The organism is Paraglaciecola polaris LMG 21857, assembly GCF_000315055.1.
Taxonomy (GTDB): Bacteria; Pseudomonadota; Gammaproteobacteria; order Enterobacterales; family Alteromonadaceae; genus Paraglaciecola; species Paraglaciecola polaris.
Genome location: NZ_BAER01000066.1, coordinates 1 through 41555 on the forward strand (window position 1 = coordinate 1; position 41555 = coordinate 41555).

General features: G+C 44.2%; 38 protein-coding genes. 31 read left to right on the forward strand and 7 right to left on the reverse strand.

The features are described 5' to 3' along the window. From GPLA_RS23600 to GPLA_RS12990, 11 genes are all read left to right on the forward strand, one after another. The coding region (locus tag GPLA_RS23600) for a hypothetical protein (RefSeq protein WP_040514720.1) at window positions 1-544 on the forward strand (544 nt) is incomplete at its 5' end. A gap of 161 nt (window positions 545-705) precedes the next feature. Then, entirely contained in the window at window positions 706-1428 is a 723-nt protein-coding gene (gene trmJ, locus GPLA_RS12945; protein ID WP_007105373.1) for a tRNA (cytosine(32)/uridine(32)-2'-O)-methyltransferase TrmJ, read from the forward strand. 2 nt (window positions 1429-1430) lie between these two features. Further along, window positions 1431-2234 carry a serine O-acetyltransferase gene (cysE, locus tag GPLA_RS12950; RefSeq protein ID WP_007105374.1) on the forward strand — a complete coding sequence of 268 codons (804 nt, stop codon included), beginning with the start codon at window positions 1431-1433 and terminating at the stop codon, window positions 2232-2234. Between the two features lie 150 nt (window positions 2235-2384). Further along, window positions 2385-2870, forward strand: a complete 486-nt coding sequence (gene iscR / locus GPLA_RS12955) for a Fe-S cluster assembly transcriptional regulator IscR (protein ID WP_007105375.1) — start codon at window positions 2385-2387, stop codon at window positions 2868-2870. A 16-nt stretch (window positions 2871-2886) separates the two neighbouring features. Next, window positions 2887-4110 carry an IscS subfamily cysteine desulfurase gene (locus GPLA_RS12960; protein WP_007105376.1) on the forward strand — a complete coding sequence of 408 codons (1224 nt, stop codon included), beginning with the start codon at window positions 2887-2889 and terminating at the stop codon, window positions 4108-4110. Between the two features lie 62 nt (window positions 4111-4172). Then, entirely contained in the window at window positions 4173-4553 is a 381-nt protein-coding gene (iscU, locus tag GPLA_RS12965; RefSeq protein WP_007105377.1) for a Fe-S cluster assembly scaffold IscU, read from the forward strand. Window positions 4554-4577: 24 nt separating this feature from the next. Then, the gene (gene iscA / locus GPLA_RS12970; protein WP_006992096.1) at window positions 4578-4901 is read left to right on the forward strand and encodes an iron-sulfur cluster assembly protein IscA; all 324 of its coding nucleotides are present in this window, start codon (window positions 4578-4580) and stop codon (window positions 4899-4901) included. 122 nt (window positions 4902-5023) lie between these two features. Continuing rightward, window positions 5024-5551, forward strand: a complete 528-nt coding sequence (hscB, locus tag GPLA_RS12975; protein WP_007105378.1) for a co-chaperone HscB — start codon at window positions 5024-5026, stop codon at window positions 5549-5551. A 22-nt stretch (window positions 5552-5573) separates the two neighbouring features. Beyond that, the gene (hscA, locus tag GPLA_RS12980; protein WP_007105379.1) at window positions 5574-7442 is read left to right on the forward strand and encodes a Fe-S protein assembly chaperone HscA; all 1869 of its coding nucleotides are present in this window, start codon (window positions 5574-5576) and stop codon (window positions 7440-7442) included. 42 nt (window positions 7443-7484) lie between these two features. Then, window positions 7485-7823, forward strand: a complete 339-nt coding sequence (gene fdx, locus GPLA_RS12985) for an ISC system 2Fe-2S type ferredoxin (protein ID WP_007105380.1) — start codon at window positions 7485-7487, stop codon at window positions 7821-7823. 152 nt (window positions 7824-7975) lie between these two features. Beyond that, a complete protein-coding gene (locus GPLA_RS12990; RefSeq protein WP_007105381.1) occupies window positions 7976-8266 on the forward strand; it encodes a YebG family protein in 291 nt (96 codons plus the stop codon). 98 nt (window positions 8267-8364) lie between these two features. Here the strand turns inward: GPLA_RS12990 and GPLA_RS12995 are convergent, their stop codons facing one another. The 4 genes from GPLA_RS12995 to map all read right to left on the reverse strand — a co-directional run bounded on the left by GPLA_RS12995 (window position 8365) and on the right by map (window position 14750). Further along, window positions 8365-10125 carry a GNAT family N-acyltransferase gene (locus GPLA_RS12995; protein WP_007105382.1) on the reverse strand — a complete coding sequence of 587 codons (1761 nt, stop codon included), beginning with the start codon at window positions 10123-10125 and terminating at the stop codon, window positions 8365-8367. 111 nt (window positions 10126-10236) lie between these two features. Then, window positions 10237-11055, reverse strand: coding sequence for a UDP-2,3-diacylglucosamine diphosphatase (locus tag GPLA_RS13000; protein WP_007105383.1), 819 nt, complete (start codon window positions 11053-11055; stop codon window positions 10237-10239). Window positions 11056-11197: 142 nt separating this feature from the next. Then, entirely contained in the window at window positions 11198-13810 is a 2613-nt protein-coding gene (gene glnD / locus GPLA_RS13005; RefSeq protein ID WP_007105384.1) for a [protein-PII] uridylyltransferase, read from the reverse strand. A 148-nt stretch (window positions 13811-13958) separates the two neighbouring features. Then, window positions 13959-14750, reverse strand: a complete 792-nt coding sequence (gene map, locus GPLA_RS13010) for a type I methionyl aminopeptidase (protein ID WP_007105385.1) — start codon at window positions 14748-14750, stop codon at window positions 13959-13961. A gap of 310 nt (window positions 14751-15060) precedes the next feature. Between map and rpsB the strand changes: the two genes are divergently transcribed. From rpsB to GPLA_RS13105, 19 genes are all read left to right on the forward strand, one after another. Beyond that, on the forward strand, window positions 15061-15792 hold the full coding sequence (rpsB, locus tag GPLA_RS13015; RefSeq protein ID WP_007105386.1) for a 30S ribosomal protein S2: 732 nt from the start codon (window positions 15061-15063) through the stop codon (window positions 15790-15792). Window positions 15793-15924: 132 nt separating this feature from the next. Next, window positions 15925-16797 carry a translation elongation factor Ts gene (gene tsf / locus GPLA_RS13020; RefSeq protein WP_007105387.1) on the forward strand — a complete coding sequence of 291 codons (873 nt, stop codon included), beginning with the start codon at window positions 15925-15927 and terminating at the stop codon, window positions 16795-16797. Window positions 16798-17070: 273 nt separating this feature from the next. Beyond that, window positions 17071-17814 carry a UMP kinase gene (pyrH, locus tag GPLA_RS13025; protein ID WP_007105388.1) on the forward strand — a complete coding sequence of 248 codons (744 nt, stop codon included), beginning with the start codon at window positions 17071-17073 and terminating at the stop codon, window positions 17812-17814. A 15-nt stretch (window positions 17815-17829) separates the two neighbouring features. Further along, window positions 17830-18387: a ribosome recycling factor gene (gene frr, locus GPLA_RS13030; RefSeq protein ID WP_007105389.1), complete on the forward strand. Its 558-nt coding sequence runs from the start codon at window positions 17830-17832 to the stop codon at window positions 18385-18387. A 14-nt stretch (window positions 18388-18401) separates the two neighbouring features. After that, a complete protein-coding gene (gene uppS, locus GPLA_RS13035) occupies window positions 18402-19142 on the forward strand; it encodes a polyprenyl diphosphate synthase (protein ID WP_007105390.1) in 741 nt (246 codons plus the stop codon). Window positions 19143-19191: 49 nt separating this feature from the next. Next, complete coding sequence (locus GPLA_RS13040; RefSeq protein WP_007105391.1) at window positions 19192-20055, forward strand: phosphatidate cytidylyltransferase; 864 nt, start codon at window positions 19192-19194, stop codon at window positions 20053-20055. Next, window positions 20055-21248, forward strand: coding sequence for a 1-deoxy-D-xylulose-5-phosphate reductoisomerase (gene ispC / locus GPLA_RS13045; protein WP_007105392.1), 1194 nt, complete (start codon window positions 20055-20057; stop codon window positions 21246-21248). The genes GPLA_RS13040 and ispC overlap by 1 nt, the downstream gene beginning before the upstream one ends. After that, on the forward strand, window positions 21248-22600 hold the full coding sequence (gene rseP, locus GPLA_RS13050) for a sigma E protease regulator RseP (RefSeq protein WP_007105393.1): 1353 nt from the start codon (window positions 21248-21250) through the stop codon (window positions 22598-22600). The genes ispC and rseP overlap by 1 nt, the downstream gene beginning before the upstream one ends. Before the next feature lie 62 nt (window positions 22601-22662). Further along, window positions 22663-25137 carry an outer membrane protein assembly factor BamA gene (bamA, locus tag GPLA_RS13055; protein WP_007105394.1) on the forward strand — a complete coding sequence of 825 codons (2475 nt, stop codon included), beginning with the start codon at window positions 22663-22665 and terminating at the stop codon, window positions 25135-25137. 53 nt (window positions 25138-25190) lie between these two features. Beyond that, complete coding sequence (locus GPLA_RS13060) at window positions 25191-25706, forward strand: OmpH family outer membrane protein (RefSeq protein WP_007105395.1); 516 nt, start codon at window positions 25191-25193, stop codon at window positions 25704-25706. 37 nt (window positions 25707-25743) lie between these two features. Next, entirely contained in the window at window positions 25744-26778 is a 1035-nt protein-coding gene (lpxD, locus tag GPLA_RS13065; protein WP_007105396.1) for a UDP-3-O-(3-hydroxymyristoyl)glucosamine N-acyltransferase, read from the forward strand. A 42-nt stretch (window positions 26779-26820) separates the two neighbouring features. After that, window positions 26821-27267, forward strand: a complete 447-nt coding sequence (gene fabZ / locus GPLA_RS13070) for a 3-hydroxyacyl-ACP dehydratase FabZ (protein ID WP_007105397.1) — start codon at window positions 26821-26823, stop codon at window positions 27265-27267. Window position 27268: 1 nt separating this feature from the next. Beyond that, complete coding sequence (gene lpxA, locus GPLA_RS13075) at window positions 27269-28039, forward strand: acyl-ACP--UDP-N-acetylglucosamine O-acyltransferase (RefSeq protein ID WP_007105398.1); 771 nt, start codon at window positions 27269-27271, stop codon at window positions 28037-28039. Window positions 28040-28042: 3 nt separating this feature from the next. Beyond that, the gene (lpxB, locus tag GPLA_RS13080; protein WP_007105399.1) at window positions 28043-29209 is read left to right on the forward strand and encodes a lipid-A-disaccharide synthase; all 1167 of its coding nucleotides are present in this window, start codon (window positions 28043-28045) and stop codon (window positions 29207-29209) included. Further along, window positions 29210-29803 (forward strand): ribonuclease HII, encoded by a 594-nt coding sequence (gene rnhB / locus GPLA_RS13085; protein WP_007105400.1) that lies wholly within the window; start codon window positions 29210-29212, stop codon window positions 29801-29803. Then, window positions 29804-33271 (forward strand): DNA polymerase III subunit alpha, encoded by a 3468-nt coding sequence (gene dnaE / locus GPLA_RS13090; RefSeq protein WP_051997676.1) that lies wholly within the window; start codon window positions 29804-29806, stop codon window positions 33269-33271. A 48-nt stretch (window positions 33272-33319) separates the two neighbouring features. Next, complete coding sequence (gene accA, locus GPLA_RS13095; protein ID WP_007105402.1) at window positions 33320-34276, forward strand: acetyl-CoA carboxylase carboxyl transferase subunit alpha; 957 nt, start codon at window positions 33320-33322, stop codon at window positions 34274-34276. Between the two features lie 96 nt (window positions 34277-34372). Continuing rightward, window positions 34373-35791 (forward strand): tRNA lysidine(34) synthetase TilS, encoded by a 1419-nt coding sequence (gene tilS / locus GPLA_RS13100; protein ID WP_007105403.1) that lies wholly within the window; start codon window positions 34373-34375, stop codon window positions 35789-35791. 83 nt (window positions 35792-35874) lie between these two features. Further along, the gene (locus tag GPLA_RS13105; protein WP_007105404.1) at window positions 35875-36660 is read left to right on the forward strand and encodes a lipase family protein; all 786 of its coding nucleotides are present in this window, start codon (window positions 35875-35877) and stop codon (window positions 36658-36660) included. Window positions 36661-36701: 41 nt separating this feature from the next. Here the strand turns inward: GPLA_RS13105 and GPLA_RS13110 are convergent, their stop codons facing one another. From GPLA_RS13110 to GPLA_RS13120, 3 genes are all read right to left on the reverse strand, one after another. Next, on the reverse strand, window positions 36702-37592 hold the full coding sequence (locus GPLA_RS13110) for a LysR family transcriptional regulator (protein ID WP_007105405.1): 891 nt from the start codon (window positions 37590-37592) through the stop codon (window positions 36702-36704). Window positions 37593-37709: 117 nt separating this feature from the next. Then, complete coding sequence (locus tag GPLA_RS13115; protein ID WP_007105407.1) at window positions 37710-39356, reverse strand: response regulator; 1647 nt, start codon at window positions 39354-39356, stop codon at window positions 37710-37712. A gap of 178 nt (window positions 39357-39534) precedes the next feature. Then, a complete protein-coding gene (locus GPLA_RS13120; RefSeq protein WP_007105408.1) occupies window positions 39535-40398 on the reverse strand; it encodes a GGDEF domain-containing protein in 864 nt (287 codons plus the stop codon). A gap of 127 nt (window positions 40399-40525) precedes the next feature. Between GPLA_RS13120 and GPLA_RS13125 the strand changes: the two genes are divergently transcribed. Next, window positions 40526-41555, forward strand: a 1030-nt coding sequence (locus tag GPLA_RS13125) for a cation:proton antiporter domain-containing protein (protein WP_040514727.1), incomplete at its 3' end; no start/stop codon positions are given.

Here is a 41555-nt window from a genome sequence, read left to right on the forward strand (position 1 = left end):
AGTTGATGTTAATCAATTGGTTTATCCTGAATCGATTACCCAAGACAGCTTAGTATATTCATTGATGCTAAAAACACCGTCTGAATTGGCAAGGTTAACGCAGTCTGTAGCTAAGCTTGGCTATAACATTCATCAGGAAGTGCCGCTATTTAGCAATAATCATTCTTTCACTCATGGATCAATTGGACTCTTTTTAATACCGGATAATATCGACATTGCGGCATTTCAGGCACAGCAAAGCGTCATCGGACGTTACTACAGTAAGCAATGTGCAGTTGACACACAACTGACTTTGTCACCGGATAAAAGCTACTCACTTATAAACGCAGACGGGCAGGGGCTGATTTCAGGTTTTTGGACCGTGACGCAATACCCTTATATTCAATTGAGCGGACCCAAAAAGCATCCTTGGGTTGCCCCCTACGAAGTCGAAGTGCGAGAGGAGGTAGAGTATTCCGTTCCTGTCGTCAACATCTACTTGATGCCACTAAGTGATTATAAGCGCTTTAACCAGTGTCAATTTTACAAAGGCACAGTGCGCTAATCCCGTGTATTAAACGGGGCTAATTGCCCGTTCAAATCTATCTACTTCAACTTATCATATTCAAAGTGTTTTTCTGCGTCCCTTGCCTGCGCTACCGTTGACGGCAAAATGTGCTATTATGCGCGCCCTAAAATCCCCATAAATTTCAGATAATCTCTTGTATGCTAGAAAATATTAAAATCGTGTTGGTTAACACGTCTCATACCGGCAATATTGGCTCAACGGCGCGAGCTATGAAGACTATGGGGCTCAGTCAATTGATATTGGTTGATCCGATAACTCCACCTGATGGGAAATCCAGTGCCCTTGCTGCCGGTGCTGGGGATGTATTGGCCAACGCTAAAATTGTTTCTAGCGTGGCCGAAGCCGTCGCTGATTGTGGTTTAGTGGTGGGAACTAGCGCACGCTCGCGCACCTTATCTTGGCCTATGTTAGAGCCTCGTGAATGTGGAGAAAAATTGGTAGCCGAAGTGCCAAATTACCCCGTTGCGTTAGTGTTTGGCCGGGAGAATAATGGCTTAAGTAATGAGGAGTTACAGCAGTGTCATTTCCATGTGTGTATTCCCGCAAATCCTGAGTACAGCTCATTAAACTTAGCGGCTGCAGTACAAACGTTATGTTATGAAATTCGTATGGCGTATTTGGGACTAACTCGTCAGGAGCAATCGCAGGGCGAGTATCCTTTAGCGAAAGATCTTGAAGGCTTTTATAGCCATTTGGAACAAACCCTTTATAAAACGAATTTCATCATTCCCCAACATCCGGGTATGGTCATGAGCAAATTACGTCGTCTGTTCAATCGAGCGCGCCCGGAAACACAAGAGCTGAATATACTACGCGGGATTTTGGCTTCCATTGAAAAGACCAGCAAAGACACTAAATAATTATGTTTGAGCGTATTAAAGAAGATATTGAAAGCGTATTTCATCGCGACCCAGCTGCACGTAATCGCTTTGAGATCATGACCAACTATCCAGGTCTGCACGCTATTTGGATACATCGTTTGAGCCATCGCTTGTGGAATGCGAATTGGAAATGGCTTGCTCGTAGTTTATCGACCTTTTCTCGCTGGGCGACCGGTGTAGAGATCCATCCCGGTGCAAAACTAGGACGTCGCTTTTTTATCGACCATGGCATGGGTGTGGTCATCGGTGAAACAGCCGAGATAGGTGACAATGTCACGCTTTATCACGGTGTGACCTTAGGTGGTACATCTTGGACTCCAGGTAAGCGCCATCCAACCTTAAAAGATAATGTGGTTATCGGTGCGGGGGCGAAAATTCTAGGTCCTATTACCATGCATCAAGGCGTCAAAGTCGGATCGAATTCTGTTGTGGTCAAAGACGCACCAGCAGGGGCTACAGTGGTAGGTATCCCCGGACGCATTGTTATGCCAGTGGCTAAGACCGAAGAAAACGGCCATCGAGCGAAAATAGCGCGTAGATATGGTTTTGACGCTTATGCGATTTCAAGTGAAAACCCTGACCCAGTGGCAAATGCCATTGGGCTCATGCTGGACCATGTACACCTTATTGACACTAAAGTTGAAGAAATGTGCAAAGAGATCAATAACATGGGCGGAAGTGTTTGTGGTAAATCTTTACCAACCCTTGAAATTGATAGTTTTGATGAGCATTTAACAACTGCTGAAAAAGAGTCTGCTAAGGCCTCATTCGACCCGCAAATTTGATGTTTATCGGCTGAACAGTGAATTTGTATCAAGGTGTAATACTTGACTAAAACAGTAGGATAAATACTTGACTAAAATAGTAGGATAAATACTTGACTAAAATAGTCGGGTTTGGGACAATAGCTACAAGTTTTTAGCTAGGTGTTCAGTATGAAATTAACTTCTAAAGGTCGTTACGCTGTTACAGCAATGTTGGATGTAGCTTTACATTCACAGCGCGGTCCCGTGTCGTTAGCAGATATATCTGAACGCCAAGAAATATCGTTATCTTATTTAGAGCAACTTTTTTCACGTTTGCGTCGAGAGAAATTAGTGGATAGTGTCCGTGGCCCAGGTGGCGGATACAAGCTTGGACGTGAGCCGGGCGATATTCCTATCGGTGAAGTCATACGAGCGGTAGATGAGTCTGTGGATGCGACTCGTTGTCAAGGACAGTCCGATTGCCAAGGTGGTGAGCGTTGTTTGACACACAGTTTGTGGCAAGATTTGAGTGAGCGTATCAGCCTTTTTCTTAACGGTATCACCCTTGGTGAACTCATGGCACAACATGACGTGAAAATAGTGGCAGACAGACAAGATAAAACGAAACATCTTAATTATATTGCCAGCAACGAAATTGAAGTGAGCTTGCAGTAAATAAGCGGAGTAGACAATGAGCGACATCAAATTACCAATTTATTTAGATTATTCGTCAACCACCCCGGTTGACCCTCGCGTTGCTGCCAAAATGGCAGAATGTTTAACCAACGAAGGCAACTTTGGTAATCCTGCGTCTCGTTCACACCGTTTCGGCTGGGTAGCAGAAGAAGCTGTTGACGTAGCACGTAATCAAATCGCTGATTTGATCAACGCTGATCCACGTGAAATTGTTTTTACCTCAGGTGCGACTGAATCAAATAACTTGGCGATAAAAGGTGCAGCGCATTTTTATGGTAAAAAAGGTAAACACCTTATTACCGTGAAAACTGAACATAAAGCGGTGCTCGATACTTGCCGTCAATTAGAGCGTGAAGGGTTTGAAGTAACCTATTTAGACCCTGAGCCTAATGGTTTAGTGGATATTGAAAAATTCACTGCGGCCATTCGCCCTGACACTATTCTTGCCACTGTTATGCATGTGAATAATGAAATTGGCGTGATCCAAGACATTGCTGCATTAGGCGAAGTCTGCCGAGAACGCAAAGTATTGTTCCATGTTGACGCTGCGCAAAGTACTGGCAAAGTGGCCATTGATTTACAAAACCTGAAAGTCGATATGATGTCGTTTTCTGCGCATAAATCATACGGTCCAAAAGGTATAGGTGCCCTTTACGTCAGCCGTAAGCCTCGGGTACGTTTAGAAGCACAAATGCACGGTGGCGGTCATGAACGTGGTATGCGTTCAGGCACGATGGCGACGCATCAAATCGTCGGTATGGGTGAAGCGTTCCACTTGGCTAAAGTGGAAATGGCCACTGAAAACGACCGCATTTTAATGTTACGTAATCGTTTGTGGGACGGTATTAAAGATATTGAAGCGGTTTATATCAATGGCGATATCGAACAACGTGTAGCGGCTAATCTGAATGTTAGTTTTGCCTTCGTTGAAGGTGAGTCATTAATTATGGCGCTTAAAGACATGGCTGTATCGTCAGGCTCAGCTTGTACTTCTGCTAGTTTAGAGCCGTCTTATGTACTGCGAGCATTGGGTTTGAATGACGAACTTGCGCATAGCTCGATTCGCTTCACGATTGGCCGTTTTACCACTGAAGCTGAAATTGACCATGTTATTAGTGTTGTACGAAACGCGATTGATAAATTACGTGATATGTCTCCGTTGTGGGATATGTACAAAGAAGGTATCGATTTAAATACTGTTGAGTGGGCACATCACTAAGTATTTAAAGTAACAATAGAATTTACAGTAAGGCGAAAGCCTTCACAAATGAGGTAACCATCATGGCTTACAGCGAAAAAGTAATCGATCACTATGAAAATCCACGTAACGTGGGCGGCTTTGACAAGAACGACCCTAGCATTGCAACCGGTATGGTTGGCGCACCAGCATGTGGTGACGTAATGAAGTTGCAATTGAAGATTGGTGCTAACGGCATTATCGAAGACGCGAAGTTCAAAACCTATGGTTGTGGTTCAGCAATTGCGTCGAGCTCATTAGTGACTGAGTGGGTTAAAGGTAAATCTATTGACGATGCAGTCAAAATTTCAAATACCGACATCGCTGAAGAGCTTGCTTTACCGCCGGTTAAGATCCACTGCTCTATTTTGGCTGAAGATGCCATTAAAGCTGCAGTAGCGGATTACAAAAAGAAAAATCAGTAAACGTTTAAGAAAAAGGAGACCATTGTGGGGATTAAAATTTCTGAGGCTGCGGCACAACGAGCATCTAGCTTTCTGCAAAACAGAGGCTCGGGGCTAGGCCTGCGCTTAGGAGTGAAAACCACAGGTTGCTCTGGCTTAGCGTATGTTTTGGAGTTTGTTGACGAGCTTAATGAGGATGATCATGTTTTCGAAGATAATGGCGTTAAAATCATTATCGATGGAAAAAGCTTGGTATACCTTGATGGCACGGAATTAGATTTTGCCAAAGAAGGCTTAAATGAAGGATTCCAGTTTAACAATCCCAATGCAAACGGCGAGTGTGGTTGCGGCGAAAGTTTCAACGTATAGAGTTCTAAAGCAGGCGTAATAGCCTGCTTTATTTTACCCGTGCATCGCACTGGCGTATCACGATGTAAATCAGCCTCGCTATTTACTTATTCACAGGCCAAACCCAAAAGACGCTGACTGATATGAATTATTTCGCGCTATTCAATTTAACGCCTTCATTTGTCATTGATACCACAGCTTTAGCAGCGAGTTATCAACAACTACAGAAACTTACTCATCCTGATAAATTTGCCACAGCCAGCGAGCGTGACAAACTCATTGCTTTGCAAAAAAACGCCCAAGTAAACGATGGCTATCAAGTGCTTAAAAGGCCTCTTAGTCGTGCCGAGCATATGCTCGAATTACGTGGAGTTGAATTGCAGCACGAGCAAAAAACCATGCAAGATGGCACTTTTTTGATGCAGCAAATGGAATGGCGTGAGCAGCTTGATGATGCTCAGCATGCTGTTGACCCATTAATCGCATTAGAAGAGCTAGATGATGAGGTCGCCGGGAATAGTAAAGCCTTAATCGATGAGCTGGGTACCTTACTCGAGCAAACGAACGATGCGGCAAACGAAAGTGCGGCAAACCTTGTACGTAAACTTAAATTTTTATTTAAGTTACGTCACGAAATTGAACTCAAAGAAGACGCTCTAAGCGACTTTTGAACAAATTAAACGGTTTTTTATTATGGCATTACTTCAAATTGCAGAACCTGGCCTAAGCGCTGCCCCTCATCAGCGAAAGCTCGCAGTGGGTATTGATTTAGGTACGACGAATTCCCTAGTGGCTACCGTACGTAGTGGCCAAGCTGAAACATTAGGCGATGATAATAACCAACATCTTTTGCCTTCCGTGGTCAGTTATAAAGGCGGTAGTGTCATCGTTGGCGAGCAAGCTAAGCGTGATGCCAGTCTTGACCCGACAAATACCGTGGTATCGGTGAAGCGCTTTTTAGGGCGCAGCCTTAATGATATCCGTAGCAGTTATCCGAATTTACCTTATGATTTCGACGAGTTGAGTCCTAATTCTCCGTTGTTAAATGTCAATGGACGCCAGGTAAATCCGGTTCAAGTTTCAGCCGAAATTCTGACTGCTCTGCGTTTACGTGCCGAGCAAAGTCTAGGTGAAGAACTTAGTGGCGCCGTTGTGACTGTACCGGCTTATTTCGATGATGCTCAGCGCCAAGGCACTAAAGATGCAGCGCAATTAGCTGGGTTGAAAGTACTCCGTTTACTCAACGAACCAACTGCTGCGGCGATTGCTTATGGCCTAGACTCAGCTCAAGAAGGCGTGATTGCGGTTTATGATTTAGGTGGTGGTACCTTTGATATATCGATTTTACGCCTAAGCAAAGGGGTGTTTGAAGTATTGGCCACGGGCGGTGACTCTGCTTTAGGGGGCGACGACTTTGATCTCGCTATAGTGAGCTATTTCCGCGAGCAACTTTCCCTTGAAGGTACTTTATCAAAACGCTTACACCGCGTGTTGTTAGACAAAGCCAAATTTGCCAAAGAAACGCTTAGTGATGTTTCTTCAGCAAGCATTACGTTTCTAGATGACGAGCAACAAACAAGAGAGCTTTCAATTACCCGCGCAGCTTTCGAAGGATTAATTGCTGCTCTGGTTAAAAATACATTACGTGCATGCCGTCGTGCTCTAAAAGATGCTGAGCTCGATAAAGACGAAGTATTACAAGTGGTGATGGTTGGAGGATCGACCCGAGTCCCCTATGTACGCGAACAAGTGGGGGGCTTTTTTGACCGTGAACCCTTAACCTCAATTGATCCAGATAAAGTTGTGGCTATTGGCGCATCGATACAAGCAGATATCCTAGTCGGCAATAAACCGGATGGTGAGATGCTGTTATTGGACGTACTGCCTTTATCCTTGGGGATTGAAACCATGGGGGGATTGGTAGAAAAGATTATTCATCGTAATACCACTATACCTGTCGCCAAAGCACAGGAGTTTACCACCTTCAAAGATGGGCAAACGGCCATGATGGTGCATGTACTGCAGGGTGAACGTGAATTAGTTGATGATTGCCGATCACTGGCTAAATTTACCCTACATGGCATACCGCCTATGGCCGCGGGTGCCGCACATATACGGGTAACCTTTCAAGTTGATGCTGACGGTTTACTGAATGTTATGGCCATGGAAAAGTCCAGTGGTGTGCAAGCAGAAATTCAAGTCAAGCCATCTTATGGGCTTGATGAAACACAAATTAGCGACATGCTCAAAGCGTCCATGCAAAATGCCACGGGTGATATGCAAGCGCGAATGTTAAAAGAACAGCAAGTCGAAGCCGCTCGTGTTCATGAAGCGCTACAGGCAGCATTACGCGCTGATGGCGAAGTGCTCTTGAGTGCAAGCGAGATCGACGTTATTCAAGCTAGCCTGCAGGTGCTAAACGCAGCAGGAAAGAATGATGATATCGACGACATTAAACAAGCTATTGCTGCCGCTGATGCCGCTAGCCAGATATTCGCAGAGAAACGTATGGATCACTCGATCAAAAAGGCGTTAGCCGGACATACGGTTGACAGTATTTAATTTGCGTCAGAATATAATTTTTCGATTTAAAGGAAACTAAATATGCCACAAGTGATTTTTTTACCCCATGCTGAGCTTTGTCCTGACGGAGCCGTTTTAGAAGCACCAAGTGGTACTACCGTACTTGATGTAGCACTAAAAAATGGGATCGGTATTGAACATGCCTGCGAGAAGTCTTGTGCGTGTACGACTTGTCATATAATTGTACGAGAAGGCATGGATTCACTTGATGAAAGCGATGAGCTTGAAGATGATATGCTAGACAAGGCGTGGGGCTTAGAGCCTGATTCACGTTTAGGTTGCCAAGCGGTCATAAAAGATGAAGATTTGGTCGTTGAGATACCGCGCTACACAGTCAACCAAGTGAGCGAAGGCCACTAAGACTAAGTGAAGCAAAAAGGATTTAATAAAAACCAGCTGCGGCTGGTTTTTTTATGCGCCTAATAGTAGTTGTTACTTGCCGGCAATAAGACTGTACATAAAAACAGTTGTTGTGCTATATTTTGTACAGATACGCAATTGAGGATACAAATATGGCCATTATTACTAGATACGTCGTTGAGCATAAAGGGGTTGAAAAGTTTGTGACCGCAGATAAAAAAGAAGCCGACAAGTACGACAAGATGTTAGAGGTAGCGGATAACTTAGCGGAATATATCGAAGCTAAGGGCATGAAGTTTGAACCTAACGTATTAGAAGATTTGGCCATCATGCTGTCTAAAAACAAAGATGCCCTTGGCAAGTTATTTAAAGGTACTGAAGCCAAATCAGTGTTGTCTGACGAAAAAGCAGATGTGGTTGCACTAGGTAAAAAGAAAGCCTAACACTGAAGTGTCAAACTCATACTGTAAAAAGGCGACCTGTTAAGTCGCCTTTTAGCGTTTGACGCTGCTCTTACTAAACGGTTGTCGCTCTTTAGTCATTAACTGGCCTTTTTAAATCTGTCTTTTTTAAGCAAAATATTGTCGTTTTTAAGCTCATTTGGTTGTGGCATGTAACGCGCTTTTTTCTTGGCTTTGAGTTTGTGAATATCAGCCAGAACTAAGCCATCGATACAATTCCCAAAGTCGGCATCAATATTAAAGTCTAAAAAGTGAATACCACCATCATCATAAGTTTCTGTGTATTGCTTATACAAGGTGGGTACGGATACCCCCATATTTGCCAGCATGTGTTTAAGTAAGGTGAAGTCTTTTTTGTAATCTGAGCCGCCAAATGTAACCGCTAAATTATTTGGCAAGGAATATGGGGTTTTTGAAGTCGCTATGCTATCTGAGTGGGTGAAATAGAGACGATAGAATTGTACCAGTAAGTCCTTAGCGGCCTTCGGGTAGGTGTCGCTCAAGGATACTGGGCCAAATAGGTAGCGATAATCCGGGTGGCGTTGTAGAAATGCTCCAATTCCATACCATAAATAATCTAGGCTGCGCTTACCCCAGTACCTAGGCTGTACAAAACTGCGCCCTAACTCTAGACCTTGTGCAAAATACGGCTGCATAGATTCAGTGTAATCAAACAGAGTTGAGGAATATAGTCCTTCGACTCCAAATTGCGTTAAAAGCTTCTTTGCATCACCAAAGCGATAGGCGCCGGCAATTTCAAGATCGTCCGCATCCCACAGAATCAGGTGGAAGTAATGTGTATCGTACTGATCTATATCTCGTCGGCGATTACTGCCCTCACCAACGGCGCGAAAGGCAATCTCTCGGAGGCGTCCGATTTCACGCATGATGGGAGAGCTACCACTGTACTGATATAGATAAATCGCTTTGCCGTCTGTCGTTGTCCCTAGATACTCGCAGTCGTGTTTAATCGTTCGACTAAGTTCTGTGCGGTTTTCAGGCAAAGCGATGGCTTTTTGGGTGGCAAAAATGCCTTCTTTTCCCATGCCAATCCGATAAAGGTGTTTTTTCAACAAGCGTACTTGCTGCAAACGGTTAATTTTATCGTTGGCATAAGATTCGAACGGAATGATTTCACCAATACGCATAGGCAAATGTCTACGCTTCTGTTTAAACATCTCGGTAACGAGCATCATCGATGCTAACGGCTTATAAAGCATGGATAAACCGTAAAATAATGGCGAGTTTTTGGCATCGATGAACACAGGAATAATCGGGGCTTTTGCCTGACGAGCGATGCGCAGAAAACCGCTGTTCCAATGGGTATCACGGATCCCTTGAGGCCGTAAACGGGAAACTTCACCCGCAGGGAAGATTAATAGTGCGCCCTCTTGCTCTAGGTGTTGCTGAATATTGTGGATATGATCTTTTGTCGTATCACCACTCATATTATTTACGGGTAACAACATGCAGTGTAATGGGTCGATAGTCATCAGCATTTGATTGGCCACGATCTTCACGTCGGTTCTAATTTCACTTACTAGTTTGATAAGCGCCAACGCGTCTAAAGAGCCTATGGGATGGTTGGCAATAATGACCAATCGACCTCTGCTTTGGATATGTTCGCGCTCGTTGTCACGCACTGAATAACTGACATTGAAGTACTCAAGTACCTGTTCAACAAATTCTAGGCCCTGGTGATGGGGATAGCTTTGGGCGAACTCATGCATTTCTCGCTCATGAAGCAAATGACGCAGTACAAATCCTGCTGATTTAAATAGCCAAGGCTTTTGCGCTACGCTAGGGAAGTGTTTGTGTAAAACGTCGTTAACCGTAAACATATAAACTGCCGTATCTGCTTTTATTCGACCTCATACTAGCTGTGCTATGTGACGCTTTAGCGCCAATATGATGGCAATTTGATTACACTCTTTGCATTATTGCTAATGACATTATGCTGCTTTTTTCTGCCCCCTTGCTTTACTCATTCTCAAATTGAACAGGTTGTTGGCATGAGAGGTTTGTGTCCAATAGATTAATTTTATCTCGCCACAGGGCAATTCGGTCAAGGCTGAACAGTTCTCGATCCAATCACCATCGTTATAGTATTTTTTCCCACTAATATCCGCCACTTCCGGATGGTGAATGTGCCCACAAACCACCCCGTCTACGCCCATGTTAATTGCTCGGTTAATGCAGGCATACTTGTATCGGGTAATGGCTTTATTCGCTCCTTTGATATGACTTTTCAGGTATCCTGCTAGAGACCAATAGGGAAACTTCAACATTGCTCTAGCGCGGTTGTACCAACGATTAATAAACAGCAGTAGATCGTATGCTTTATCGCCTATCCATGATTGCAAAGGCCCAAAACAGACTGCTTGATCAAATTGGTCGCCGTGCAGTACTAATAACTTTTTACCGTCAGCTGTGGTGTGGATCATTTCCCTTGCGATTTCAATTTCGCCAAAGGTGATACCGTCATATTTTTGCAGAGGGGCGTCGTGGTTACCCGGTAAGAAGATAACGCGGGATCCTTCCTTAGATAAACTCATGAGCTTATGCAGTACTTGATTATGGCTCTCAGGCCAGCGGAATTGTTTGCTCATTGCCCACATGTCTATAATGTCGCCAACTAAGTATAAGGTATCGATGGTAGAGTGATTAAGGAAGTCGAGTAAGTACTCGGCTTTACAGTCTGTGTTGCCCAAGTGGATATCCGATAACCAAACCGTACGGTAATGTGCGCGGTAAACAAAAGCGTTGTTCATATTACTCACCTTTAACTGTTTAAGCTAAGGCTATGAGCCTAGCTTTACAGTAAGGTGAAGGTAATTTGAAACTATGATGACAGTGAGCTTTTACGACTTTTACGACATAGTGCCGAGAAAGCTCATGTGTTAACTCGGTCGATTAATCGAGTGTTGCGGCTAATCTTTTTTTGAGTTCCACTTCCTGATTTTGGGTTAAAGCCTTATTGTCACTGTTGCTGACAATAAACAAATCCTCCGCTCGCTCACCAATAGTGGCAATTTTTGCCATTCTTAAAGAAAATTCCATCTCTACCAACAAATTACCTACTTTTGCTAAAAGCCCAGGTGCGTCCAATGCTTCCAGTTCCACTAAGGTGACATCAGGTTGGTTGGAATAAAAACGTACCTTGGTCGGCACATCCAGCTGTTTCATTTGCCGAGACATCTTGCGCCGGTTTTGATGTTCAATACCGGGCTTACTCAATTGACTGGTAACAGCATCTTTGAGACTTGCCAAGCGACTGGTTGAATTAATTCTATCGCCGTTTTGCTCAAGAATAATAAAGCTATCAAAAACATAACCATCGTTGGTTTTCATAATTTGGGCATCATGGATAGAACAGTTTCGGCTATCCAAAACAGAGGCAACTTGGGCAAACAGGTTGATTTTATCTTTGCCGTACACTAACAACTCAGTGCCTGATTTAGCGGTATGTTCATTGGCATCAACCAATAAAAAATCATCCGTCATAGGATGTGCAGCCAATATAACCCCTGCATGCCAAGCTATTTGCTCGGGTTTAAAACGCACGAAATAATCGTCTCTTAAGCGTTTCCAAAACTGTTCGATCTGGCTTTCATTAACGCCGCGACCCATTAACAGCTTTCGGGCTTTAGCTTGGTGATCGTCAATGCGATCTTGTAAGGCAACTTTGCACTCTGAACCGTTATCTAAGGCTTTTTGGGTAAGCAAATAGAGTTCGCGTAATAATGTTGCTTTCCAGTCGTTCCATAGATTGTCGTTAGTGGCGCGGATATCTGCCAAGGTTAACGCGTACAAGTGATTTAAGTGATTATGGGTGCGTACATTGCTGGCAAATTCATTGATCACACTGGGGTCATATATATCTCTGCGCTGGGCGATAACAGACATCAACAAATGGCTTTCCACTAACCAAGCTATGAGCTCGGCATCTTTGTCATTGATATTATGCATTACGCAAAACTCAGCTACATCCTGTGCACCGAGTTTTGAGTGATCGCCGTTGCGGCCCTTACCTATGTCATGAAAAATGGCTGCTATGTATAACAATTCTGGTTTGTCGAGATTGCGCACAATACGACTGCAACGAGGAAATTGAGGATTTCCTTGGCTGTATTGATAAACATGTTTGACCAATCTATGGGTATGTTCATCAACGGTGTAAGCATGGAACAGATCGAACTGCATCATACCGACGATATGATCCCATTGGGGTAGATAAGATTGCAGGATCCCGTGTTTGTGCATGATATCCCAGGCTAAACCGAAAAAGTCAGGATGCTGCATTAGCTCAATAAACAAACTTCGACATTGGGCTTTTTCGCAGTAATACTGGCTGTGGAATTTACGCCGAGCGTACCGCAATTGACGTAATACGCTGGAATGCAGCCCTTCTACTTGGGGGGTATCAGCGATCAGTAACAAACACTGCAGAATATCTTCAGGTTGGGTAAACACATTATCGTGTCGAGTCGCCAGTAAACCATCTGCAATCTCAAAGCTGGGATTGATGATACTTTTATTTTTAACTTTTATTTGCAAGACGTCGTGACCGAAACGTTGCAATAACATCTCATTTAATTCGCTTATTCGGCGCACGGTTCTAAAAAAAGATTTCATCATGCGTTCAACTGACGCTTTGCCATCGTCGCCATAACCCAGGCGGCTAGCAACATCATTTTGGTAATCAAATAACAAGCGATTTTCACTGCGCTGGGCTTGCAGGTGCAGGGTAAAACGAATGCGCCAAAGGTTTGAACGACACTCAAGCAATTCTTGAAATTCTTGCTCGGTAAAGTAACCCCGTTCTACGAGCTCTGTACCTTTTAAAACCCTGAAGTGCTTTTTGGCAATCCAACCAATATTTTGGATATCCCGCAAGCAACCTGGGCTCTCTTTGACGTTAGGTTCAAGATTGTAAGAGGTACCTTTGAATTTGGAGTGACGGATCTGTTGTTCTTTAGATTTGGCAATAAAAAAGTCTTTACTGGTCCAGTAACCTCGGCCATGTAGCTTTTTATTTAGGGCTAAAAAAGTATCTTGATTACCGGTGAGCAATCTTGCTTCAACCAGGTTTGTGGCAATGGTCACATCACCCCTCGCAAGCGAAACCGTTTCTTTTATGGTGCGCACAGACTGACCAATATCCAATCCAATATCCCACAAAAACGTGATGAATTGACCGATTGTATCTTGCTGTGCCTGAGATAAGGCGCTGGGGCTGAGCAATAACAAGTCAATGTCGGAGTATGGTTGTAGCTGTCCTCTGCCATATCCGCCAACGGCTACCAAGGCAATTTTACTTTCTTTGTGTAGTTCAAGGAGTTGCCATGCATGGCACAATAAAGCATCCACAAAGGTTGCGCGGCCTAATACTAGGCTGTCGACATCGACGCGGGGAAACTCGCTTTCTAACCAGAGGTAATTATCACTGATACAAGCTTTAAATGCTGGAATGTCGTCGGTGGATTGAATAAGGTGAATTTTATTAATTAAGGTTTGCAAAGACAAGATACGTTCCTTTATTCAATGTAATGACGATTTTATGTGGAATAGAGCTCGCTTAAGGTTTATCTATTTACTGAGCGATGACAAATAACTAATTCCGGTAAGAACTAATTATTTATCATAAGCTTAGATATTTGTAGCTAGGAAATGCTTAGTGATTGATAACGCGTTCAATTTCTTCATCATCTCTGAGGGTAAGAATTTCAACCCCAGTTTCGGTGACCAATAAGGTGTGTTCCCATTGGGCACTCAAGCTGCGATCTTTCGTGACTACGGTCCAGTCATCCGGCAATACTTTCGAGTGGCGTTTACCCGCATTGATCATTGGCTCTATGGTAAAACACATGCCTTCTTCTAATACTTCGCCAGTATTTGGCTTACCATAATGCACCACTTGCGGTTCTTCATGGAAATTAGCACCAATTCCATGTCCGCAGTATTCACGCACTATCGAATAGTTGTGGCCTTCAGCATGTTGTTGAATAGCGTGACCTATATCACCTAATCGCGCTCCAGGTTTGACCATCTTAATACCAATGTACAACGCCTCTTGGGTGATGCGGATTAAGCGTTCAGTCATGATGCTAGGTTTACCTACGACAAACATTTTTGAAGTATCACCGTGATACCCGTCTTTGATTACCGTGACATCAATATTAACACTGTCACCTTCTTTCAATTTTTTGTCTGCCGGAATACCATGACAAATAACATGGTTAACGGAAGTACAAATTGATTTTGGGAATGGCGGATTACCGTAATTTAATGGGGCAGGGATGGCCTGCTGCTCATTAACAATGTAATCATGACAAAGTTGATTAAGTTCATCTGTGGTCACGCCTTTTTTCACATGGGGACCAATCATCTGTAATACATCTGCTGCAAGTCGCCCGGCAACGCGCATTTTTTCAATTTCGAGTGCGGTTTTGATAGTAGCTGGCAAAGCAATGTCCTAATTTTTCGGGTCTTTATTAATGTGGATATATCTTAACTTTTCAAGGCGCTGGTGTATAGCGCCTATACACAAACTTGAATTTAGTGCTCTGTCGTGATATAAAGCGCCCCGCTGAAACAGCTGTTCGATGTATTGTTCTTTTTGAGCCAGTCATTAAATGGTTATTTACAGCGACTAACTTTATTTTATAACACACATACATCGACACAGTTTTCGGGGTGTTTGTGCAAGATTCGTCTGCACAGATCGAGAGCTGGGATGTATGGAGGCCTAACCCCATATTAAGGAAACTAATATAATGGCAAATGTATCAATGCGCGACATGCTTCAAGCCGGCGTTCACTTCGGTCACCAAACACGTTACTGGAATCCAAAAATGAAACCTTTCATCTTTGGCTCACGTAATAAAGTTCACATCATTAACTTAGAAAAAACGGTTCCGTTATTCAACAATGCGTTGAACTACATCGGCGGTGTTGCTTCTAAGAAAGGTAAAATCCTTTTTGTTGGTACTAAACGTGCAGCAAGTGATGCGGTTCGTGACGCAGCAATCAAATGTGACCAATTCTACGTTAACAAACGTTGGTTGGGCGGCATGTTGACTAACTGGAAAACAGTTCGTCAATCAATTAAGCGTTTAAAAGATCTTGAACAACAAAGCCAAGACGGTACGTTCGACAAAATCACTAAAAAAGAAGTGCTTATGTTACAACGTGAAATGGCTAAGCTAGAAAACAGCTTGGGCGGGATCAAAAACATGGGTGGTCTTCCAGACTGTCTTTTCGTTGTTGATGCTGATCACGAGCACATTGCGATTACCGAAGCGCGTAACCTTGGTATTCCAGTTGTTTCTATCGTCGACACTAACTCAAATCCAGATGGTGTTGATTACATCATTCCTGGTAACGATGATGCGATCCGTGCAGTTCAACTTTACTTGAACACTGCTGCTGACGCCGTTATCGAAGGTCGTGAGAAGAACATTGAAGTACAGGCTGAAGAAGGTGAGTTTGTTGAAGCTGCTGAGTAATCAGTTTCTTTAATATACCTATTGAGTCAGTCTGTTAATGCACACATGTGCATGACACGAAAATTTAACAGGGGCTGATGCCCCTGTTTTTTAATCCTAATTTAAGTACATATTATTGCTGAGGAAACGACAATGGCAGTGACAGCAGCCCTAGTTAAAGAATTACGCGAGCGTACCGCTGCAGGTATGTTGGATTGTAAAAATGCACTCGTTGAAACAGACGGTGACATTGAGCTTGCAATCGAAAATATGCGTAAGAACGGTCAAGCAAAAGCCGCTAAAAAAGCAGGTCGTATCGCCGCTGAAGGCGTTATTTTGACCAAAGTTGCTAACGGCGTAGCAACAATGATTGAATTGAACAGTGAAACTGACTTTGTTGCCCGTGATGAAGGCTTCGTAGCCTTTGGTAGCAAATTGATCGAAGTCGCTTCCGCGAACAAAATCAATGACATTGAAACGTTGAATGATTCAGTTATCGATGGCGTTAAAGTAAGTGATGCTCGTGATACTTTAGTTGCTAAAATCGGTGAGAACATTTCTCCACGTCGTGTTGTTTCGGTTGAAGGTGATAACCTTGGCGCATACGTACACAGCGCACGAATTGGCGTTATCGCTATCCTTAAAGGTGGCGACGAAGAGTTAGCAAAAGATATTGCTATGCACGTAGCGGCAGCTAACCCTCAGTTTGTTAAGCCGACTGATGTACCAGCTGAAGTTGTTGCAAAAGAAAAAGAAATTCAACTTGATATCGCGATGCAATCAGGCAAGCCTGCTGAAATCGCAGAGAAGATGGTTTCTGGTCGTATGAACAAGTTCACTTCTGAAGTTAGCTTAACTGGCCAGCCATTCATCAAAGATCCTTCTATGACGGTTGCGCAATTGCTTAAAGCTAAGAATGCAGACGTTATCAACTTCGTACGTTTCGAAGTTGGTGAAGGCATTGAGAAGAAAGAAGAAGATTTTGCGGCTGAAGTTGCTGCACAAATGGCCGCTGCTAAGAAATAATTGCGCCATTTGCTTTTGCGTAAAGCTAATGTCATATAAACTACTGGCACCTCAAATTGAGGTGCCTTTTTATATGTGGACCAAGCAGTATAACGGCACGTGCACTGAGATTCGGTATACTTAGACTTATTTAAGTCGATACTTTTTGTTCTACATACAGAATTTTTCGACCGTAGAACCCGCTGAAGTTAGTGTCCGTATGCCATGAAGCATATTGTTATACCGAGTGTTATTTTGACCCCCATTATTCGTTAAATAAGGAATAGCCTGCCGATGAGTACAACACCTAAACATGCCTATCGAAGAATTTTATTGAAGCTAAGTGGCGAAGCCTTAATGGGCGAAGAAGGCTTTGGAATTGATCCGAAAGTGCTTGAGCGCATGGCTCAGGAAATCAAAGAGTTGGTCGAACTTGGCATCCAAGTGGGTTTAGTGATAGGCGGCGGTAACTTATTCCGTGGTGAAGGCCTCGCTAAAGCCGGCATGAATCGCGTCGTTGGTGATCACATGGGCATGCTTGCTACTGTAATGAATGGCTTAGCGATGCGTGATGCATTACACCGAGCATTCGTAAATGCACGTTTGATGTCAGCCATTCCCTTAAATGGCGTATGTGACGCTTACAACTGGGCTGAAGCCATTAGTTTATTGAAATCTGGTCGAGTGGTTATTTTCGCCGCGGGCACAGGCAATCCCTTTTTCACTACCGATTCAGCCGCATGTTTACGTGGTATCGAAATCGAAGCTGATGCCGTACTCAAAGGCACAAAAGTAGATGGCGTGTATGACTCCGATCCAGCTAAAAACCCAGACGCTGTGTTATATAAACGATTGTCTTACACCGAAGTGTTAGATAAAGAATTAAAAGTGATGGACTTAGCGGCATTCACCTTAGCGCGGGATCACAATATTCCTATCAGGGTTTTCAATATGAATACACCTGGTTGCTTACGTTCAGTCGTGCTAGGTGACGATGTTGGTACCGTAATTTGCCATCCAGAAAAACAAGATAATTAATTAGGAAGACATTTTATGATTGATGAAATCAATGTAGATGCGCGTCAGCGCATGGAAAAAAGCATTCTTGCGTTGCGTGGTCAGTTTACCAAAATTCGTACAGGGCGCGCGCATCCTAGTTTGCTAGACAGCATTATGGTGCCTTATTACGGAGCACCAACGCCTCTCAAGCAGCTTGCTAATGTGATTGCAGAAGACTCTCGCACCTTAGCGCTAACTGTGTTTGATAAGAGTGCCGCACAGGCTGTTGAAAAAGCCATTATGCAATCTGATCTAGGTTTAAACCCTATGAGTGCAGGTACAGTTATTCGCATTCCTATGCCAGCGCTGACGGAAGAACGTCGTAAAAACTTGATCCGTGTTGTGCGCGGTGAAGCTGAGGGTGGCCGAGTGGCTGTGCGTAATATTCGCCGAGATGCGAATGGCGACCTCAAAGAATTACTAAAAGAAAAAGAAATCAGTGAGGATGATGCTCATCGTGGTGAAGAGGCAATTCAAAAGCTGACGGATGAGTTTGTGAAGCAAATAGATGACATTCTGGCGGCAAAAGAAACAGAGTTAATGGAAGTATAGTGGTTGCCTGAAAAATGAATTCAGAATTACAACTTACTAATAAACTCGTGCCACAGCACGTTGCGATTATCATGGATGGCAACGGGCGGTGGGCAAAAAAGAAAGGCAAAATTCGCACCTTTGGACACCGAGCTGGGGTCAAAGGGGTGCGTGCGTCGGTTTCTTTTTCTCTTAAAAATAAAATTAAAGTGTTAACGCTATTTGCTTTTAGCAGTGAAAATTGGAATCGCCCTCAAGAAGAAGTGGGTGTGCTGATGGAACTGTTCAAAATGGTATTGAGCAGTGAAGTGAAAAAACTGCACAAAAATAACGTTAGACTTCGGGTTATTGGCGACACCAGTCGATTTGATAAAAAGCTGGTGGAGCAGATCCATGAAGCTGAGTCACTGACCGCTAAAAACGATGGGTTAGTGTTGAACATCGCTGCTAACTATGGCGGGCGGTGGGATATCGTTAATGCAACACGAGTATTAGCTGAGCAGGTTAAAGCAGGTACGTTGGATAGCAATGATATTGATGAAGCACTGTTCAATCGCTTTACTTGCTGCACTGACTTACCTGAACTCGATTTACTTATTCGTACCGGCGGTGAAACGCGTATTAGCAATTTCCTTTTATGGCAAGTTGCTTACGCGGAGCTGTATTTTACCGATACTTATTGGCCGGATTTTAACGAAGATGCATTTCAACTTGCTATCGATAATTTTGCCGATAGACAACGTCGTTACGGGATGACGGGCGAACAGGTTAGTTAATGGCTGATCTGTTTGTGGTTATCGCCACTTCTGTTTCTGAGGGTTCACTATGTTGAAAGAACGCATTCTCACTGCACTGGTGTTAGCGCCGCTGGTACTGTGTGCGATTTTATTTTTACCTATGCTAGGTTTCGAAATTGCCATGATTGGTGTATTAGGTCTCGGAGCTTGGGAATGGGCTAACATGTCTGGCTTTGTGACACGTCAAACTAAAGCGATTTATACCTTTATTATTGTCGCAATATGTAGCTATTTTACGTTTGCTATCGACGTGGAAAGTATTTGGTATCAAGGTCAATTAAACAGTCTTTATCATTATATTTTGGGTATCGCGGCCTTGTGGTGGTTCGTCTCCTTTTTAATGATAATTGCCTATCCTCGTTTTAGTTCGTTTTGGCGCACTCGCCGCGGGATCCAAGGTTTGTTTGGCGTGTTAACGCTGATACCCACTTGGGTTGCGATAGTATCACTGCGTACTAGTTTATACGACGTTGACAGCTTTTACGGTGCATCGCTTATTTTTTATGTGTTAGGTATTGTGTGGGCCGCAGATATTGGCGCATTTTTTGTTGGCGTTAAATTTGGCCGGACCAAATTGCGCCCAAAGGTTTCACCTGGCAAGACCTTTGAAGGCTTGATGGGCGGAGTCGGTGCATCATCATTGATTATTGCGTTTGCTGCGTTGCACTATGCGGTGGATCCAAGCCGTATTTGGATAAATATTCTCATCGGCGGTTTAACTGTGGCGGTTTCTGCTTTAGGTGATTTGAACGAGAGTATGTTGAAGCGTTGTGCTGGTATTAAGGACAGCGGTAATTTACTGCCAGGTCATGGTGGTATTTTAGATCGTATCGATAGCCTTACCGCAGCCTTTCCTGTCTTCGCATTTTGTTATGTATCTTGGATGGCCTAATGCAAAATGTTTGTATATTAGGTGCCACCGGCTCTATCGGACAAAACACGATTGATGTGGTGCTACGTCACCCCGAGCAATACTGTGTTTATGCCTTAACGGCCCATAACAGTATTGAAAAGTTGATTGAGCAAGCTAAGTTGTGCCAGCCGACGTTCATCGTACTCTCAGATGCAAATTGTTTTAAGCAGGCAAAACAGGCGCTGGTTAATGCCGGATTGAATACTGAGTTGTTGTGCGGTGCGCAGGCGTTAGCTGACGTGGCCAGTGCCGACGAAGTTGACATTGTTATGGCCGCCATAGTGGGCGGGGCAGGTTTATTGCCTACCATAGCAGCGGTTAAGGCAGGCAAAAAAGTCTTATTAGCCAATAAAGAGTCTTTGGTGATGTCTGGCGAATTGTTTATGAACGCGGTGCGCGAACATAATGCACAGCTTCTACCCATTGATAGTGAACACAACGCCATTTTTCAGTGTTTGCCCCATGATTATCAGTACGCGAATATGGCCGCTTCGGGGATCAGTAGTATTTTATTGACGGGCTCTGGCGGACCGTTTCGTGAAACACCATTAGCTGAGTTGAGTCGTGTTACACCAGCTCAAGCATGTGCCCATCCTAATTGGGATATGGGGCAAAAAATATCAGTCGACTCAGCCACTATGATGAACAAGGGATTAGAGTTTATCGAAGCACGGTGGTTGTTTGGTTTACAAAGTAGCGACATTCAAGTGGTACTTCATCCGCAAAGCATCATTCATTCTATGGTGCAATATTGTGATGGTTCAGTACTGGCACAAATGGGCAATCCTGACATGCGCACACCGATTGCACATGGTCTAGCCTTTCCAAATCGAATTGAATCGGGCGTTAAACCACTGGATTTTCAAACCGTGAGTAATTTTACTTTTAATCTTCCTGAGCCTGAGCGCTATCCCAATTTATACTTGGCGATTGACGCATCAAATGCTGGGCAGTACGCCACAACCGCGTTAAATGCGGCCAACGAAGTGGCGGTTGCCGCATTTCTTGCTGGCCAAATTGGCTTTACGCAAATAGCGCAAGTTAATGAGCAGTGCGTTACGCAAATGAATGGTTGTCAGCTTGACGATATTGATGCGATTGTCGCTTGGGATTTGGAGTGTCGTAATGCGGCGCAGCAGATCATTTCTGCGTATGCACGAGAGGCAAGCTAATGTTGGATTTTTTGTGGAGTTTAGGCTCCTTCGTAGTGGCATTAGGCATTTTAGTAGCGGTGCACGAGTGGGGACACTTTTGGGTTGCAAGACGCTGTGGGGTTAAAGTTGAGCGTTTTTCCATCGGCTTTGGTAAAGCCCTGTGGCGCCGTACTGATAAGCTGGGTACTGAATATGTGATCGCCGCCATACCATTAGGCGGTTATGTAAAAATGCTCGACGAACGGGTCGATGATGTACTGGAAGAAGATTTACCCCATGCTTTTAATCGCCAGCATGTTTTGAAACGGATCGCGATTATCGCTGCCGGACCCCTAACGAACTTTATTTTTGCCATATTCGCCTTGTTTGTGATGTATTTAATTGGTGTGCAGACTATCAAGCCTATGCTTGGCGATATTAAACCTGACAGCATCGCGAGTCAGGCTGGTTTAGTTCAAGGCTCTATTATCAAAAAAATAGGTGAGCGGGATACCATAGATTGGCAGGCGGTGAATCTTGAGCTGATTTCCTATATTGGCAATGACAGTTTACCGATCACAGTGTCGCTGCCTAACAGCCCGGTTAAACAAACAAGATTGTTAGATTTGAGCACTTGGCAATTTAATCCGGAGAAAGACTCCGCAATCGATAGTTTAGGACTGTCTGTGTATCGTCCTGATGTGCTAAGTATCGTAGGTTTAGTGGCTGAGAAATCGGCCGCACAACAGCTAGGGTTAAGGGTTGGTGATAAAATTCAGCAAGTAGATGGAACTACCATGCTAAATTGGGAACAAATAGTGAGCTATGTTGCAAAACGTCCCAATGCTGATGTTGTTATTACGGTATTAAGAGACGACCGTGTTGTTGAATTAAATGGCATGTTAGGCTCACGCCAAGATGGTGATAAAGAAATTGGGTATTTGGGCGTAAGCCCAACATTGGCAGCATGGCCCAAAGGGGTATTGTTTACTCACCAATATGGTCCTATTGATGCTGTCGTTCAAGCGAGCGATAAAACATGGCGTCTTATGACCCTTAGCATTGAGATGCTAGGCAAGTTAATTACCGGTGATGTATCAGTTAAAAACCTCAGTGGACCGATTTCCATTGCCCAGGGTGCTGGGATGAGTGCGAGTTCAGGATTAGTGTATTTTCTGAGCTTTTTAGCGTTAATTAGCGTCAATTTGGGAATTATTAACCTTTTACCCATTCCGGTGCTTGATGGCGGCCACTTACTCTATTATTTTATAGAGCTTTTACGTGGTCGACCCGTGCCGGACTCAGTACAAGAGATTGGTTTTAAAATAGGTGGCTTATTGTTACTCCTGTTTATGAGTATCGCCATTATTAACGACATTACGCGTTTATAATTTTTATCGGCCAGTTTGGTCAGAAGCACAAACATATGTGCGCTTAGGAAGAATGGTAATAAATGAAGTTTAAACAGTTAGTTGCTGCAGGATTGATGTTATCCGTTGCTGGTATGGCAAAGTCGGCCCAAGAAAGTGAATTTGTCGTCTCTGATATTAAGATAGAAGGCCTTCAACGAGTGGCCCTCGGTGCGGCATTAACCTACTTGCCGGTCAAAGTCGGTGATGAAATGAACAGCTTCCGTATCGCTCAGGCCATTCGTTCGTTATATGCCTCTACGCATTTCGAGAGTATCGAAGTGTTGCGTGATGGCGATATACTCGTGGTGAAGGTCAAAGAACGCCCAACTATCAGTAATATCATCCTTGAAGGTAATGACGATATTAAAGATGAGCAACTTCAAGAAAGTTTAGATGGCAGTAATATTCGTTTAGGAGAACCGCTGGACAAAACAGTTCTCACATCAATTGAAAACGGCTTGAAAGACTTCTATTACAGTATCGGTAAATATAACGCAGATGTGAGTGCGATTATTACGCCATTACCGCGTAACCGTGTTGATTTGAAACTCCTTTTTGAAGAGGGTGATGCGGCGAAAATCGAGCAAATCAATATTGTCGGTAATAGCATATTTGATGATGCGACACTGTTTGAGCAAATGGAGCTTAAATTTGATGCGCCATGGTGGGACTTCTTATCTGAAACGCGTTATCAGAAACAAACCCTTACCGGCGACATGGAAACGGTCACGAGTTACTACAAAGACCGTGGTTATTTGAAGTTCGACATTGAATCAACTCAGGTCTCTATGACGCCAGAAAAAGCAGGCATCTACGTGACACTGAATATTGATGAAGGCGAGCAATATAAAGTATCTGAAGTGGAGTTGGTTGGTGAGTTACTGGGCCATGAAGATTACCTCAAACTGGTACTGCCAATTACCCCTGGTGAGTTATATAACCAAGCTGAAGTGACGTACACTGAAGAGTTTATCAGTAAATATTTTGGTCGTTTCGGCTATGCGTACCCATCTGTTACTACTATCCCTGATATTAACGAAGAAGATAAAACCGTTAAGCTGACTTTATCGGTTGACCCAGGTAAACGTATCTATGTACGTCGTATTAACTTTGAAGGCAACATAGGTACCGCTGACGAAGTCTTACGTCAATCGGTTACGCAAATGGAAGGGGCTTGGTTATCAAACGCCACGCTGGAGTCATCGAAAAATGCCCTTTCACGTTTAACCTATATGGAAAGTGTCGACTTTGATACGGTTCGTTTACCGGGTGAAGATGACAAGGTTGATGTTAACTTTAGCGTTAAAGAACAAGCGTCGGGCTCGTTTAATGCGGGTATCGGCTACGGTGATAGAACCAAGTTGAGTTTGCAAGCAGGTATCCAGCAGGACAACTTCCTTGGAACGGGCAAACGTATCGCTCTTAATCTGAGTACGACTTCGTATCAGAAAAGTGCCCAAGTGTCGTATACCGACCCCTATTTCACGATAGATGGCATCAGTTTAGGTGGCACAATCGGTTACAGTGAATTTGACGGTGAGAGTGCTGGTTTTATCCAATACAACTCTAAGCAATATTCAGTGGGCGCTAACGTGGGCTACCCCATTGATGAGTTCAACCGTATCAATTTCGGTTTGACCTACAGTAATGTGGAGTTGTTCCAAAGCACGTCATACGAGCAAACAACACGCTTTTACAATCAGTTTGTGGATGAAAGTAACCCAGATGATTCAATTAAATATGACAGTTTCTTAGCGTCGGTCGCCTGGATCCGCTCTACGTTGAACCGTGGTGTATTCCCAACCGCAGGTTCATCACAGCGTGCGTCTTTTAGTATCACAACGCCGAACTCGGACGTTAACTACTTTAAAACAGAAGTTGATACTAAATTCTACTTCCCATTATCACGCAATCAACGTTGGTCGTTCTTGGCGCGCTTGAAATTGGGTTATGGTAATGGTTATGGTACCGCTAATGGCGTAGATCAAATCTTACCGTTTAACCAAAACTTTGGTGCTGGTGGTAATGATTCGTTACGCGGTTTTGAAAATAATACCGTAGGGCCTCGTGGTGTGCAGTTAACGCCTTCACCCATTTTCGACATTGACGGAAATGTGATTTACGGTAGTCCAGTTAACGATACCGTAACGATTTCTTCTCGTTCTCTTGGTGGTAACGCCATGATCTTGGGTGGTGTTGAGCTTATTGTACCGACGCCGTTTGTGGAAGCCGATTTTGACAACTCGGTACGGACCAGCTTGTTTGTGGACGTGGGTAACGTATGGGATACCGAGTTTAGGTACGATCGCTACAAAGATCTTACGCTCAACCAACAGTTTAACAACGACCCGTTAGAAGATTACAGCGATTATAAGTTGTATAGAGCTTCCGGTGGTCTTTCTGTACAATGGTTGTCGCCTATGGGACCTATGGTATTCAGCTTTTCCAAAGCGATTGAATCCAGAGAAGGAGATGACACGAAGTTTTTCTCTTTTAACATTGGTCAAACATTCTAAATCCAGTATTGTTTAGTGCTGAAAAATAATGATTAAAAAATCAGGAGTATCTTTTGAAAACATTTACTAAAAGTCTTGTAGCAGGGGCGTTAATTAGCGCGGCAGCATTCAGTAGTGCAGCATTGGCAGAGCAAAAAATCGGTGCGGTTAACGTTCAAGGTATTTTTCAGTCTATGCCTCAGGCAGCTACTATTCAGCAAGACTTAGCGGCAGAGTTTAAAGACAAAACTGAAGAAGTGAGCCGCTTAGAAAAAGACATTAAGTATTACATTGAAAAAAATCAACGTGATGCCGCGACCATGAGCACTAAAGAAAAAACAGAGCTTGAAAAGAAAATTAACGAGTTGCGTGAAGAGTACAGTGCTAAAGCGCAGCCGCTTCAACAAGAAGTGCAAGGACGTTTAAAGGAAGAGCAAAACAAATTGCTTGGTTTCATTAAACAGTCTATCGACGTAGTTGCAGCGAAAGAAAAATACGACGTTATCTTAAATGCTAACGCAGTAGCGTTTATCAACCCAGATAACGACATCTCTAAGAAAGTGTTAGAGCAAGTTAGTAAAGTAAAATAAGTCCCTAGGGACGTTAGATTGATAAATAGGCCTGACTTTGAATCAAACCGTTAGCTTACAGCAATTAGCTGATAAAATTGGCGCCTCGCTTCACCTAGCTGATAGTGATAGCGCTGATACCCAAATCCATTCACTGTCGACTTTGGCGTCAGCGGGCAATGGTCAGATTTCATTTTTGTCTAATAGTCGGTATCGTAGCCAACTTGAAAAAACGGCCGCTCAGGCCGTTATTTTAAAATCCGAAGATTTATCGCATTGTCAATGCTCAGCATTAGTGATGGACAACCCCTATGTTGGGTTTGCACTGGCGGCACAACTACTTGACTCTACTCCACGCTCAGCAGACGGCATATCGCCTTTAGCGGTAATTGCCGATAATGTTGAATTGGGAAAAAATGTCAGTATTGGGCCCCATGCTGTAATTGAATCGGGTGTTAAGCTTGCAGATAACGTGCAAATTGGTCCTGGTTGTTTTATTGGTAAAGATGCCATTGTCGGTGCCAATACTAAATTATGGGCCAATGTGACTTTGTATCATCGAGTGGTACTGGGTCAGGATTGTTTGATTCAATCGGCTACGGTGATCGGCGCCGACGGCTTTGGTTATGCGAATGACAAAGGTCGTTGGGTGAAAATTCCCCAACTAGGTACGGTCGTATTAGGAGATCGTGTTGAAATCGGCGCCAGTAGCACTATTGATCGCGGTGCACTAGATGACACGATCATCAGTAATGGTGTTATTATTGATAACCAGTGCCAAATTGCGCATAACGTGGTTATCGGTGAAAATACCGCTATTGCTGGATGCACTGTCGTCGCTGGTAGCACCACTATCGGTCGTCATTGTACGGTTGGTGGTTTGGTGGGAATTAATGGGCATATGGAAATTTGTGATAACGTGTATATTACCGGTATGAGTATGGTGACTAAATCCATAAACAAACCGGGCGTATACTCTTCCGGTATGCCTGCTACTGAAAACCGAGAGTGGCGAAAAAATGGCGTGGCGTTGCGTAATCTTAGCACCCTCAATCAGCGTGTCAAAGCACTCGAAAAATCGCATTTAAAATAAGTCGCCCCGCCAATTGGGCGACTTAATTGAGGAGATAACCTGTTGGTTAATAATATCAATGAGCTTGGAATTGAAGAAATTCTTGAGCTTTTACCCCACCGTTACCCATTTTTATTGCTTGATCGTGTTACCAACTATACGTTAGGTGAATCGATTACGGCATATAAAAACATTACCTTTAATGAGCCCTGTTTTACTGGGCATTTTCCTGGTAAACCTATTTTCCCTGGGGTATTAATTTTAGAAGCATTAGCACAAGCTGCGGGTGTGCTAGGCTTTAAAACAGCAGGTAACAGCGACGATTTGTATTTATACGCAGGCATTGATAAGGCGCGCTTTAAGCAACCCGTTGTGCCTGGGGATCGTCTGGATATGGATGTTCGATTAATTAAAGAACGTCGAGGTATTTGGAAGTTTCATGGCATAGGCAGTGTCGATGGAAAAACAGTTTGCGAAGCCGAATTTATGTGCGCAATGCGGAAACTCTAACGTGATACATTCTACAGCTATTATTCATCCCTCAGCGATTATCGCTGAGGATGTGAAAATCGGACCGTACTGCTTGGTTGATGCCAATGTTGAAATTGGTGCGGGTACGGTACTCGAGTCGCATGTGGTGGTAAAAGGCCACACTACAATCGGTAAAAATAATCGATTTTTCCAATTTGGTTCTATCGGCGAAGATTGTCAGGATAAAAAATATGCTGGCGAACCGACTCGTCTTATCGTGGGTGATAACAACGTATTCCGTGAATCTGTCACTGTGCATCGCGGTACAGCCCAAGACAAAGCCTTAACCCAAATCGGTTCTAATAATCTATTTATGGCTTATGCCCATGTGGCCCATGATTGCGTAATAGGCGACAACAGTATTCTAGCCAACAATGCAACGTTGGCAGGTCACGTACATGTTGGCGATCACGTTATTCTTGGCGGCATGACCGCTTTTCATCAGTTCTGTCATATCGGCTCCCATAGCTTTGTCGCCGGTGGTGCAATTGTATTACGTGATGTACCACCTTATGTCATGATCGGCGGTGATAAAAGCACCCCTCACGGTATTAACAGTGAAGGTTTGAAACGTCGAGGCTTTGACAAAGAAGTGATCATGCAACTACGCCGTGCTTACAAAGTACTGTATCGCAATGGCCATCGTGCTGATGAAGCGGTTGAGCTTATGAATGAAATGGCGGCTACGACACCAGAAGTTAAGATTATGGCTGATTTTGTGGCGACCTCTTCACGAGGTATTGTGCGCTAAACCATGAGCGAAAAAGTCATTAGAGTCGGGATCGTTGCCGGGGAAATCTCCGGCGATATATTAGCCGCTGGGTTAATTCGCAGTATCAAAGATCAATATCCGAATGCTGTATTTGAAGGCATTGCCGGACCTCGCATGCAAGCCCAAGGCTGCACCACCATTTTCGATATGGAAGAATTGTCGGTAATGGGCTTAGTGGAAGTTTTGTCACGTATTCGACGCCTTTTGTTCGTACGTAAAAGCCTGTATCAACATTTTATCGCTAATCCCCCCGATGTATTTATTGGTGTGGACGCTCCAGATTTTAATTTACGCCTAGAACTCCCTCTTAAAAAAGCTGGTATTAAAACCGTACATTACGTCAGTCCAACCGTGTGGGCTTGGCGAGAAAAACGGGTATTTAAAATCGCCAAGGCAACAGATCTCGTTTTGAGTTTGTTTCCATTTGAGAAACAGGTCTACGATAAACATAATATTCCCTGCCGGTTTGTGGGACATACCATGGCGGATGGCATCGAACTCATTCCTGATAGAAGCGCAGCTAGACGTGCTTTAAAAGTGCCGAGTGATGAGAAGGTGTTAGCGTTGTTGCCTGGAAGTCGTCACAGTGAAGTCACTATGCTACTGGATGTCTTTATGCGTAGCGCTGAGTTACTTGCTGACCAAGTAACGGGCTTGTGCGTGTTGATCCCTGTGGTAAATCAACAGCGAAAACGGCAAGTCGAAGATTACATGCGGGAACATCTAGTCAATGTAAATTATCGTATTGTGATAGGGCATGCCCGAGAAGTGATGATTGCATCAGATGCTGTGTTACTTGCTTCAGGTACAGCGACGTTAGAGGCAATGCTCTGTAAGCGCCCTATGGTCGTTGCATATCGTTTAAAGTGGCTAACCCATCAAATGATGAAATGGTTATACATTGCCAAGTATTTTGCTTTACCAAATATTCTCGCCGATGAAAAGCTGGTGCCTGAACTCCTTCAGGAAGACGTCAATCCTGAGACTATCGTGGCTAATTTATTGCCGTATTTTGAGCAAAGTGAAGATGACAAAGCGCCGCTGATTGCACGCTTCACCGAATTGCACGTCTTGCTTAAACAAGATGCTGATGCCCAAGCAGCTCAAGCGGTGCTGTCGTTAATTGAAACAACACAAGAGAGCGCGTAAATGACTCAGTTAATCGCGGGGGTCGATGAAGTGGGTCGTGGACCCTTGGTAGGTGACGTGGTGACAGCCGCTGTTATTCTTGACCCTGCTAAGCCCATTGGCGGTTTGGCGGATTCCAAAAAATTATCCGAAAAAAAACGTTTAGCTTTATTTGATTTGATTATGCATAACGCCTTGGCCGTTAGCGTAGGCAGAGCATCACCTAAAGAAATAGACGAACTGAATATATTACACGCCACTATGCTGGCTATGTCTCGGGCGGTTGAAAGTCTAAAGACACAACCGCATTTTGTGCGTGTCGACGGTAACCGCTGTCCCAACTGGAGTTATCCATGTGAAGCGGTTGTCAAAGGTGATAGTTTGTTTGCCGAGATATCCGCAGCATCTATTATTGCCAAGGTGACCAGAGATGCCGAGATGAGCGCATTACATGAATTACATCCGCAGTACGGTTTTGCTCAGCATAAGGGGTACCCCACAAAAGCCCATCTAGAAAAACTCGCCGAGTTTGGGCCATTAGCTGAATATCGAATGAGCTTTAAACCCGTGCAATTATCATTAATGCAGCGTGACGGGCAATTGGCAGGAAATTAAATGTCTGATTGTAAATTTATACATCTAAGAGTTCATAGTGACTATTCGATGCTGGACGGTTTGAATAAAGTCAAACCTCTGATTTCTCATGTGAAATCTTTAAATATGCCTGCCGTTGCGCTAACTGACCAAATGAATATGTGTGGTTTGGTTAAGTTCTATGAACAGGCACACTCCAATGGCATCAAACCGATTATCGGCACCGATTTTTGGGTGCAATCTGAAGCATTGGAAGGTCACGTTTTTCGCCTGACGTTATTAGCGGCAAATAACAAAGGTTATAAAAATATTACCTTACTCATCTCTAAAGCCTATTTGCGCGGCAGCGTGCAGGATAGAGCTGTCATCGAGCAAGATTGGTTGATCGAGCACAGTGAGGGGGTAATTGTACTATCTGGTGGGCGTATGGGCGATTTAGGCGTATACCTGACCAAAGGAAACGTGCCACTGGCCGAAAAAGCGACTCAGTTTTATCAGCAGCATTTCCCTGATCGTTTTTATTTGGAATTGACTCGAACAGGGCGATTAGGTGAAGAAGACTATATCCACCGTGCAGTCGAGTGGGCAGGGGAGCATGACTTGCCCGTTGTCGCGACCAATGAAGTCTGTTTTATTTCCCCTGAAAACTTTGAAGCCCATGAAATTCGCGTGGCGATCCATGATGGATACACCTTAAATGATCCCCGTCGCCCAAAATTGTACAGTGAGCAGCAGTACATGCGCACCAGTGAGGAAATGTGTGAGCTATTTGCTGATATACCTCAAGCAATTGAAAACACCGTTGAAATTGCCAAGCGTTGTAACGTATCCGTATTATTGGGTACTTACTTTTTGCCTGACTTCCCTACAGGCGATATGACCATAGCGGACTTCCTGGTTAAAGTGTCGGAAGAAGGCCTTGAAAAACGTCTCGCGTTTTTATTTCCAGACGAGGAAGAGCGCCTTGCTAATCGTCCTGAATACGATGAGCGATTAAAGATCGAATTGGTTGTAATCAACCAAATGGGATTCCCAGGTTACTTCTTGATCGTAATGGAGTTTATTCAATGGAGTAAAGATAACGGCATACCTGTCGGCCCTGGTCGAGGGTCTGGTGCCGGCTCGTTAGTCGCTTACGCATTGGGTATCACTGATTTGGACCCGCTGGAGTTCGATTTACTCTTCGAGCGATTCTTGAATCCAGAACGGGTCTCCATGCCAGACTTCGATGTCGATTTCTGTATGGACAGACGTGATGAAGTTATTGATCACGTTGCCGAACTGTATGGACGTGATGCGGTATCGCAAATCATCACCTTCGGTACTATGGCGGCCAAAGCCGTTGTACGTGATGTCGGCCGTGTTTTAGGTCACCCCTACGGATTTGTTGATCGTATTTCCAAATTGATTCCGCCGACTCCGGGCATGACGCTGACCAAAGCATTTGAAGAAGAGCCCAGACTACCTGAGTTATACGCTTATGATGAAGAAGTTAAAGATCTCATCGACATGGCGCGTATTCTTGAAGGTGTGACGCGTAACGCCGGTAAACATGCCGGTGGTGTGGTTATCGCGCCAAATAAAATTACCGATTTTGCGCCATTATATTGCGATGACGAAGGAAAAAACCCAGTTACGCAGTTTGATAAAAATGACGTTGAAACCGCTGGTTTGGTAAAATTCGATTTCTTGGGTTTGCGTACACTGACGATTATTCAGTGGGCAATCGATATGATCTCCAGTGGTAAAGGAGTCGATATCGACATCTTGGCTATTCCGATGGATGACAAGAAGTGTTTTAAGCTATTGCAGCGCTCAGAAACCACAGCGGTTTTCCAGCTAGAGTCCCGCGGTATGAAGGATCTGATTAAGCGCTTACGTCCCGATTCCTTTGAAGATATTATCGCGTTGGTGGCTTTGTTTAGACCAGGCCCCTTGCAATCAGGCATGGTAGATAACTTTATCGACCGTAAACACGGCCGCGAAGCGATTTCCTATCCAGATGCGACGTATCAACATGAGTGCCTAAAAGAAATTCTTGAGCCGACCTACGGCATTATTTTGTATCAAGAACAAGTTATGCAAATAGCCCAGGAGATGTCTGGATACAGCTTAGGTGGCGCGGATTTGCTGCGCCGAGCTATGGGTAAGAAAAAACCTGAAGAAATGGCCAAACAGCGCGAGTCCTTTGAGACGGGCGCGAAAGACAATAATATTGACCCTGAGCTGGCGATCAAAATATTCGATCTGGTGGAAAAGTTCGCTGGATACGGGTTTAACAAGTCTCACTCGGCTGCTTATGCGTTGGTGTCGTATCAAACATTGTGGTTAAAAACCCATTATCCCGCTGAATTTATGGCTGCGGTTATGTCAGCAGATATGGACAACACAGACAAAATTGTTACCTTGGTAGATGAATGCCAGCGTATGGGCATTACCTTGTTACCCCCTGATGTTAACGCAGGTAGTTATAAATTTACCGTGGATAGCGAAGGACGCATTGTTTATGGCATTGGTGCCATTAAAGGCGTAGGCGAGGGGCCGATTGCAGCAATTATCGAAGCCAGAGAAAATCATGAACAATTTAGCGACTTATTCGACTTCTGCGCCAAGGTTGATACTAAGCGCATCAATAAGCGTGTGCTTGAAAAGCTCGTTTATGCCGGAGCTTTAGATACACTTGGACCGCACCGGGCCTCTATTATGGCGACGTTACCTGAAGCGATTGCGGCGGCCGATCAACACGCCAAAGCGGAGTCTCACGGGCAAAGTGATATGTTTGGTTTGCTCACAACTGAGCCTGAACAGGTAGAGCAAGCGTTTGTAAAGGTTCCCCAATGGCCTGAAAAAATCTGGTTAGACGGCGAAAAAGTGACTTTAGGTTTGTACTTAACCGGACACCCGATTAATCAATACGCACAAGAGATAAAACATTATTGTACTGGACGCCTGGTGGATCTGAAGCCTACCCACAAAGACCAAATTTCATATGCGGTGGGATTAGTGCTGGGTGTGCGAGTGATGACCAATAAGCGCGGGCGTCGATGGGGTATCGTTACCTTAGACGATAAAAGTGCTAGGATAGATGTACGTTTTTTCCCCGATTTGTTTGAACAATACGAGGAAATACTGCAATCTGACCGAATATTGGTGGTAAGTGGACAGGTCAGCTTTGATGAATTTTCTGGGGGCAATACAATAGGCGCCCGAGATGCCATGGACATAGTTCAGGCAAGAGAAAAGAACGCTAAATGGTTGAGTATGCAATTCGATTCGAGCTGGTGTAATGCATCAACTCTCGCTAAACTGCAGGCAATATTAGCGCCTTATCAAGGCGGCAGCTGTCCGGTACAAGCCAATATTGTGCATCCGGATGCAGAGGTTACTTTAGCGTTAGGTGCTCAGTGGTATGTTACTCCTGAGGATCAGTTATTATTTGAATTACAGCAACAGTTCGGTAAAGAGCATGTAGAGCTGGTGTTTCATTGATTTTGACAGATAAAAAATCTGTTCACGAATAAACAAATTAGGTGTGGAATGAGCTTGAATTTTTTGGATTTCGAAAAACCAATCGCCGATCTTGAAGCGAAGATTGAAGGGTTGCGTTCGGTTAATCAAGGCGGTGAATTCGATATTAGTATCGAAGAAGAAATCACAAAACTACGTGAAAAAAGCGCGGAAATGAGCAAGAAGATCTTTGCAGATCTTGGGGCCTGGCAGGTCTCGCAACTTGCTCGTCACCCAATGCGGCCATACACATTGGACTATATCCCACGTCTTTTCAGCGAATTCGATGAATTAGCGGGTGATCGTGCATTTGCCGATGACAAAGCAATTATCGGCGGCTTAGCTTTGTTAGATGAGCAACCGATTATGGTGATTGGCCATCAAAAAGGCCGAGACACCAAAGAAAAAATCAAACGTAACTTTGGTATGCCAAAACCTGAAGGTTACCGTAAAGCACTACGCTTAATGCAAATGGCAGAACGCTTTAATTTACCGATTATTACGTTTATCGATACACCGGGTGCTTATCCAGGCGTGGGTGCAGAAGAGCGCGGACAAAGTGAAGCGATTGCGCGTAACCTAAAGGTTATGGCTGGCCTTAAAGTGCCCATCATCTGTACGGTTATCGGTGAAGGTGGCTCAGGCGGTGCATTGGCTATAGGTGTGGGCGACCGTGTTAATATGTTGCAATACAGTACCTATTCCGTTATTTCACCTGAAGGTTGTGCTTCTATTCTTTGGAAAAGTGCTGATAAGGCACCACTTGCTGCAGAAGCAATGGGTGTCGCCGCTGGTCAAATCAAAGAGTTAGGGCTGATTAATAGTATTGTTGAAGAGCCTCTCGGTGGTGCTCATCGTGATCACGACATAGCTGCAGCTAATTTAAAAGCAACGTTGAAGCAGCAGTTAGCGCAATTAAAAAGCTTGTCGGTGGAAGATTTACTTGAGCAACGCTACGAGCGCCTTATGTCTTTTGGTTACTGTTAGTCCTTGATTTAGCTGCCTGATTTGCAGGCGGTGTACGTTTGGTTCATTCGCAGTTTGTGCGTTTGAGCCGACGCTTAAAGCGTAACCTTGATTAATATGTCCCTAATACTTCATTTACAAGAGCAACTTTCTGAGCTCGCTCGACACAATTCATTTCCGACAAATGTGGTGGTCGCCTATAGTGCGGGCATTGACTCCCATGTCCTGCTACATGGGTTATGGCAGTTACGAAAGCAGCAGCCTGAAACGTTCACATTAAGCGCGATTTATATTGATCACGGATTAAGCCCCAAAGCAAAAGACTGGCATCAACATTGTGCTGTTGTGTGTGACGCGCTCAATATCCAATTTCAAGGTGCTAAAGTCACCGTCGATGTAGACAAAGGCAAAGGCCTTGAAGCACAAGCGCGGGACGCACGTTACGCTAAATTAATTGAATTGGCGCCAACGGATAGCATTGTGATGCTCGCCCAGCATCAAGACGATCAATTAGAAACGGTATTATTGCAGTTAAAGCGTGGGGCGGGGCCAAAGGGGCTCAGTGGTATGGTGCGATTTTCCACACACCCAAAAAGTTTAGACAATCCCCAGCAGGTACATTTTTTCCGACCTTTACTGGACATCAGTCAAGCACGAATTCAAGCGTATGCAGATGAGCATAAGCTTCATTGGCAAGAAGACGACTCGAATCTGAATACGGATTTTGAGCGTAACTTTATACGCCATAAAATTAATCCACTACTACAGAAACGTTGGCCACAGATTGCCCAATCAGTGTCTCGCAGTGCCCAGCTATGTGCCCAGCAACAAATGTTGTTAGAGGAAGCCACATTAGACAAACTGCAACCCCTGCGCAGACAGCGTCACGGCTTATGTATCAGTGGATTATTGAAGCTCTCTGAGCCATGGCGCGCGCAAGTCGTGCGTCTATGGTTGTCTGAACAAGGCATTTTAAGTCCCAGTCAGGCAGTATTGGCGCAGGTATCTCCTGAGTTGTTAGAAGCCAGCGAGGACGCCAACCCCATTATTCGTTGGCAGAATTGGCAACTACGTCGTTTTGATAATGTTTTATATGTCCTGGGGCTAACTGACGAGTTATCCCCCTGCCAGCTTTTACTGAGTGTGACTAAGCCGCTTGAGCTGCCGTTATTTCTGGGGCGCTTTGTTTTGGCCGCTGAGGTAACACTAGAGCGAGATGAACAATTTTTGCTGGTGAATAATATCCATCAAAATCCTGTGAGTATCGCTTTTGGCGGTTACGCCCGTCGTTTTACGCCAGCCGGCACTGCGCACTCAAAGCCGCTGAAACAATGGTTCAAACTGTGGCGAATTCCACCGTGGGAACGCGGGACTATCGGCATGATTTGCCAACACGATGAGGTTATTGGCCTGCTGATTAAAGGGCAACTACATCTTGCTAAGTCCACCGTTGATGCGCAAATATACGTGTCTGATGAACAAGTCACACGTCATTATTTATGTTATCAATCAAGCAGCTGCCCAGCTAACATTTAATCCCATCATTATCTATTTAGTCACAGATGTGTAATCAAACAAGGGTAGCCTGCAAGTATAGTGTCACTACCGTTCCCCTTTGATTGAAAAAACTCAAACGCTACCAATACGAACGTTACGCTGTACTGTGTAAACTAGCGTACCCAAAAATCTTCGATCATGTTGAGCTGGGCTTTGCAGATAATGGCCACGTGGCGATAAAAAATCGTCAGGGACACGTGGTTGTTCGAATATTGTGGCATGACAACAAAAAAGAAGTGATAGTGGTGTTTCGTGGCTCGCAGGTGTTAAGTGATTGGTTGACGAATGTATGTTGTTTGCCGAAACGTAAACGCTTCGGCAAGACAGTTTATTATATCCATTATGGTTACGATCGACTGCTTAATCAAAAAATAGCAGGGCCTAAATCTGCAGATGAAGCTGTCAGTATTTATCAACAAATTGAACGAGTGCTTGCTCCCCTTATCGCCCAAGGAAAACGCGTCAGTTTAACTGGACACTCATCCGGCGGTGCCATGGCCATTCTGACTGCTGATTGGTTAGCGCGCCGGTTTGACTCGCCTGTACGCCGTGTGGTGACATTTGGTCAACCCTCGACTGGATTTCGTAGCTTTAATAAACATTATCTTTTGCATCGCAGAACGTATCGCATTTGTTGCGATTTAGACATTATAACTTTCTTGCCACCTTTACCTGGGATCTTCGTTCACGTGGGACGTAACCTGTGGCTGCATAACGAACGTATATACGAAAATATTCGTCCGTCGGTCCGTTTATACAAAACGCTCACGAGTTGGCTTGTTTCACCTATTTCTTATCACTACATGCATAAATACATCCGTAATAAGGATTTTTTCGATAAGCATTAAGGCGCTTGAATTGACTGAAATATGAATATAACAGGTTGGGGTTAAAGCTTTAGTTTGTTCTGTATATAATCTAAGAACGCAGTGATACGGGAAGACAGAGTGCTGTTTTTATAATATACCGCATTGACACGCTCCCTAGGGTGCGGGCTGTTAACTTCGCCGGCTAATACTTCCACTAATCGTCCTGCGTAAAGATCTTGGGTAATCATAAAGTCTGACAGTAGCGCTATGCCATTGCCAGATAGACATAACTGACGCATGGTTTCACCGCTACTGGCGAGTACGTTGGGTTTTAAATCAAACTGGAGGTGGTTCAACGGCCAAATGTTTAATTGCGGTGATTGTGCAAAGCCAATGATACTGCAATCGGCAAGCGAGTCGAACGTAACGGGACCGGTCAACGTGGCCAAATACGCAGGGCTGGCAACCAAGCGCAATTTGCTATTGCCTAATAGCCGCGCATGCAAGTTCGAATCATGCAGCTGGCCAATACGAATGGCCACATCCGTGCGCTTTTCAATTAGATCAATAATGCTTTCATTGGAGATCAGTTCTAATTCAATCAGTGGATATGCTTGACGAAAACCAGCCACTAAAGGCACCAATTGATGAAGCATAAAAGGTGATGCAGCGTCGATGGTTAAGCGACCTGCGGGTACCTGCTTTAACTCTCGTAGTCGAGATTCTGCATAGCTTAATTGCTGAAAACTTGCTCGTACTTCGCTGACAAATAAAATGCCTTCTTGGGTCAATTCTACACGGCGCGTAGTGCGATTGAGTAAGGTGCAATCCAGATTTTTCTCTAATTTAGCAATAGCTCGTGAAACTTTGGCAACTTGCACATCAAGATACTTAGCTGCGGCGCTAAAACCACCATGATCGACAACGGCTAACAGCATTTCTAACGCTGCAGTGTGGGATATTATTGTCATATTAGATCCGGCTTTACCAAGTGTTATGCAAAACATATTGATTACTGACAATCATCATAGCATGCCAGTATCTGGTCGATTTGTTTATTGCTTACTGAGGTGAGCATCTTAGTCTGGTTAACGTCTGACGCTATGGTGTTGATTGATGGCTTCAACATATTGCGCTTGTTTGAGCTTTTGTTGGGCGCTGAGCTCAGCTGTTTTTAACAGCGCTTTACAGTGTTTCAGCCCACTTTGCTGTTCTTCATTCAAGCCCTCGTCTTGGGCTAGCCTAGCAAGCACTTTGAGTAAACTTAACCCGATATTAGGATTTTTGGGCGCCAATTGTAATGCCTGAGTGAGCATTTTATATGCAGGGGCGTAACGCTTGTTTTTATAATGTACCGAGGCCATTTCTGCCAGTTCTTTTGGCGAATGATGGATTTCACTACGTTCATGGTGTTCTTGGTCTATGTATTCGGCCATGACTTGACTGGTAAATCTGTTATCACCGATTTGTTCTTTCATGCGCTCCAATATAGAGACCGCTTGTTCCCGTTGACCAACTTCATGTAACGCTTTGACTTTGTCTAAGTTGTCTTCAATGGAATGCCAGCTGTTTACTTGAGATTGATTTTGCATCAACTCTTCTGCTTGTTTTTTATTGTCTTGCAGCGATAACAAGCGGGCTCGAATGACGGTCAATTGACTGTTAAAGTCACTGACAGAGGCGTATTCTTGCTCAACTATAGCCAGCTTTCGCTCTATTTCCGCCAGTAAGTTTTTGGACTGGGTGGCAGATACCGTCGCCGCGAGATCTATCCCTGCTCGAATAACATTTAGCGCTAATTCAGGGCGATCATGGATAGAATTTTTAGCATATTTAGCCATACTCTGGGTCGCCAGATATTGTCCCATTGGATCATGATTGAGGCGGGCCAGGTCCCATGCTTTTCGGTGGCGTTCAATGTTGCGCGGTGCGAGTTTGCTGGCTTCTTTTATTAATGCGTAACCCTTCTCGTAGTCTTCCTTTTCAATATAAAATTCAGTTAGCGTGTCATAGGTCGCAAAGCGGGTGTCGTCACGTTCAAGCAGTCCATCTGCAAGGGTTTGTGCTTGTTTCGTCTTACCTTGTTTTAGTAGCGTTCTGACCAGGCCCACTGCTACCCAGCCATAATCGTATTGGGAGAGTAATTGGCGGTAAAATGTTTCTGCATCAGCGTATTCTTGCAGATTGAACAAACACCGGCCGATCATGCGATTAATTTGCGGGCGATATTGAACGAGTGATTCGTCTTCCAGTTGGCGCTGAGCAAGATATATTGCACTGGGATACTCTTCTTGATCAAAGCAATAATTGAGGCGATAGAGCTTATTTTTGATCTTCAAAATATGATTAATGCGCTGAATAACACGGGAGTTATCTAAGGGTTTTACCCAAAAATCATCTGGTTGTAGCTCGATAACACAATTGACTAGCTCGGCTGAAGTATCTGCACTGAGGAAAATGACACTGGTGGTTTTGGCAATAAAGCCTTTAAAACGCATTTCTTCAAGTAGATTAAACCCATCTTTATCACTGCGAACATCGAAAGCGACCAGAATAATATCGAAACTAATATGCTCACATAGACGCAGAGCGTAAAAGGCGTTTTGCGCACATCGAACATATTCGATGCCCAGTTGCATAAAGGCAGACTTAATCGTGTCTTGTACTAATGATTGGCCATCAATAACTAATACGTTCAGTTCATTAATAGGTGGCTGAGGGGGTATCTTAATCACACTTAATCCATCTACTCGTGTACGTACGCAGTTTTTTATTATGACCACAACGTTATAATGAACTATGGACAAGCTCAATCATTATTCGACTATAGATGAATATTCATAAAGTGAACTTGTGTCCTTTGTACACAAGGCTTTTAATCAGAATGGGTTAGTTAGTGCAGGGGCTGGTAGCTTATTTTTTATTGCGATACATAGCTGCATCTGCACGCATGAAAAGGCTATGCTCTGTGTCATCAACTTGGTAAATGGCACTGCCAATGCTGCAACTAATATTATGCGGCGCTAATAAACTGTGGTTTGTGAATGCGTGTTGGATACGCTGAGTAATTTGCTGACAGGACTCGATACAAGTGTCGGTTAATAAACAACAGAACTCGTCACCACCAAATCGAAAGGCAAAGTCTGTGTCGCGCAAACAACTTGAAATTGTCTCAGCACAGGCAACGAGTATCTTGTCACCTTGAGTGTGACCAAACTGGTCATTTACCTGTTTAAATTTATCTAGGTCAATAACGAGCAGGGCAAATTGACTCGGTTGGCGCTTGGCATGACTAAATAAGCGATGCATAGTGTCGTTAAAACTGCGGCGATTACCCAAAGCGGTCAGATTATCCCGGGTGGCGACTAGTTTTATGCGCTCGTATTCGAGGCCATTTTTTAACGGGTTTTTGAACAGCATGTGTAGCTGTTGCAAAATTTGCCATTCACGTACGATCAAGGTACGGGTAAATGCATAGTGATGCATGGCGATTTGATCATCGTCTTGGCGCACAGCTAGGTGTTTGCTGTGTTTACTCGTGCTCAAGTCGCCATAGTGAAAGTCACTGTGATTACACTGGATTTTTAAGCCACACAGGGGTAACGTATTTTGTAGTTGCTCGAAAAATAGCGCTCCAAGAACGGTTAGATCGATCGTGGTTAACCATTTTTGAAAGAACGTACTGAGCTCATGTTGATTTAATACGGGGGCATAATGGCCCGGATTAAACACATTTTCACCGACATGCTGTTCATAAAGTTGATTAAGTTGTTCCACCACTTACTCCTGCCAAAAAATTGGCGAACTTGCTAGAAATAGCGCACTGATTACGAATACCCCTTAATTAAGCAGTATTCGTGCCTTAAAACGGAATTGAGTCAGATAACAGGCGGTAACCCTTGTAATGCATGGGATTTTTGCAAATATATTAATATTGATGGCGGTGGCTGTCGCCAGCGTATGGTTGTTTAAACGCATAAATTTGCCGCCTATTTTGGCCTATTTATACTGCGGCATCCTTGCCGGTCCTGATTTACTTGCCTTATTTGAACACCCTGAAGACATGCAAACCTTTGCTGAACTAGGCGTGGTGTTTCTGCTTTTCTCCTTAGGGCTGGAGTTCTCGTTACCCAAAATGATCGCCATGCGCCAGATGGTATTCGGCGTGGGGTTAGGGCAAATGTTGCTCACCACAGTGGCGTTTATGGGAATAAGCCTAATGTTGGGGCTAGCATTGCCGGCGGCCATTATTGTCGGCAGCATAGTGGCGCTGTCATCTACTGCTATCGTGATTAAGCAAACCAATGATATGGGGATTTTAAACACCTCTCGCGCGCAAATGGCGGTCAGTATTTTGTTGTTTCAAGATCTTGCGGTCGTGCCCTTGCTGATTGTGGTTCCGTTGTTGGCTGTGGACGGTGGGCAAAGCTTAAGTATGGCGATTGCGCTGGCCATTGTAAAAGGTGTTGCTGTGGTGATTATTCTTATGTCTGTGGGCAAATGGATACTGCCGCGAGTCTTTACCGAGGTCGCGCAAACCCGTACCGATGAATTGTTCGTACTAACCACCATCTTAGTGGCTTTAATGGCGGCAGGCCTGACCTATTCCTTTGGATTATCAATGGCATTAGGGGCCTTTTTAGCCGGCATGATGCTGGGTGAAAGCCAGTATAAATATCAGCTCGAAGCGGATATCAGGCCGTTTCGGGATATTTTGATGGGACTGTTTTTTATAACCATCGGCATGCGGCTCAATCTTTCAGACTTAGTGGCTCAGTGGCATTGGGCATTGCTTGGATTGGTGGGCATGTTGCTCATTAAAATTATTATTATTCGGCTCGCAGGCGGTTTATTCGGGGTGCCAAAAGAAGATGCGTGGGCTGCGGGATTTAAATTATGTCAAATGGGCGAGTTTAGCTTTGTTATCGCGGCGC

Excerpts from the sequence above, each read along its gene's own strand:
- fdx (WP_007105380.1), top strand. The coding sequence starts at position 7,485 with ATGCCACAAGTGATTTTTTTACCCCATGCTGAGCTTTGTCCTGACGGA.
- GPLA_RS13000 (WP_007105383.1), bottom strand. The coding sequence starts at position 11,055 with ATGAACAACGCTTTTGTTTACCGCGCACATTACCGTACGGTTTGGTTA.
- ispC (WP_007105392.1), top strand. The coding sequence starts at position 20,055 with ATGCAAAATGTTTGTATATTAGGTGCCACCGGCTCTATCGGACAAAAC.
- iscU (WP_007105377.1), top strand. The coding sequence starts at position 4,173 with ATGGCTTACAGCGAAAAAGTAATCGATCACTATGAAAATCCACGTAAC.
- hscA (WP_007105379.1), top strand. The coding sequence starts at position 5,574 with ATGGCATTACTTCAAATTGCAGAACCTGGCCTAAGCGCTGCCCCTCAT.
- GPLA_RS13110 (WP_007105405.1), bottom strand. The coding sequence starts at position 37,592 with ATGACAATAATATCCCACACTGCAGCGTTAGAAATGCTGTTAGCCGTT.
- GPLA_RS12995 (WP_007105382.1), bottom strand. The coding sequence starts at position 10,125 with ATGTTTACGGTTAACGACGTTTTACACAAACACTTCCCTAGCGTAGCG.
- dnaE (WP_051997676.1), top strand. The coding sequence starts at position 29,804 with ATGTCTGATTGTAAATTTATACATCTAAGAGTTCATAGTGACTATTCG.
- trmJ (WP_007105373.1), top strand. The coding sequence starts at position 706 with ATGCTAGAAAATATTAAAATCGTGTTGGTTAACACGTCTCATACCGGC.
- tilS (WP_007105403.1), top strand. The coding sequence starts at position 34,373 with ATGTCCCTAATACTTCATTTACAAGAGCAACTTTCTGAGCTCGCTCGA.
- accA (WP_007105402.1), top strand. The coding sequence starts at position 33,320 with ATGAGCTTGAATTTTTTGGATTTCGAAAAACCAATCGCCGATCTTGAA.
- bamA (WP_007105394.1), top strand. The coding sequence starts at position 22,663 with ATGAAGTTTAAACAGTTAGTTGCTGCAGGATTGATGTTATCCGTTGCT.
- hscB (WP_007105378.1), top strand. The coding sequence starts at position 5,024 with ATGAATTATTTCGCGCTATTCAATTTAACGCCTTCATTTGTCATTGAT.
- GPLA_RS13040 (WP_007105391.1), top strand. The coding sequence starts at position 19,192 with ATGTTGAAAGAACGCATTCTCACTGCACTGGTGTTAGCGCCGCTGGTA.
- lpxB (WP_007105399.1), top strand. The coding sequence starts at position 28,043 with ATGAGCGAAAAAGTCATTAGAGTCGGGATCGTTGCCGGGGAAATCTCC.
- tsf (WP_007105387.1), top strand. The coding sequence starts at position 15,925 with ATGGCAGTGACAGCAGCCCTAGTTAAAGAATTACGCGAGCGTACCGCT.
- GPLA_RS12990 (WP_007105381.1), top strand. The coding sequence starts at position 7,976 with ATGGCCATTATTACTAGATACGTCGTTGAGCATAAAGGGGTTGAAAAG.
- uppS (WP_007105390.1), top strand. The coding sequence starts at position 18,402 with ATGAATTCAGAATTACAACTTACTAATAAACTCGTGCCACAGCACGTT.
- rseP (WP_007105393.1), top strand. The coding sequence starts at position 21,248 with ATGTTGGATTTTTTGTGGAGTTTAGGCTCCTTCGTAGTGGCATTAGGC.
- pyrH (WP_007105388.1), top strand. The coding sequence starts at position 17,071 with ATGAGTACAACACCTAAACATGCCTATCGAAGAATTTTATTGAAGCTA.
- iscR (WP_007105375.1), top strand. The coding sequence starts at position 2,385 with ATGAAATTAACTTCTAAAGGTCGTTACGCTGTTACAGCAATGTTGGAT.
- cysE (WP_007105374.1), top strand. The coding sequence starts at position 1,431 with ATGTTTGAGCGTATTAAAGAAGATATTGAAAGCGTATTTCATCGCGAC.
- rnhB (WP_007105400.1), top strand. The coding sequence starts at position 29,210 with ATGACTCAGTTAATCGCGGGGGTCGATGAAGTGGGTCGTGGACCCTTG.
- rpsB (WP_007105386.1), top strand. The coding sequence starts at position 15,061 with ATGGCAAATGTATCAATGCGCGACATGCTTCAAGCCGGCGTTCACTTC.
- GPLA_RS12960 (WP_007105376.1), top strand. The coding sequence starts at position 2,887 with ATGAGCGACATCAAATTACCAATTTATTTAGATTATTCGTCAACCACC.
- frr (WP_007105389.1), top strand. The coding sequence starts at position 17,830 with ATGATTGATGAAATCAATGTAGATGCGCGTCAGCGCATGGAAAAAAGC.